The sequence below is a fragment of the Halobacillus sp. AWH4_228 genome, from assembly GCF_056158365.1.
Genome location: NZ_JBSWTE010000001.1, coordinates 1,087,574 through 1,144,047, shown reverse-complemented (window position 1 = coordinate 1,144,047; position 56,474 = coordinate 1,087,574). Strand labels below are relative to the sequence as shown.

The window sequence follows — 56,474 nt, the reverse complement described above, 5'->3', positions numbered from 1 at the left end:
AAGAGTCCATGGTAAAAACATACAGCTTGTCTGGATCAATACTTGTAACTTAGATAGAAAGAACGTTCTATCTAAAGTATAGAAACAAAGGAGTATCACAGCTTATGAATTTCACGAGACTCGTCTTTCCAGGCGTAACTATGATTGCAGTAACTTATGGATTAGCAAGGTACAGTTTCGGATTGTTGCTCCCCAACATTTCCCATTCCTTTCAAATGTCCGATACACTTTCCGGTATCATTTCTTCTCTATTTTACCTTGCCTTTTGTTTTACCATTGTTTATTCTACTGTCCTGACAACTAATAAAGGGCCTAAACCTATGATTATGCTGGCGGGTGGTTTTGCTGTTAGTGGTATGCTGATGATCAGCGCTTCCTTAAACGAATGGATGCTTGCGGCAGGCGTTCTCCTGGCCGGGGGAAGTACAGGGCTCGTGTCTCCTCCGTACGGATCAGCTATTGCTCATTGGATAAAGGTACCCTTACAAGGAAAAGCCAATACATGGATAAACTCCGGTACTAGTCTAGGTATCGTCGCCACAGGAGTTGGCGCCCTTCTGCTGCCGCTTCATTGGCGATACACTTACTTACTCTATGCTCTTATTGCTTTACTCGTTTTATGGTGGAATTATCGGATTATCCCAAAACCTGACGATTCCTTAAAGGTTCAACGCGGGATATTATCGGCAAAAGGATTAAAAGGAGCTACATCGATCATCACCGCGGCTGTTCTAATGGGGATTTCAAGTGCATGTTTTTGGACTTTCTCCAGGAGTTTCATAGAAAGCAGCGGTGAATTCAGTACCCTCGTATTATCTCTATTCTGGGTCACGATCGGACTCTTCGGTATAACCAGTGGTTTAGGCGGCACCGTTATCGAACGGATCGGGCTCCAATCCAGTTATACCCTATTTGCTATGATGATGGGAGGAGCTTCGTTTCTACTCACCTGGGCATCTGACAGCATTCCTATGATATTAGGAGCAGCTGCGTTATTCGGCACCTCTAACTTGTTTATATGTGGCTTGCTTATCGTCTGGGGAATCCGTGTATTTGAGAGTAATGCTTCTTTAGGTATAGGTTTACCTTTCATTATGCTTTCCTTTGGCCAAGTGATAGGGTCTATCCTTGCAGGCAGTATGATTGAATGGGTTGGTTATGCTGTGACGTTCGCAGTATTTGGAGCTATCTCTATCGCAGGATCTTCTTTACGGACAGCCTAGAGCAGACTTCCGCCATGACAGATCATAGAAAAATTCGGATCTTTTCTTCGTTGAAATCTATAACATTAAAAGAAAATGAATGCGGTATATGACTGGAAAACTAGATTTAAAAAATCCCCCTGCTAAGTTCATAATGATATGCATAGCAAAAAGCTTCCAATTTAATGGAAGCTTTTTTGTGTGTTGGGATTTTAAATAACGAACGCCCCTCTTGTCTTGAAGCATAGGTAGGACTTCCATGAAGAACTACACTCTCCATGGAGGTATAATTGCCTTCACACTCTTATCCCTTTGAAATGGAGTCCGTTCTGTTTCTAAAGAAAAAGTCAATTCTCATTAGAATTGACTCTTCAGCAGTTAGGAAGTACTTGCGTATTGTCGTTCATTTGTAGGTGATAGCAGATCATTCCATCGTTCATAGAAGAATTGAATGGATGGACCTAGTAAGAACGAGATAACGAACGTTCCGATTCCAATTGGCCCCCCAAGCAGGAACCCGATGACAAGCAAGGAAAATTCATAGAGATTTCGGTTTACTCTAAGAGAGAGTCCATCTTTCTTCATCAATGTTTGCATAAGTTCATCAACAGGGATTTTAGGGAGATTCGTGTGCAGATATGAGCCAATGCCAATTCCCATGAAAGCAATTCCAACGAATAAGAGTCCCCATCTTAAGGCGAGCGACTCCAGCTGGAAATCTATAAGAAGGAAATTCCACAAGTCGAGGGTTACCCCTCTCAGAACAATTGGAATAAATACAAATAAGGATGGGATCGTCTTTCCAAGAATACTATTTAAAAGAATTACCGTTACATGGACTGTCATCATTCCTACCCCTACACTAATTGGTATATGGGAGGACAAGCCTACCGCGACACTGTCTGTCGTGCCAACCCCAACATCCGCTTTAATGAAAAACGCAATGCCCAGGCTCGAGATGAGTATACCGAACACATATAAGAATAACTGCTTCATACACTTGTCCCTCCTTTTTCATTCTGAATAAGCCTTTAAACAGTAACAGGACTTTCCGATGCATTCAATAAAAATGCCTTTCTTGAAAAGGTATGTCCCTTTCTCCCAAGCCTTCAGTATACAGGGACGGTCTGTCTCCACCTGTAACCCGCCTTACAAAAATAAACACCCTTTAAGATGACACTTAAAGGGTGTTGGAAAAATATTTATGCTTTAACCCAGTTCGGGATCATTTCAACGTCAGCCGCTTTTAGTGTTGTATACACAGGGCAGCGGGAATCAATCGTTTCTTGGAATTGAGCCAGACGCTCTTCTGATTCACTTGTGTGAACAGTCGCGTTTACGGTGATTTTCTGGAAGTAAGGGCGGACGCCTTCTTCTCCCATCATACCGCGGGGATCCAGTTCTCCGTCAATTTCGAAATCGATGCCTTGAAGATCGAACTCCATTTCTTTGGCTACGAAGTTTGCAATCGCGTTTTCACACCCTGCAAGAGATACAAGAAGGGTTGCAAGTGGGTTGGCACCTTCGTCGGTTCCTCCCATTTTTGCAGGTTCATCAATGACAACCTTATGCTCTCCGGAAACACCTTCTGTTTTCATACCTTTAGATACTGCTGTGATTTTTTCGTTCATTTTAGCCATGGATCATTCTCCTCTCGAATCTTTCTTTTTTTATAAGTGATAGTTAGACCAACCGGTTGGTACAGAAAAATATATCAGTTGTATCAAATCTGTGCAACATTCCTGCTTCACATTCATAAGACAGCTTACACTTTCCTGGTTTAACCGGGGCAGCACCAGCCTGGATCACAACCACGAACACAGCCTTCTACTTTTAGAGAAGCCTGGAGCTGGTCTTCTTTCTCCGATCCTCTCTGAGTCAGCTTTTGCGAAGCATGGGCTTTCTTCGTGATCTTGGACAACATCCACTTGATCATACCAACACCTTTTTCGTGGTCTGGGGTCTTCTCTTGAAGACAAATCCAATGTAACACGGGAGAGATCGATCCACTACCACTGCGCTCAGAAGTGTAAGCTGTCTTACACAAAAGAAGCGGAATCCCCGTGTGCCGGTCCGGGAAAAATGATCATGCTCCCCAGGCAGCGACACTGAACGCCAAGAGGAAAATAAAAAGCAGGAAAACTGTGATTTGGTAGAAGCCTTTTTTTGATAGAGATCCATTCGTCGTTTCCTTTTTCAAAATATAATAGCTGATGCCAAATGTGATTAAAAACACAACAGGAAAAAACCAGCTCATGAGATCCTCTCCTTTTGCTTCAATATTTACGTGCCAGGAAAACAAGCAGCAGGAACAAGGTCGTCATACTCAAGGCAATAATCAGCGAAAGAACGCTGGACACGTCCATCGTCAGGACATTCATCTCAGCTAAAAGGGAAAAGACTAACATATACCCGATGCCGGCCGTAAAGGCATAAGAAACAGCTTTCTGACGAATGGACTTCATCCGTTCATCCTTCTGCTTAAACTGTGGGTACAAATAACTCATGCAGAAGGCAAGCACCGATAAAGAGAGCATCGAAAAAGAATGCCCCTGTACAGCCCCGTCAGCCAGCAGTCCAATGATCAGTAAAGAAAGTCCCATAGCCCCGAGCAGTGATCCTAAAACGATGAATGTCCTTGGATAATGATCCATTATTCTCGTCCTCCTTCGCGGTAAATAAAAATATCTTCAATAGAAACACCAAACGTTCGCGAGATCTCAAAAGCGAGAGGGAGGGAAGGAGAATACCTGTTTTTTTCTATGGAAATAATCGTCTGTCTCGACACATGAAGCTTTTCTGCGAGTTTGTCCTGTGACCATCCATGTTTTTTTCTAAATTCAGCCAGCCGGTTTTCCACACCTCCACCTCCAATTATCCCCATTTTATTGTAAAGGGAACTTAACGTCAATGAACCTTTACAATAGTGAATAAAAAAATCCGGCATTTGCCGGACCTGCTTACAACATTAATTCAATACACCTTTCATCGCTTCCTTATAAGCGGCAACCTTTTTCGTCAGCATGTCATCCGTCGCCTTTAAGGTTTCAATCTGGCTCTTAATGTACTGCTGATGTTCTTCAAGAAGCTTCAGCCTGTCTCCGGCTGTGTGCTCACCTTCCTGAAACAGCTTGGTATATTCTTTGATCTGCGTCACAGGCATCTGTGTTTCACGCATTTTTTTTACGAACTGCAGCCATAGGATGTGCTGCTCATCGAATTCCCTGACTCCTGCTTCATTTCGATGCGGGGCAATAATGCCTTCTTTTTCATAGTAGCGTAGAGTATGAGCACTCATGCCGAGTTTTTCGGCCGTTTCACTGATGGTATACATCGGCTTCCTCCACCTTTACAGTTATGATTTGACTTAGAGTTCTCTCTAAGGTCTACAATAACAGTGTACTAAAATTATTGGAGGGATCAATCATGAAATATACGGTCATTACAGGAGCAAGCTCAGGTATTGGTTATGAATCGGCACTGGTTTTCGCAGGACGAGGAAAAAACCTCGTCATCGCCGCCCGCAGAACAGAGCAGCTGGAACAGTTGAAAAAAGAAGTCCATGACATCAACCCGGATTTGGATGTGATTATCCGTGAAGTTGACTTATCCATTTCAGAAAATGTTTACAGCTTTTATGAAAGCCTGAAAGACCTCGACATTGAGACCTTCATCAACAATGCCGGCTTTGGAAACTTTGCAGCTGTTGGAGAACAGAAGCTTCCTAAAATTGAATCCATGCTCCGCTTGAACAACGAAGCCCTTACGATTCTTTCATCCTTGTATGCCCGGGATTATGCAGATGTCGAAGGAACGCAGCTGATCAACGTTTCTTCCGGCGGAGGCTATACGATTGTAGCGGATGCTGTGACCTATTGTGCAACGAAATTCTTCGTAAGTGCCTTCACAGAAGGTATGGCGCAGGAGCTTGAGGACAAAGGAGCGAAGATGCAGGCAAAAGTCCTTGCACCGGCTGCAACAGAAACCGAATTCGCCGACCGTTCCATGGACACCGAAAACTTCGACTATGAAGGAAATATTCCACAGTTCCACACAGCAAAAGAAATGGCCCAGTTCATGCTCGACCTGTATGACAGCGACAAAGTCGTCGGTATCGTCGATGGTGAGACCTATGAATTCCAATTGAAGGATCCAATTTATCCCTACGCGCGTAGAACACGCAAATAAGGACAAGCCCCCTGTTATAAAAGCAGGGGGCTTTTTTTAAGAAGCTCTTCTTTTATGATCTCTATGGGTATACCATACCTTCAAACGTTCAGCGAATGCTGCCGGCACATCTTGCACGACCGTTTCACGCACAGGGGCAGCACGGTTGATTAAGGTAAGCGAAGCGAGCCCTGATTTCTGCTGGAAATAGTCCCGGGATACTTCCACTTCGATCACTTTACTTCGCTTAGAAAGATACAGCGTCTTTGTGAATCCGCCTGTCTGGGTTTGGATGAACGTGTCATCCATTTGGAAACGGGTGTGAAGATACCCTTGGATGCGGGACAGGATAATGACAATGAAAAGACCTGTTGAGAACGCCCACCACGGCAGATCGATATGAAAAGGCGCTGGTTTAAAGATATACAACCCCGCCGTTGCTGCTATCCATAACCAGCTGGGACGAAGCAGACGGATATAAAGGGACTGACGGGGCAGCTTTTCCATATTCTTGAGCACACGATATTTCGGAAGCATTTCATGAACGAGACTATAGGCACGCTTCAGTGGTAGAAATGGATACAGGGAAGCCTGGGAGCAGGATTACCTTTCTGTGGAGAAGGAAAACGTGCAGGCCGTCTTAATTGAGCAGTCCCTCATGAAACGGCTTCTCGGTTTTGCTTCATTAAAACTGGTCATTGCCGGTGAAAAGGAAGGGGAGGAAGTAACTTCCTTTTGTTATCAAGATCCTTTCTGATGTTGAAGCCAATTCAAACTTCCCATACTTCTTATATGTACGTACGATTCCAATTACAAATCCTGCAGCGGCCAGGAAGGCAAGCGCTCCTGTAATCATCCAGATCGACGATAAAATGCTCTCGAACAGCCCGTTCACCTGGTTTTCAAAATGCAGATCCTCCGCATTGGAAAGCCACGACCCTGCAAACGGCACAACCGTAAGAAAACTGAGAGACACAAGGGAGGCCTTCATGATATCCTTCTTCGTCGGTGTATAATGAATTGTTTTCTCCCCAGTCGATCCCCTCGGCACCGGTTGCCCAGCGGGTTCTTCCGATTCCACTCGCTCTATTTCCTCCTGATGACTGAGATCCTCGGAAAAAACCCCCTCTCCTTGGGACGTTTCAAATTCAACAGCTGTTTGTTCCTGCTGTACGTGCTGTTCAATGGATAACGCCTCCGATGGTCTTAAAACATCAAATCGGATGGTGCCGTCACGACCTTCTGAACTTGTTACCAAAGTAAGGGAGGTCATTCCGGTCAACCGATGCACCCATGTCGTCTTTCTTTTCACCTGCTGAATTTTTGAATAAGGAATCGTACTTGTCGATGTTGTAAGAAGTTTCGATGATACAACAATTGCCGAAGGGAGAATCTCATACGTTTTTGCATACCACTTGACCGGAATATAGAGAGCGGAAAAGGTAACAGCTGCTGGCAGGACATACCGGCCATAGGTGAACAACCATGCGCTTGAATCGACCTTTAATACAAAAAACAGAAAAAACAAAGGGACACTCGTCTTGATCAGATGGATGTAATCATGAAGCATGGCCTTCGGATGATATCTGCTTCTACCTTTCCCTATCATTCATCTTCCTCCTCTACATTGGAGTATAGAGCAATCTGCTGCCGCAGTTTTTCTGCCTCTGCCTTAGGTAGAGCAGGAATGACGTGCATGCGTCCAATGGTACTGACTTCCACAGAAGAGAGGTCATATTTTTTCAGCAGAGGTCCTTCATTCGTAGAAACAGACTGGATCTTCGTCATCGGAATGACCTTGTATTCTTCTTTTAAGGCCCCTGACTTTATATAAAGGAAGTCTTCATTCATTCCGTACCGCCAGTGCTTATGTAATAAGTTCACTTTAAAAAAAGCCCAGATCACCCCTGCTGCTGTTAAACCAACAAGACCGTACAGAACCCACCCGGTCCAGACCGGCCAGGAAAACACGCGGTCCAGAATAAACAAGAGAACCAGCACAACTGTTCCGATGATATTCTCAATAATTTCCTTCCATATCCACACTTTTATACTGTCCTTGGATAACCGCTGTAATGGGGGTTCCATCGTCACTTCCATAAGGCAGACACTCCTTCACTATTTTCCTTTATCTTCCTATACGATGAAGACTCTGTTTCGTTTCACTCTTTTTCAAAAGCCTGTCTCTACAAGGAAATATTTGATATAATTTAGTCGATTTACGTAAGCGGTTTACTCTATCACACAGATAAAGGAGTTTGGCTATGTATACAGATTTAATACGACTATCCCCGATCTTTAAGGAAAAAGTGTGGGGCGGCAGTTCTCTACATACGAATTTTGATTACGATATTCCAAGTGACCACACAGGTGAATGCTGGGGAATCGCCTCCCATCCGAGCGGATCCTCCACGATTACAAACGGACCGTTGGCAGGCTGGACACTGATGGACGCCTGGAAGGAACATAAAAAAGAATTGTTCAATGAGGACAACGATGAGAAGGCCTTCCCGCTCTTGATTAAGCTTCTGGATGCCAATGATGATCTATCTGTGCAGGTGCACCCCAATGACGCCCAGGCCCATGTGCTTGAAGATAATGAAGCCTATGGAAAAACAGAGTGCTGGTACATTGTGGACTGTAAGGAAGACTCTGAAATCGTTCTCGGTCACCATGCAAAAACGCGCGGGGAGCTTGAGGATTATATTGAAAAAGGAGACTGGGATGGGCTTCTGCGCCGCGTACCTGTCAAACCAGGCGATTTCTTCTTCGTCCCCGCCGGCACGATTCACGCCATTGGAGAAGGTATTGTGATTCTTGAAACCCAGCAGAACTCCGATACCACCTACCGCGTGTACGATTATGACCGCCGGGATGACCAGAATCAGACGCGTGAGCTTCATTTAGATAAAGCCGTCGAGGTCACAACAATTCCAGATGAAAAACAGGAAAATGATTTTTCTTATAAGCAGGACCAGGACCTTTCGATTACCACTCTGACGGAAAATGATTTTTTTACAGTCTTCCATCTCGATCTCAATGGTGCCTATGAAAGCAGTAAACCGGCCGATTATCTGCTGGCTACCATCCTGGAGGGCGAAGTGACTTTCACAGGAACAGACACACAGCTCCTGAAAAAAGGCGATCATGTTATTCTTCCTTACGGGTTGGAAAACTTCAAACTGGAAGGAACGGCAAAAGCCATTGTTTCTTATCCAAAATAAAAATCAGAGGGCCTCAGGCCCTCTGATTTTTATTTGACTTCTTTTAATAACTGATAGGCTTCATCGGTTGATGTGACCTGTAAAAGCTGTTCCCTGTAATGATCATCCATTAATTTTCTGGACAGCATCTGTAGAATTTTCAGGTGCTGCGTTCCTTCACTTTCCTTCGGTACAACAATCATGAAAATCAGCTTGGCTTCTGTGCCATCAAGGCTGTTCCAGTCGACACCATCCCTTTTCACTCCGAAGGCGACTCGTGGTTCTTTCACAGCGGTCGATTTGGCATGCGGAATGGCTATGTTCATTCCGATGCCTGTGGATCCTTCCGCTTCGCGTTGTAAAATCGCCTCTTTAACATCGGTGCGGGACGTCAAGACATTCTCTGCTGCTAGAAGATCAATCAACTCATCAATGGTCTGTTCCTTTGATTCTGCCTTTACGTTCACTTGGATCAGGTTTTTATTCGTGAGCGAATGAAGGTCTGCGTTTTCCTCTTCCGGCTGCGGCTGTTCTTTCACGGCCGGTTTTTCCTCTTTCACCGTTTCCTCTGCTGCTGGCTGCGTCGGCACTCCCGCCAATGCAGGTTCTACAGCTGCTTCTTTTTTCAAAAGGTTCACGGTAATCGCTGTTACAAAACTACCAACGATAATGGCGACGAAGAACATGAGGACGTTATCCACAGCTCCAAGCACACCGACAATCGGTCCGCCATGGGCAACACGGTCACCTACTCCGCTCATCATGGCGATAACAGCTCCGACCATGGCACCGATCATGTTACTCGGGATGACACGGAAGGGATCCTGCGCAGCAAATGGGATGGCTCCTTCTGTAATTCCAAAAAGCCCCATCGTAAAGGATGCCTTTCCTGTTTCCACTTCCGTTGCCGCAAACTTCCGGCGGTTCAAGAAGGTAGCGATCCCCATACCGATCGGCGGAACGGCGATCGCGACGGCAATCGGACCCATAATTTCATAGTTTCCTTCTGCAATCATGGCTGATCCGAACAGGAAGGCGACCTTGTTGACAGGTCCCCCCATATCAAAGGCAATCATGCCGCCTAAGATTAAAGCAAGCAGAATGGAGCTTGTTCCCTGCATATCCTGCAGCCACGTTGTCAACGACTCAAAAATCTGGGCGACCGGTGCACCTACGATCGTTACGAAAATCAATCCGACGGCAAGGGAAGCAAGCACCGGGATGACAATGATCGGCATAATCGGCTGGACAACACTCGGGACTTTGATTTTCTTAATCCACAGGGCAATGTAACCTGCAAGGAAACCAGCTATGATTCCTCCAAGGAAGCCAGCTCCGGCTTCACTGCCGTAAAAGCTTCCGTTCATGGCAATGTACCCGCCAACCATCCCCGGCGCAAGACCCGGACGGTCTGCAATACTCATGGCGATAAAACCAGCCAGGATCGGTACCATGAAGCTGAACGATGCAGCACCAATGTTTTCAATCGTCTTCCAGAAGGAATCTTCCGGAATTTGAATGCCTTCCGGTGTAGATGTGCCGCCAAGTGTGAGCGAAATGGCAATCAACAGTCCTCCGATGACGATAAACGGAATCATGTAGGAAACCCCGTTCATCAAGTGGCGGTAAAAGGCATTCTGCCCTTTCCCACCGGATGCGTTTCCAGCATCTTCATTGGAGCGTTGACCGCTTTCTTCATGGACGGATGCCTGACCATCAATAATCCGCTGAATCAATCTTTCAGGAGTGTTAATCCCCTGCTGGACACCGACAGCTACAAGTGGCTTGCCGACAAACCGCTCTTTATTGACTGTTTTATCAGCCGCAATAATCACCCCGTCAGCTGCATCGATGTCTGCCTGCGTAAATTCATTTTCCACCCCGATGGACCCCTGGGTTTCAATCTTTATATCGATGCCCATCGCATCGGCCGCCTTCTGCAGGTTTTCTGCCGCCATGTACGTATGGGCGATGCCGTTGGGACATGATGTAATCGCTAGAATCTTCATAAGCTTCCTCCTCTTGTTATCGCTTACTTATACTGTAGCAAACAATAAGGGAGGAATAATTTTTATATCTTCCACAGGCTGTGGTACTTATGGATTATTGTAAAGCGCATTCATAAATGTTGCGGCATCTTGCTGTTCAGCCAGCTGTTTTACGAATGAAGGGTTTGACGTTAACGTGTGGATTTCCCTGAACAACTGCCGGGCTTCCTGTGTGTTTTCATAGTTCATCGCAAGAAGCAGGACGACATGCACCAGCTCACCATCCCACTCCACAGGTTCAGGAAAGGCGGCCACTGCTATGGCGGAGCTGTGCACATCTTCCGCCCGGCCATGAGGGATGGCGATTCCGCCGCCAATGGCTGTAGAAGACAAATATTCCCGGTGCAGACAGGATTGAGGATAACCTTCTTTCACATACCCTTTTTTCATAAGCAGGCGGGAGAGTTCCTCGATCACTTCATATTTAGACACCCCGGACTGCCCCGTTTGAATGAGAAAAGGCGACATGTTCTGAAGGAGAACGGATTCTTTTCCCCTTTTTCTATCAGAGGTTCTCCCCTGCTCCAGCTGCTTGATGAGACTTTTTACATGCGACTGATCGTCCGCTTCAAATAACGGCGAAACGACGACAGCAGGAATGTCCAATTCTTCAATCGGTACTGTAGAGATAATCCCGTCTACACGATGCTCTTTTGTGAACGAGCGCAGCCGGTGCGCCGCAATACTGCCGTGAATATGGATATCTGGAAACAGCTTTTCCATCCGTGCTGCCAGCAGCTGAGAAAGTCCCATCCCCATATGACAGACGATCACCACTTCCACTTTTTCCTTTTTCACGGTTGCCTTCCTTTCCAGAGCCGCCTGGAAATGCAGCACTAAATAGGCGGCCTCCTCTTCCGGAATCGGGTAGAGAAGCTCTTCCTTGTGCTGGTCTAAAATCCAGACAAGCGTATCAAAAAGGTATGGATACTTTTTCTTGATGGTCATCAGTAAGGGATTGGAGATGGACAACCCGTAGGAAAGGCGGGCCAGCGTCGTTTTCAGATGTACAAATAAATGATCACGCAGGACTTCGTCTTCTTCAAAACGGTACCCGGTCTGGGCCGATGCTTCTGTCACCAGCCAGTCGATAATGTTGGAAATTTCTTCGGGAAGCCCCGGTGTAAGACCTTCCCTGGATGCCGCATGAGTTTTCGCACTTCTCAGATGCATGTTCAAATAGAGGACTTCCTCCCTTGGGAACGTCATCGCAAAAACACGCTCCAGACGATTACACATTTCTTCCGCCCACGGAAATTCTTCGTGGGTCCGGATCGACTGGACATCTTCTTCCGGCAGCGAAATGATCTGACCAAGCTGAACCCTCTTAATCATAAAAGCGGTATGGAGAAGCAGGGATTCGAGGGCTGCATCAGTGAAGTCGACCTGATGTTTTTCCTGAAGGGCTGCCAATTCGTGCTGAATCGTCCGTATGAAGAAGGAATCAAAAAGAACCTTTGTTACATCTTCAGCGGGGCCTTCCAGTGAAGAAAGTCCTGTCACGGCCTGACGGATCTGTTTTTCCTCTCCGGAAATATATACGCCGATTTTCTGCTTGCGGACCATTTCCAGATGATAAGGGTGCAGCCATGTTTCGATTTCATCCAGAATATTTCGGACACCGGTATGGGAAAGGTAGTAGTCTTTCCGCAGCTTCTGGATGGTGACCGGGCGTGGGGCGGACAACAGGGCAAAGGCGATTTTCGTCCGGAGGGAACGATCCTGCGCTTCATTTTGAGGAAAGGAATGATGGAGATGGTCGATCAACAGGGCGTTGTCAGCTTCTTTAATCGCAAGCCGCACCCCGCGGCCGGCTTTTTTCTCAATGACACCCGTCCGTCCCTGCTCGTCCAAATAATCCTGAACGGCCGGCAGATGATTCCGAATGGCTTTATCTGAGTATCCGAGAGACTCCGCAATCTTACCTGTCGGGATGAACGTGTTCGGCATCCCGGTAAAATAGTGGAGGATCTGCTGTTGGATTTCCTTCATAGGTATGTTCTCCTTTGCCTCTTTTTTCAAATGGATTGAAAGGGATCGTCTACCTTTCATTCTACCTCGTTCGTGACATTTTGACTACTTTCGACATTAATGACAAAACCCTCTCCATTTAGGAGAGGGTGGTCTTCGGAAAAGATGATCCGCATTTTTTTAATGGATGTATGAAAGGTAACCATTTATCTTGTTCCATTGAAAATCCATCGGGGATTTGAAGACAAATACTTGGTGAACAGCCTCTTATCCAAAGAACAGCGTTATCATATACCTCTTTAAGTCCTGGAACGTTTTACTCTTGATTAACCTTATTCCAAGTTGGATAACTTCTCTTGTCAGAGGAAATCTGCGGATGTCACGAGGAGCGTTCGGTGGTGACGCCTGTGGGATCAGCACGAGCCGAAGATCCACTTGGACAGGTGATCTTCCTGTCCAAGTTAGCTGAGGCCGGGCCCACGGCAAGCATCCACCGATAAGCGGATCGTGGTCATCCACATGGCAGATAGGCAGTTGAGTGCGTCTAAACGCTTTTCAAAAGAGGAGAGGGGTGTTCAGGTATTCAAAAAGCTCTCTTCCTCGACCCACATTTTTTGTTTCCACGCCATCTCCCAGAACATATACTCCAGCTTACTCGTATGAATAAAGATCTCTTCGAGGTGAGCTTTTTCCCTTTCCGGAAGTCCGTCAGCCAGCTCGTTGATTAATTTTTTCAGTGTGGAAGCAAGCTCAGAAAATTCTTCGGACGCATACATCTCAATCCAATCGCCGTAAAACTCGTGCTTTTCTCCTTGATTTTGTTCGGCAAGGTGAAAGCCGATCACGTTGTAGCTCCATGTGCAGGCCAGCACACAGGCCGCCACCTCAGCCTCTGATCCTTGATTTGCCTTGTTCAGCATATAGCTCGTATAGGCGAGGAGGGTGGCAGAAGGTTTCGTTTCCTCCAGCTCCTCCCGGCTGATGCCGATCCGTTCCGCATAGTTCCGGTGCAGCTCCATTTCCTCACTTAAAGTGGAATGAAGCAGTTCAGAGAACATCGTCATCGTATCCAGGCTTTTCGCCTTAACGGAACCAAGAGCAAACACGCGGCAGTAATCAATCAAGTACAAATAATCCTGACGCATGAAAAATTGGAATTTCTCAAGCTCGAGCGTGCCGTCCCCAATCCCTTTGACGAATGGATGATCGAGGTAGGCCTCCCAAATCGGACGGGCACTTTCGTATAAACGGTCTGTAAACATTACGCTTCCTCCTTGTCATCTGCTTGTTGAAACCAATTGTATAAAAAAGCCATCATTGTTTTCGTATAATCCAACAGCTGTCTCCTGTCCAGCGACTCATTCACCGCATGCGCCTGATCCAGCGTGCCGGGACCGTAGAGAATGGTCGGGATGCCTGCTTCTGAGAGCCATCCTCCATCCGTCACAGTCGGAGACATGGACATTTCCGCCGGCGTACCATGGATGATTTTATGGGCTTGTTGAAGCTGCTGTACCCCTGGATGGGCAGGATCGACAGAAAAGGCGGGGAAGATTTCTCCGCGCTCCTCGATCATGGACGTTCCTCCCCATTTGAATTGAGGGGCATGGTTTTTCAGCCATGGATCGGCCTGGGCGGCAGCACGGACATGTGCTTCAATTTCTTCGATCACATCTTCATAATGCTCTTCTGGATAATAGTGCACGGTAATCCATAAAGCACAGCGGTCGGCGATAAAAGCGGCATGCCTTCCACCTTCAATGACAGCCGGATTGATTGTCGTCGATCCAGGTGGAAAGCCTGGACTCGATTTCGTCACCGCCCAGTGCTGCTCCAATTCCTGCAGCGACTGGATGATTTTCATCATTTTTTCAATTGCCCCTGCTCCGTATCTTCCTCCACCGGCATGAATGATCGAACGGCGTTCCGCGTCGTGGAAGGTTTCCGGACTTTCAATCGTAATCCATCCGGTAATGACGCCTCCCTGCCCCTGAATGGCACAGTTACTCGTATCGGCTACGATGGCTAAATCGGCATGATACCCTCTTTCTCCACAGGATTTTGTTCCTGCTTCTCCGACCTCTTCACCGACGACGGACTGCACATGAAGGTCGCCGGTCGGCTCGATTCCCGCTTCATGGAGCAGTTTGAGTGCAAACAGAACAGCCGCCATTCCACCTTTCATATCCGCCGTGCCGCGACCGTACAAGCGGTCGTCCTTCGAGGTCAGTGTAAAAGGATCATGCTCCCACGATTCCCCTTCATCCAGCGCAGCCACATCAATATGACCGTTTAAGATGAGACTTCTGCTGTGTTCCCGGTCGGTTCCTTTTTTCGTTCCGACGACAATCGGATCGCCGGGGTACAGTTCCCACGTGTCTATTTCAAAATCCATCCGGCTTAAATACTCTTCTATGTACTGTTGTGCTTCCGCCGCATTTCGGGCTGGAGGGCTTAACGTCGGAAAGGCGACCAAGTCCCCTAGAAGCTGGTGCATCTCCTCTTCCTTTTCCTCCACTCTCTGCAGCAATTCCTCTAACTGAATCATCGTACTCTCTCCTTCCATATAAAAAGCCCGCCCCTTCGAGAGAAGGAGCGGGCTTGATCATCATGTAAGAAAAGATCAATCATCGACCGCTTCACTTCCCTCCGCTGGTATGAGCCAGATCAGGTTGTAAGGGTCAAAGCTTCTGCTTTTCTCAGCCCCGTCATCAGGGCTCCCCTAGTGAAACATGCTATAAAACTGTTATTTTCATTACAACACAGGGGGCCGGAAAGGACAAGTCCCGTTTAAACGCGAAATGTAGATGGAGGACGTATAAAACAGGAGGCCATGGATGGACATCAAAAACGATGATTTAACAAGCGATGAAGTACAAGCATTCATAAAGGAACACCTTTTCAATATGACCCTGCACTCCCCGCCAGAAAGCATCCACGCATTGGATATAGAAAAATTAAAGCAGCCCGGCGTGACTTTTTGGACAGCCTGGGAAAAGGGAGAGCTGGCAGGAATGGGAGCGTTGAAAGAACTCCATCCGGCGCACGGAGAAATCAAGTCGATGAGAACGGCCTCTTCCCATTTAAGACGAGGCGTCGCCCACAGATTGCTCCAACACATCATAAATGAACCCAGCGCCCGAGGGTATACACAGCTCTTTATAGAAACCGGGTCTCAAGAGGCGTTCCATCCGGCTGTCCAGCTGTATAAGAACTTCGGGTTTGTTTTCTGTGGTCCTTTCGCCGGCTACAAGGAAGACCCGAACAGCTTATTTATGACCCTGAAACTAACGGATACTGTAATACATAGCCATGATGACCGCAACGGATAAGAGGACAGCCGCTGTCAGACTCCTCTTCAGGAAAGCAGCAGGAATTTTTTTAACGAGCGTGTAGGTGATTGGAAAAATGAAACTGATCGGTATGAGATACAAGCTTAAGAACATCGTAAAGACAGCCAATAACACAGCTAGAAGTGGTCCAATTAAAAGATACAGGCCCCACTCAATAAAAAAGCGTCCCAACGACAGCTGACTGCTTAAACGATCGGCTATCAAGGATAGGGGGAGGGCAAACACAGCATGCCCCAAATAGATGTTGACTAAATTAAAATATAAGTTTCCGACCAGGTTGCTGTAATCCGATGTGAGATAAATAGAAACCAATAAAGCTGTTACAAAACTGCTGATTAAGGCAGCAAGAATTTTCCGCATCGTACAGGCTCACTTTCATGTTGTTTTATTTATGTAGGTAAAAGAAGCGCAGGTTCCGGTTTTGGGTGGGTCTGTTCTGTTCCCGCAGGCTTCAACTTCCTCAAGACCTCACCACATGACCAGATTGCAGTATAGGCGTTGGCGACGCCTATGGATCAGGGTAAGGCAATGAGAGGAGGAGAGTCCTTTTTCTATAGGGATAGAGAAAATTATCCGCCCAGAGATATGGTCTCAAAGGCGGCTTCTTTTCCGTTTTCATAAATCCTCAGGATCTCATAACTTTGATAACCGTCGACTCTGTAGAAGCGTTCGGATTTAACCGAACCACCAGCGCCGGCCCCTGTCTTGTATAACAGGTTCAGCGTATCTTCTTCTGCCCGGACCTCGAAGGATGTATAATATTCCGCCCCTTCGCCCTGTTTTGTTCCGTTCAAATAGATATACACCGTATTCTGATCTCCCTCTTGGAACATATGATTTCCATGTCTATTTTTTACCGTTTGAAAATAGGACAACGCGTCCCCTGGAAGATCCTTTTTCCCAATTTCAGAGAAGGACCATTCCCTTTCACTTTGACACGCTGTCAGGATTAAAACAGATAAAAGCACCAATAGGATTCCCTTCAAAAGCAAGCCCCCTTTTACACTTTCTCTTCTATTCTAGCATTCCTGGATGGCCCTTGAAAAATCCATTTCACATGGAAGGAAAGCGTTGATCAAATGGATCAGCTTATATAACATAGTTGACTTATCGGAATTATTGTATTTTAATAGCACTAATAGATTTTTATCGAACAACCAGTGAATGAAGATGGAGGGAAACATGATGAAGGAAGCCTATCCGGTTATTGATGGTGCGGAATCGTTGTTTTTTGAAGGAAATGATACAGGGGTACTGCTCTGTCATGGCTTTTTAGGAACGCCCCAGAGTCTGAGAGAGGTGGCAGAAGGGCTGGCGGATCAAGGTTATACCGTATCGGTGCCACGACTTCCAGGTCACGGAACGCACTATAAAGATCTGGCTTCCTGCTCGTTCTCCGATTGGTATATGGAAATCGAAGCCGCTTATCTGCAGTTGTACTCCCGGTGCAGGGAAGTATTCGTCATCGGTCAGTCGATGGGAGGCACGCTGACCCTGGACCTCGCTGCTCAATATCCCGGCATTTCCGGCATAGCGTTAATCAACCCAGCTATGTATATCCCGGCGTTCTCCCATCTGGAACAAGCGTCCGAACCCTTTTATATAGAGGAAGGAAAGCCTGACATCAAAGACCCCGGTGCGGTGGAGATCACCTATACCCAGACACCGTTGACCGCTTACCAGGAACTGTTGAAGTATATGAAGGTCGTCAGAAGAAAATTATCCGGCATTCGATGTCCACTCACCTGTTTGGTGTCCAGCGTTGACAACGTCGTTCCACCGGAGAATACCGATTACATCCTTAGAAAAGTCTCTTCCCACAATGTATCGAAATACGTCTTGGAGAATTCCTACCACGTCGCCTCGATGGACTACGATAAGGATCAAATCATCGGAGCGCTGCTTTCCTATCTGGAGACGCGCTCCTCCATCAATCATCGAAAAAAGGTCAGCCCGTAAATGGCTGACCTTTTCAGGTTGTAGAGACATCCCTCCCGTGTTTATGATTGTCAGGAGTTATTAGATGAATAGGTTCGAGAAGCGTTGGGTGGTGACGCCTGCGGGAACAGCGCGAGCCGAAGATCCTGGGCAGGTGGCTTTAGCCGAGGCCGTGACCGTGACCCTCATAAAAAACACAATGGACAAATACATGTTCAAGAAACTGAAAAGGCCAGCCTATAAACGGCTGGCCTTTTCTTATTTACTCCAGAGTGTTTTCAATATCGTACTCCTCCATTTTTTCCTGCATCCAAAGGTCGTACTCTTCACTGACTTTGGATTGGTATAACGTCTCACCAATTTCCTCTTCGACTTCATCATAAACTGCATCCTGCGCTTCGGTATGGTCGGTCACTTCAATGATGTGATAGCCGTACTCCGTCTCAACGATATCACTGACTTCTCCAACCTCCATGGAAAAAGCGGCCTCCTCAAAGGCTTCGACCATTTCACCTTCACTGAACGCCCCTAGATCGCCTCCGGAGGCCACTGTCGTATCATCGATGGAATATTCGGCCACCAGATCCTCAAACGCCTCGCCATCGTCCAGTTTTGATAATACTTCCTCCGCTTCTTCCTCGGTCTCAGTCAGGATGTGTCTCGCACTTACCTGCTCAGGCTGATTGTAGCTTTCCTTGTTCTCTTCAAAATACGTTTCCTTCTCTTCATCAGTGATGGAAATCCTCTCAGCAAGCAGCAGATCAACAGCTAAGTAATCTTCAATATCCTTCTCTACGTCCGCAATCGTCATCCCGCTTGCTTCAAGAGTGGACTGGAAGGCTTCCTCACCACCGTACTGATCATAGTACATAGCCAGTTCTTCCTCCACAGCTTCCTGGCTCACCGTAATGTCATTGTCTTCTGTTTCCAGTTCAACGATTTTGTTGGTAATCAGCGTATCCAGCGTTTCCTGACCGTACTGTTCCACCAGCGTATCGTACAGCTCCTCCTTTTCAATTTCTTCTCCGTTCACGGAAGCTACACTTTCCTTCGGATCCATACTCAGGCTCAAAATAATCAGGAGGACAGCGGAAACCGCCACCACTCCTCCCAGCAGCATTTTTTTATTCATCTTTTCAAAACTCCTATTCTACTCATTGATTTGTTCCGTAAGGGTCACATTCACCGTCTGCGAAGTTCCATTTCGGTAAAATTCCACGACGACGGTGTCGCCTGCGTTTGTTTCTGTATATAAATATTTTCTCAGGTCCGTGCTGTCTGAGACTGCCACTCCATCGATAGAAGTCATCACATCGTCAACCTGCAGGCCTGCTTTAGCAGCGGCTGATGTTTCATCGACAGAGGCGACAATGACGCCTTCTTCGGTTCCTTCCGGCAGTGACGTCCGGTACTGGGCAGGCGCCTCATTGACGCCGACGACACCCACGCCGAGGTAGGAGCGGTCCACCTGACCATCTTCACTCATGTCCGCAATCAGTGTTTCCACATCATTACTTGGAATTGCAAAGCCAAGCCCTTCCGCATCGGCATCCGCCATTTTCAAGCTGTTGATTCCGATCAGCTCACCTGAGGCATTGATTAACGCACCCCCGCTGTTCCCCGGACTGATGGCGGCATCGGTCTGTATGACGTCAAGATCCCACTCTCCAGCAGACGTCGTTACAGAAATCGTCCGGTCGACCGCACTGACAATCCCCTGGGTGACCGTCCGGGATAAGTCCAGGCCGAGCGGGTTCCCGATGGCAAGGACATCCTCGCCTGCACGGATGGAATCGGAGTCGCCGAAGGCCAGTGGTTCGATATCAAAGCTTCCTTCTATTTTCAAAACGGCAATATCCGTAAGCGCATCGGCGCCAATGACTTCCGCGGAGGTGGTCTCCCCGTCAAAAAGGGAGATGTCCACTTCCGATGCCCCTTCAATCACATGGTTGTTCGTCACAATATAGGCGGCATCGTCCTCCACCTTATAAATGACACCGGAGCCTGTACCCGCCTCTGTCACATCCTCTCCCGAAGCAAACGGCGTCTGCTGGTTCGTCAAGTTTACGACACCGACAATCGCTTCCGAGGCCTGTTCTGCAACATCCGCTGTAGACGCAGACGTTGTGGATAATGGTTCTGTCTCAGCCTCCACTGCCTCTGGAGACGCGCTGGCCGTTTCAGATGTATTCGGCAGTTCTTCCATTTGAGACACGGTTCCTAATGTAAGTGCTGCCCCTAAAATCCCTGAGGATAAGGCGATGCCGGTTACTTTTAAAAGTGATGTCTTCGGTTCACTCATTCCACTCCCTCATTTCCTTTGAACTGATTACACTATAAGTCTTGAATGTGTCAGGAGGATGTCAGAGTGTAAATCATTGGACATAAAAAAACAGCCCTCACCTTTGGGAGAGGTGAGGGCTTGGTTTCAATTCTGATGCGGAAAATATCACCCGTTAATAAGACTCACACATACAGGGATTAAAAATGCTGCAGCAAAACAAAGGACAGCCGCTGATTTTGATTGTTTGACTACACGCTTTTCCCCGTCCTGTATGCTTTCAATAAATGATAGAGTGAAGTAAAAACAGAGGCAGAGGAACACGACGGAGAGAATGATTGTCCAATTTGGTATGTCTAAATTCATGATTTGATTTCCTTCCTTTCTTCCATAGATTTACCCTGCAAAAATATTCCTGTATTGTGAGACCCTCACAGATTACCGAACGTCTAATCTATGAGAAGGGAGAGAGGCTAGTGACCGGTCAGACACAAGTACACTTCTCACGTGATGAAGTCATCGAATACATTATGACTCACTATGGAGAAGTGATGAAACGAACCATTTATACCTATGTGAAAAATCACCACACCACCGACGACATTTTTCAAGACGTGCTCATTCTCATTTATCGGAAGTGGGATCAATTCCACGGGCAGTCCCAGTTAAAGACCTGGGTCATGAGGATTACTATCAATCGGTGCAAAGACTATTTACGCTCTCCTATACACCGGATCAAAATTGTAAAAGATCAATGGCTGGATAAAAAAGATCCTGAACATCTGGAAGAGACGGTTATACAAAGAGAAGAATGGGACGAAATTGCGGAAGCTATCCTGAATCTGCCCGTGAAATATCGGGAAGTGATGATTTTAACCTTCCAACAGAATATGACGCAGAGGGAAATCGCGGATGTTACCAATACGGCCTTGTCCACAGTTAAAACACGCATGCAGCGGGCTCGTCAATTGTTAAAACAACAAGTCAACGAGGAGGGACTGACTCTTGAGTAAAAAGAGAATAAAAAAAGCGATAGATGATCAGATCAGCGATAAACCCCTATTCACGAATGAAGATCGCCGACGCTTTTACGCCAACAAACAAAATAGTCGTTTCCTTTGGCTGCACCAGGCCTTCCCTAAATTGTTGACAGTGATGACGGCATTACTCATGCTGACCGGGTCCCTATACTTCTTCACTTCAGAAAATCCGCTTCAGTCCCCTGCTTCTCCTAATGAAGATAAGTTCATAGAAGGACCAGATAAAAAAGAGGAAAAGGGAAAGGAGGAGGAGGAAGTAAAAGAAACCACACTGGATCTTGACACAAAGATTGAAAGAATAAAAGAGGTCGTAATCAACCAGACGAAGGAACAAAAAATAATGGAACTTGTTCAAGACTTCAATGGAAAGGAAATAAAAGCTTCTCAAGAAGAGGAAACGGAAAGATTATCCTTCATTTTCCCATCTGATTCTGAAGTGCCGGACACAGCTGACCCCAGTCACACGCCTCCGTCTATAGAAGCCTATCAAAACAATGAGCTTGATTTGTTTCTCGTTGTTCAATGGAGTGAAGAATACAACATTTTCACATCAGCTGAACTGATTTACTTATCCGAGGATAGGAAATCCTTAACGAAAGAAAAATACGACATCAATAGGACACAAAGAGACTTTGTAAAAGTTGTGGGAGCTGATGAACCTGTTTCTATGCAGGACCTTCTATTACGGTCCATTGCACGTTCACTGGATAAAGAACCAGATACTCTTACAAAAGGGGACTTACTGGATCTTGAGGAATTAACCATCAATGCCTCTCATTTGACCGAAACGTTTCATGTCGACGCTGACACTGAATACTTCAAGGCCATGAAATCCTTAAAAGTATTGAAACTGAACCAGGCTCTTATCCCCGGTGAATTGTTGAAGGAGGTTCCAACGTTAGAGCAGGTCACTTTCATTGGCTCCACAGTCAATGATTTAAGCCAGGTGTCTGAAGGCATGCAGAATGTCCAGTATTTGAATTTAATTAATTCTTCCTTCCAAGGGACAGCTGAAGATATCCTGAAATTAAAATCCCTGACCATCGTCAGGGTCGATCCCGCCGTCGTACCAGAATATGAAGAGCTGCAGTTTGAAGGAATTGACGTGCGGTGGTAAAGAATTAACAGCAACCTTCTAACGAACATAATAACGCCTGCCTCCGCTGATGTTGAGGCAGGCGTTAATTATCATTTACTGACTTAACACAGCTTTAGAAAGCCCTGAACACTTTCTTCTTCTTTCCACACCTTTGACACTGATATACAGCTCTGGACTTTATTTCATCATCCCAGCCGATCTTCTCATACTTGTGCAAGCCTACCCTGCAGAAAAGACTCGCTTCTTCTTTAGCTGAAATCGCAGAAAAAGCCAGGAAACCCAGCCCTGTAATAGAAAAGAGCCAAGGTGTAAAAAAAAGATCCATACCTGGTTGAAACCTAAGGATAAACAGCACGACTCCGATAAAAAGAACCATGGAACCTAATGTATTTAATGATTGTTTCATTTCCTCATTCCTAACTTCAACAGTCGTTTCCAAAAAGGGGTAATTAATGAAATCATGTGTACAGCTATAAAGAGATGGTTTTTGTCGCCACTCTCTCCTTAAATGCTTGATCATGCTCCACAAAAAGCATGGTAGGTTGAAACCTTTCAATAAGATCCTCAATCTGCATACGGGAATACATATCAATAAAATTTAAGGGCTCGTCCCAGATGTATACATGAGCTCTTTCACACAAACTTCTGGCTACGAGCAGTTTCTTTTTTTGACCTTCCGAATAAGTGGATAGATCTTTTTCAAATTGCACCCGTTCAAAATCCATCTTACGTAAAATGGCCTTAAATAACGGCTCGTTGATATGGTTTTCTTCTATAAAACTGGATAAACTCCCCTTTAAATCAGAAGCATCCTGCTTCACATAGGAGATGATCAGTCCTGCATTTGATGTGATGGTTCCCGAGTGATGGATGGGTTCTCCTAAGATCAGCTTTAAAATACTGCTTTTCCCTGTACCATTTTTACCATCGAACACGACTCGGTCCCCCTGCTCAACAGTGAAACTAACCGGTTGATTGACTTTGGCATCGTTATACATCACGGTTAGCTCTTCAACACGAAGAAGTTCCTTCGACTTAAATTTCAACGGCTCTAATTTTAATGACTCGCTGGACTCCACATTTTTCAGGAGTGTCTCCTTCTCTTCCAAGGCTTTCTGCTGCCTGGCTTCTATGTTTTTTGAACGCTTCATCATTTTAGCTGCTTTATGGCCGACATATCCTTTATCAATTTTAGAACCAGAGTTGGTCGTGCCATTTTTGGAAGCTTCTTTTTTATGAGACCAGCCGGCTGAGCGCTTTGATGATTTTCTCAGCCTGCTTATATCTTTCTTAAGCCGTTCATTGACCGCGTCCTCCAGTTCCTGCTGACGGTCAAAGTTCAGCTTCCATGAAGAGTAATTCCCGTTCTGAACCTCGATGTCCGCTTTGTTGATCGATAAGATATGATCCACACATCCATCGACAAAGTTTCGATCATGGGAAATTAAAATAAAGCCTTTTTTCTTATTCAGATAATGAGCAACCATTTTTCTTCCCTCTATATCCAAGTGGTTGGTCGGCTCATCAATTAATAAAAACTGCCCCTCATTCAGGAAAAGCGCCGCAAGCAGCACCTTCGTCTGCTCCCCGTTGGATAACGTATCAAACGAACGGTACATAACCCCGGCGTCCACATCCAACAACGAGATCTCGCGAAAGAACTCCCAGTCTTCTGCTTGTGGACAAATCTCTTCCAATACTTCATGGGTGGCTTTCCTTTTATCAGGAACCGGCGTAGGAAAATAATTAAATTCCACAGAGGAAATGATTTGACCGCTATACTCGTAATTTCCTAACAGGAGGTTCATGAAGGTTGTCTTCCCTCTTCCGTTGCGACCAATAAAGCCGAGTTTCCAATCGGTATCGATTTGAAAGCTTACATTCTCAAAAATATTGTCAAAGCTGCTTGGATAGGAAAAGGTCAGGTTCTGCACTTGAATCATCGACATCTTTATTCCTCCTTTACATATTCAAACACACATCTACTTCCGTACAGACGAGGGAAATAGATGATGAAAGGTAACCAACTATGAGAGGAATAAAAAATCCTCCCAATAATAATTGGAAGGATTAGTCAACGTACATCATGATAAACCAACAAATATGCCAATAGAAAACAGCACATGGAGGTCACGACTGATTTTTATAAATAATAGACTAATCCTATATTTTAGTGGTATTCGAAATCATACACTTTAATAAAATATAGATTAGTTAATCATTTGGCATCATCAGTCCTTTCTGTTTTTTCCATCGTACCACTTCTTTTTTTCAAACACAATCAATCATACCAACGTTTCTTATTTCGTATCAAAAGAACCCGACCGAACTTTCATGTGTCGGCGGTTCTACGAATACAAGACCGAGCTCATAATGCTCTCCTTCATACATCGCCCGCTGCACATAACGGTTTTCGCCCCATTCATCGCGCACTTCAATTTTCGTGAACGCGCCTGTGTTTTGAAGGGCTTCATAAAATTGATTCTCGGTACGGACCGGGATGCTGTTCACCCGTTCAATAAGCTCACCAGGGAACAGGCCCATCTGATCAGCCGGGCTCTCAGGAATCACGCCAAGGATTCGAACCCCTTTTGGCGTCGATGTGAAGAACGGGGGTTTATCCTCTCTTGACCGGTGGCGGAGATAAATCCATTCCCGCCCGATCAAGGCAAGCGCAAATACGACAATCGAAAGAATTTCTAAGAAAAAGCTCCCTACAGCCAGCATAGTAAGGAAGAAAGCCAATAAGAACGTATGACGACCGATCGTTTTGGACGCCATTTCCGGGGACTGGCCGCGTACAAGCCACTCTGCCCCGAGAACGAAAGGAATGAGAATGACCCCGTACGTGTCGCCACCAACAGGAATGACCGGCCACCAGGAAGCGAACGGTTCAATCAAGCCTCCCGGAATAAGGGAAAAGAACGGAACAACGGTCACTCGTTTTCCTCTATGCTGCCCGATCCACAGGCCCCTCCGTCCTTTTGTCCGCTCCGGGTACGTATGAGAAGGGGAAGTTTTCAGCAGCAGTAACCCCTCTCTGACCAGCAGGAGGCTCAACAGCAGCGCCACCATCGGTAGGGAAGTATCGAACAATGTCTCAATCCAAGGGTGGGATTTCCAGTTTTCCGGCAGCAACGGCAGCAGTAAAAGGACAAGCCCTGATACCCCCAGCGTGTAGGCGGGAGAATACCACAACAGCCGTCCAGTCAGACTCACAAGCAACAGAATGGCTGCTGTGAGAAAAAGAAACGGGTAGGAGACGGTCAGTCCAGCCCCTACACCGATGATACTGATGACGAGTCCTGTGAGAAGCGACACACTCCACGTCCCTTTCCATTCAGAAAAACGGTCGAATACCCGTGTTCCGAACATGCGCCTCTCTTTTTTGATTCGATTTGCTGATACTATCACACTCATGATGAGAGCAATGTATAAAAAAGGCAGCAAAAACAGTCTGCCCGTTCCTTGAAGAATTTCCATAAACCAAGCGCCCAACACGATTCTCCTTTCCAACACTTCACCAACAGGTCTGGTCGTACGAAAAAATCCGCAGTCATCGACTACGGATATATTTCGTCATGAATCGGCAGAATCCTGCTTATTCAAACAAGACCTCCACCGCTTTGTCCATCTGCTTATCGTTGGCTTCGTCTCTCACTTGTTCAATGATTGCTTCTTCCAGCTTCCCGCCGGTTTTTTCATCCACTTCTCCCGTGGCTTCAAGGTCGGCATCTTTCTGGAAAGCTTTCACAGCTTTTTCGGTCTCTTTACTGAAGTAGCCATCCGTACGGCCGGGATCATGTCCAAGACCTTTCAGCATTTCCTGTACGTTTTTCACTTTTTCATTGTTGTCGTTATAAGTGAGCGTATCTTCAATATCCACAGGGTTCGTATAGAAGTACTGCGGCTGCTTCACTTCAACCGTCGGCTCTATCCCTTTTTCATGAATCCAGTTGCCTTCCGGTGTGAGCCACTTAAACAGCGTCAGCTTGATCGTGCTGCCATCCCCCATCGGGATGGCCTGCTGGACGGTTCCTTTTCCGAAACTTTTCGTTCCGACAAGATCATAACCGCCGGCTTCATTCATCGTAGCGGCCAGAATTTCAGAAGCTGATGCACTTCCTTCATCCATCAAGACCGTGACCGGATACTCTTTTTTCTCGGTAATTTCTGAATAATACTCCGTTTTCTCACCGCTGCGGTCTTCCACCTGCACGATCGGCTTGTCCTTCGGAATGAATTCCTTCAGGATTTCCTGGACGTCGGTAAACAATCCGCCCGGGTTTCCGCGGACATCAATGACGAGTCCTTCCATGCCGTCACTTTCCAGTTTCTCAAGCGCATTATGGAATTCATCAGAGGTCTTCTCTGAGAAGGATGTAATTTCAATCACGCCTGCTTTTTTACCGTCGACCGTTTTCATATCAGAATAGACGGTCTCCAGCGGAATATCATCACGGGTGATGTCGATGTTGAGCGGTTCGCTGACGCCGGGACGTTCCACTTCAAGTGTCACTTCCGTCCCTTTCTCACCGCGGATTTTCAGGACAGCTTCGTACAAGTCAAGCCCTTCGACACTTTCCCCATCAACGGTTAAAATCTGATCGTTCGGCTTCAAGCCAGCCTCCTCGGCAGGTGAGCCCTTAATCGGCGCTACGATGGTCACTTTATCGTTCACCATGCTCACTTCAGCTCCGATGCCCTGGAAGCTGGATTCGATGGTCTGGTTGAACTGCTCCATCGTTTCCTGGTCCATGTAGACACTGTACGGATCTTCCAGTGTATCCAGCATGCCTTGAATGGCGCCTTCCACGAGGGTCTGCTTGTCCACATCCTCCAAGTAGTTCTCCTCAATGACAGAATACGCCTGTTCGACCTTCTTCAGGTCAGCGTCGCCACTCATATTTTCTATGACTTCTTTCTGCTGTTCCTCTGTTAAACTACCAAAGTTCTCCGCTTCGGTATTGGCGTACTGCTCCGACTGCGATTGTTCCTTGGAGCCGCTTCCGAAATACTCTAGGCCGATATAAGAGCCGGCAGCTCCCAAAAGTACCGCAAGCGCTAGAAAAAGCACTACGTACCGCGGTTTTATATTCATCGCATTCACCCTTCTATAATGGATTTCCTTATTGCTTCTATACTAGCAAAAAAGCTCCTGCAACGTAAATGTCATACAGCCTGATATTAACGTATGCACGCCAATCTTTCTGCATGTCTATTTCATGGTGGGAAATCTATCGGTCTATCAGAATAGAAAAACAAAAGACTGCCCCGCTCGTGAGACAGTCCCTTTTCATTACATTTCGTAGCCGTAGTCGCCCTGCGCCTGATCGCGGACAATCATGCCGTCTTCAATGGCAATGACACGCTTACGAATCGTGTTGACAATCTCTCTGCTGTGCGTTGCCATCAGGACGGTCGTACCGCCTGTATTGATTTCCTCAAGAATGTGCATGATCTCCCATGACGTATCCGGGTCAAGGTTACCGGTCGGCTCGTCAGCGATCAGAATTTTCGGATGGTTCACCATCGCCCGTGCGATGGAAACACGCTGCTGCTCCCCGCCGGAAAGCTCATCCGGAAGAAAACGGGCTTTATTTTTCAAATGCACCTGGTCAAGAACGTCCATAACACGGCGGCGGATGTTGGCCGTATCTTCTTCGATGACCTCGAGCGCAAAGGCCACATTTTCATATACGGTCAAGGTCGGAAGCAGGCGGAAGTCCTGATAAACGACACCAATCTTCCGGCGCAGCATCGGAATGCGGCGCTGCTTCATCGTGGACGTGTTGATATCGTTGATCAAAACCGTTCCGTTCGTCGGTTTTTCCTCACGGTAAATCAATTTGGTGAACGTCGATTTTCCTGCTCCGCTCGGCCCGACGATATAAACGAATTCACCCTGATCAATCTGCACGTCAAGACCGTTCAGTGCGGTCACTCCGTTCCGATAGGTTTTATAAACCCCTTGCATCTGTATCATACATGTATCACCTTAATCTTTATTATTATTAGCCAGATCTTGTTACAAACACCATCATTATAACATTAAACAGCCGTCTTTTTAGCTAAGAAATTATTACATTTCTTTATCAAAACAAAACGCCCGGCTGAATACACCGGACGTTTCTTGGATTATTTTTTAGCTGCCAGCCAACCGGCCACAAGCTGGGCGTCTTCATCAGAGACGCCTTGGGAAGGCATCTGGCCTTTCCCGTTTTTGATGATATTTACGATTTCATCTGCAGAATATTTACCGCCGACTTCCGTTAACGCCGGCCCCATTGCACCTTCAAGATCTCCGCCATGGCAGGTCGCACAGTTACTCTGGTAAACTTCCTCTGCCGCTGCTGCATCGACCGTATCTTCCGAGCTGCTGTCGGATGATTCTTCTGTCGTTTCTTCGTTCGTACCTTCATCGGATGATTCTTCCCCGCCTCCGCAGGCAGCGAGAATAAGGATAAGTCCCAGCATCATAGCCAGCCAAAGTTTTTTCACATGTCATCCCCCCTGGTATTTTATAGAAATATAATGTAAGTATAACCGAGTCAAGTCGTTTTGAAACCCTCTCCGAGCACCTCTGTGGCATTCATTGCGACGACAAAAGCCCCCGGATCGACGGTCTTGACCGTTTGTGTCAATTTGATGAATTCATTCTGCTGAACGACACACATTACGACGCGCCGCTCGCGTTCAGTGTACCCGCCGGCACCGCTAAGAACGGTTACGCCGCGGTCAATCTGCCGGAAGATCTCATCACGGACCTCGTCCACTTCTTCTGTGATAATCATCACATTTTTCGATGTATTCAAGCCGACCTGGACAAAATCGATGGTACGGCTTGTGACGAAAAGACCGATCAAGGCGTACAATCCTTCCTCAAGGGAAAATACGAACGCGGACGTGATCACGATCAGGCCGTCCAGCATCGCCACGCAGATGCCGAGCGGAAGATGCGTGAACTTATGGATGACCTGAGCGGCAAGATCGATGCCCCCCGTAGACGCCCGTCCACGGAATACAATGCCGAGACCGAGGCCGACACCCATCCCTCCAAAAATAGCCCCGAGAAGCGGATCAGGGGTTGCCGCATCCATCGAGCTCGTTAAAAGAACGAAAAACGGAAGAACGACCGTCCCCACTAACGATTTGAAGCCGAAATTTTTCCCAAGGATCAGCCAGCCCATAATAAACAGGGGAATGTTCAGCACCCACTGGACGACGCCAGGCTCCCAGCCGAAGACGCCTTTGGTGATCGTACTGATCCCCGCAACGCCTCCGGAAGCAACGTTATTGGGAAGTAAAAACAAGTTAAAAGCGATTGCTACAAAAAAGGACCCGAGAATGACGAGACCGTAATCCATCGTATGACGAAGGGCCGGCGGCACCGGCTCCCTGCGGTATTTTTTAGCCATCATCATGATGTTCAACTCTCCCTATGTATACGTACTTCTAAAACCGTATGGAGTATACCATTCCATTCAGAGGGTGTAAATAAGAGCGGAATAACGTATTAACACGGTAAAGGAGCGGCCTGACGCCCTTTTTAGTGTTCACCTGATGATACGATCTATGCAGGAGCAGAAAAGAAGAGAGCCCTGGATTGGGCTCTCTTCGTATGGCTTATCTGGATTCCTGCTTTTCCATAACTTCCGCAAGCAGTTCGAGCACATCCTCGCGCATGTTGTCTCTTTCCATCGCAATGGCAAGCGTCGTTTTTATGAATCCAAGCTGATCTCCGACATCATAGCGGTCTCCCTTGAACTCATAGCCGTACACCGGCTGATCGAGGTTGAGGCGTTCTATCGCATCGGTCAGCTGGATTTCCCCACCGGCTCCTGTCTCCTGTGTTTCCAACAGGTCCATAATTTCCGGCGTGAATACGTAGCGGCCGATGATGGCCAGGTTGGACGGAGCGTCCTCTACCGCCGGCTTTTCGACAAAATGTTCGACTTCATAGCGGCGGCCCTGCTGATCCTTCGGAGCGATAATGCCGTAGCGGTCTGTCTCATCTTCCGGCACCTGCTTCACACCGATCACAGACGACTGCGTCTCTTCATACTGATCGATCAGCTGTTTCAGACACGGCTCATCGGAGCGGACAATATCATCCCCGAGGAGGACCGCAAAAGGTTCATGGCCAATAAACTTCCGGGCACACCAGACGGCATGGCCGAGGCCCTTCGGCTCTTTCTGACGGATGTAGTGGATATCCACTTCTGCGGACTGCTGTACTTCTTCAAGCAGATCGATCTTCCCTTTTTTATAAAGGTTATCCTCCAGCTCAAAAGCATGGTCAAAATGGTCTTCAATCGCCCTTTTCCCTTTCCCGGTAACGATGATAATATCTTCGATCCCCGACTGGATCGCTTCTTCGACAATGTACTGTATGGTCGGCTTATCAACAATCGGAAGCATTTCCTTCGGCATCGCCTTTGTAGCCGGAAGGAACCTCGTTCCAAGACCGGCGGCGGGAATGATCGCTTTTTTCACCTTCATGTCGTGACGCCTCCTCCAAATTATGTATGCCCTTTTATACTAGCAGAAACGGCCTCGATTGGACAGCTGTTCCCCACACAAAAAAGACCCTCACAGCAAAGTGAGAGTCTTTGTTATTAACCGTCCATCTGCGAGCGCAGGTAGGCATCGATAAATTTATCAAGGCCGCCGTCCATGACGCCCTGCGTGTTTCCGACTTCTTCATTCGTACGGTGGTCTTTGACCATGGAGTACGGGTGGAACACATAGGAGCGGATCTGGCTTCCCCAGCCGATTTCCTTCTGCTCGCCGCGGATGTCGTCAAGTTCCTGCTGCTGACGCTCGATTTCAAGCTGATACAGCTTAGACTTCAACATCTTCATCGCCTGTTCACGGTTCTTAATCTGAGAACGCTCCGACTGGCACGTTACAACCGTGTTCGTCGGGGTGTGGGTAATACGAACCGCAGAGTCTGTGGTGTTGACGTGCTGACCACCGGCACCGCTGGCACGATACGTATCGATTTTCAGATCTTCTGTGCGTACATCAATCTCAATTTCATCGTTGAACTCAGGCATCACTTCACACGATACGAATGACGTGTGACGACGGCCGGAAGAGTCGAACGGGGAAATACGGACGAGACGGTGCACGCCTTTTTCCGCTTTCAGGTAGCCGTAGGCGTTGTGACCTTTAATAAGCAGGGTCACACTCTTCACGCCCGCTTCATCGCCGGGTAGGTAATCCATCGTCTGCACAGAGAAACCTTTCTTCTCTGCCCAGCGTGTATACATACGAAGCAGCATGCTCGCCCAGTCCTGAGACTCTGTACCACCGGCACCCGGGTGCAGTTCGAGAATCGCGTTGTTCTTGTCGTACGGCTCACTGAGCAGGATGTTCAGCTCAAACTGGTTCAAGTCGTTCGACAGCTTCTGCACTTCCTGAACGAGGTCCTCTAAAAGCTCTTCGTCCTCTTCTTCTTTGACAAGCTCATAGGAAACTTCCAGATTCTCATGTGTTTCCTCATGCTCTTCCAATGTGTGAACGAGACCTTTCAGGCCGTTCACTTCATCAATGACCTTCTGCGCGGTATTCTGGTCATCCCAGAAGCCCGGCTCTGTCATCTGTTCTTCTAGTTCAGCAATGCGGGTTTTTCTTTGATCGACGTCAAAGAGACCCCCTGAAGTCCGCTAATTTCTCAGCTGTTTTATCTAATTCATGACGGATTTCTGCCATATCCATGTTGAATCACTCCTCTATTATTCTAAACACAAGGGAAGACACTCTCTGTAAAAAGAGAGTGTCCCACTGGTTATTTACCATGGCAATTTTTATACTTCTTGCCGCTTCCGCAAGGACAAGGGTCATTGCGGCCGACGGTGTCTTTTCTTACGTAAGGATTTTTCTTTTTCGATTCCTTGCTTTCTTCCCCGCCGGAAACGGCTGTTGCACCTTTCGCCACTTCCTGGCGCTGCAGGTTGCTGCGGATCTGCGCCTTCATGACATAACGGGCCACTTCCTCATCGATGCTTGCCACCATCTGTTCAAACATACGGAAGCCTTCGAAGTTATATTCCCGAAGCGGATCGTTCTGTCCATAAGCACGCAGGTGAATACCCTGCCGGAGCTGGTCCATCTGATCGATGTGATCCATCCATTTCTGGTCGACCGTGCGAAGCAGGATGACTTTTTCGAACTCACGCATCTGCTCCGGTGTCAGCTCTTCTTCCTTCTCGTCATAACGTTCCTTCACTTTAGCCAGGATAAGCTCCTTCATTTCTTCCGGATCTTTTCCTTTCAAATCTTCAACGGTGACGTCACCTTCAAAGAGCAGGTTGGCACGAAGATAATCGATAACGCTCTCAAGCTCCCAGTTTTCATCTTCCTCTTCACTCGTGTGGACATCAACGGTTTGAGCCACCGTACGATCGATCATCCCTTCGATGATTTCACGAAGATTTTCAGATGTGAGCACTTCATAACGCTGCTTGTAGATTACTTCACGCTGCTGACGGAGCACATCATCGTAGGAAAGGATCGTCTTACGAGCATCGAAGTTGTTCCCTTCCACACGTTTCTGCGCCGATTCCACTGCACGGGAGATCATTTTACTCTCAATCGGCTGGGAATCGTCCATACCGAGACGGTCCATCATGTTGCGGATGTTGTCGGAGGCGAAGCGGCGCATCAGTTCATCATCTGTCGCCAGGTAGAACTGGGACATCCCCGGGTCCCCCTGACGTCCGGCACGACCACGCAGCTGGTTATCGATCCGGCGTGATTCGTGACGCTCAGTACCAATGACCGCCAGGCCGCCGGCTTCTGTTACGCCGTCGCCGAGCTTGATATCTGTACCACGACCGGCCATGTTCGTCGCAATCGTTACGGCACCCTTCTGTCCGGCGTTTTCGATGATTTCCGCTTCACGGAAGTGGTTTTTTGCGTTCAGGACATTATGCGGCACGCCTGCTTTTGTCAGATAGCGGGAGATGATTTCAGACGTTTCCACTGCTACCGTACCGACAAGCACGGGCTGGCCGTTTTCATGACGGTTTTTAATATCCTCGACAACCGCCTTGAACTTCCCGTCCATCGTTTTGTAAACGAGGTCGGCTTTATCATCACGCTGAATATCACGGTTCGTCGGAATCACGACAACACGCATGTTGTAGATATTCATGAATTCCTCTTCCTCGGTTTTCGCAGTACCGGTCATACCGGAAAGCTTTTCGTACATACGGAAAAGGTTCTGGAACGTGATGGAAGCGAGCGTCTGGCTTTCGTTCTGGATTTCAAGACCTTCCTTCGCTTCAATCGCCTGGTGGAGGCCATCGCTGTAGCGGCGGCCTTTCATTAAACGTCCGGTGAACTGGTCGACGATGACCACTTCTCCTTCTTCCACCACATAATCGGTATCACGCTGCATCGACGTGTGCGCCTTCAGGCCCTGGTTGATGTGGTGAATGAGCGATACGTTGGAAAGATCGAACAGGTTTTCAATCTTGAAGAAACGCTCCGCTTTGTTAATCCCTTCTTCTGTAAGCTGGACGTTTTTCGTTTTTTCATCGTACGTAAAGTCCTCTTCACGGGCAAGCAGACGAACAAACGAATTGGCACCAACATAAAGGTCGGCGGATTTTGAAGCAGATCCGGATATGATCAGCGGTGTACGCGCCTCATCAATTAAAATCGAGTCAACTTCGTCAATGATGGCATAATGCAGCGGACGCTGGACCATCTGCTCTTTATAGAGCACCATGTTGTCACGCAGGTAGTCAAAGCCGAACTCATTGTTCGTTCCGTACGTGATGTCAGCGTTGTAAGCTTCTCTTTTCTCATCCTTGGACATGCCGTTGGAGTTCAATCCGACCGTCAGCCCTAGATACTGATAAAGCTCACCCATATCCGTCGAGTCACGGCTCGCCAGGTAGTCGTTCACAGTAATGATGTGGACGCCTTTGCCTGTGAGGGCGTTCAAGTACGCAGGCATGGTAGAGGCAAGGGTTTTACCTTCCCCTGTCTTCATCTCTGCAATGTTCCCTTCGTGAAGGGCGATCGCACCCATGAGCTGGACGCGGAACGGGCGCATATTCAACACACGTTTCGAAGCTTCACGGACAACCGCGAAGGCTTCGACTAACATATCATCTAATTTCTCGCCATTTTGATAGCGTTCTTTGAATTCTGCCGTCTTATTCTTTAAATCTTCCTCTGACAATTTCTCGATGTCTGATTCCATTGCATCAATATCATCAGCGATCTTTTCTAATCGTTTCAGTTGACGAGTATTGCCGTCGCCAAAGATTTTCTTTAAAGTTCCAAGCATTGCAACCGCTCCTCTATTGATTTCCAATCTTCGGTTGTGTAGTTCAGTCCATCTCTTATCATAACACTAAGAGAAGCGGCCTGACAATTCAAGAGCGGGGCTTTAGTCACCGGGGATTTATGTTGTTGAAGTAGTGGCTGGGGCGGGTTCATTTAGGAAAAGCGGCTGAAGCTGGAGCTGTCTTTCGTTCAGTTCTTTTACACGCTTATTGGTGGAGCCGATGATGTGGACAAGCTGGACGATTGTATCTTCCTGCTGCTTCAAACGTTGATCCACGTCATGACAGTTTCTGCAGGTCATCTCATCACCTCCCTGTTGCTTTAGTTATACTACAGCAAGAGGAAGCATGCACATATGTAAAATGGAGGTTTCAGCAGGAAGAGCTGGTTAAAAATGGAGGTTTTCTCAGTGGAAAATGCGGGTTTTGAAAGGGAACGATTCTCCTTTTTTGGTTTTCTGGAATTTTCCCAAAAAGAAAAGCATCCCTGTCAAAACAGGAATGCTTTTTCTTTTCATTCATAGATTACGTTTCAATTAAACCGTAGCGGCCGTCACGTCGTTTGTATACGATATTTGTTTCATCAGTATTTGCATTTGTAAAGACGAAGAAGTTGTGGCCGAGCATATCCATTTGAAGGGCCGCTTCTTCACTATCCATCGGTTTCAGGTCAAAGCGTTTCGTTTTCACGATTTCCACATCGAATTCATCATCCGACTGCATCTGCTCCTGGTTGGCTTCACGCTCTAATTCGGCAAATACGTATTTTGGTGCACCCTCCTGACGGAATCGGCGGTTTACCTTCGTTTTATGCTTACGGATCTGTCGTTCTAATTTATCAACCACAAGGTCGATGGCAGCGTATAAATCTGTATTATGCTCCTCCGCTCGGAGTAGTAGATTTTTCATCGGGATTGTGACCTCGATTGTCTGCTCATCATTATAGACACTTAAATTTACGTGCACCTCAGAGGACGGGGGAGTGTCAAAGTAGCGTTCAAGCTTGCCCACCTTTTTCTCCACATATTCTTTAATAGAATCCGTCACTTCAAGGTTCTCACCACGAATGTTGTACTGTAGCATTAGAAGTGTCCTCCTTTCATCCTTATGTGATATATATTCTATCATACCCACGGCCTTTCCTGCATAAACTTTCTTAAAATTGTGTCATTTTTATGTCGGTATTTGCTGGAATTTGTCCCATGACAATGAAAACGTGGATGAAACAGGGATGGATTTTGTCAAAATGATAGATGAACCGCCGTTTCCGTCATAACCTTACAAAAAGATAAAATTAAAAAGTCAGCCTGTATGAGGCTGACTTTCCTTTTTATTCATATAGTGATTCTAATTCTAAGAAAACACTATCTTCAACAGCAGCTGGACCGCCGAAAATGTTAAAATTAAACATCTGCTGATCTCTTAGGTAAGCTTTGATCTCTTCGTTCAGTTCATCTTTCGGTGTCAGAAGAAGCGGCTGGTCGACATCGTTCACAGAGCCGGCAAGGGCATCAGCAAAATGGGACCCTGTCGCAAAGCTCGCTTTCACTCCTCCGACGTTGAAGTGTTCCACGACGGCAAGCGACGTCAGGTAACGGTTCTTCCCAGATATTCGCTCTGCTTTCGGCATGTCAGCGAGTACATCAGAGCTGATTACTCCTGTCCCTCCGACCGCGATGCTTTCACCATAGTTTTTCAGACTTTGCTCTGTTGCTTCCGGAAGTTCATCCTGTTCGGTTAAGAGAATCGGCATCCCTTTTCCAGCCGCGATCGGGGCGATAGAAAGCGCATCCGGGAAATTGCGTCCGTAGGCGACGACCGCTTGATCACTTTCAGGGAGACGGTCCGCAATCGCTGCGGCGGTTTCATAGCGGTTTTTTCCGGAAATGCGGTCGACTTCCATTCCAAGAACATTTTCCAAATACGTTTCTACATCAGCAGAAACAGCGCCTGTTCCGCCAAGAATCGTCACTTTTTCGGTATCTAAGCTGTTCATCACTTGTTCTGTGATTCCAGGAACTTCGTCCTCCCGCGTCAACAGGATCGGTGCATCGAGGTGCTCTGCTAATGGAGCTCCTGCCAGTGCGTCAGGAAAATCCTCTCCGGTTGCCAGCACAACATTTTCAGATGGGTAACGGTCCGCATCGCCATATCTTGCAATGTTGGCGGCTGTCCAGTAGCGGTCGACTCCCCAGATTCTTTCTGCGGATGCGTCTAAAAGTTCTGCTCCAGTACCTAGATAGTAGGTGCTGCCATCCGCAAGGTCCGCCTTATCCCATACTTTCATATAGTAGACGCCCGGATCTAAAAGATGGGACTCTATGTAACCATATTCATTTCCATTCATGCTATAAGGTGGCAAAACCTCTCCCTGTTCGGTCAGGAGTCTGCCTTGAAACTTCATATCCGTTTTTTCCTCTACATACTCAAATAGATGAAAGGTAAATTGAACCGTTGCATCCCCATTCACCTCTACACGGTAGTAATCCACATCCTCGTCCGTAAATTCTCCGGAAATGTAGGAATTCAACGGAACTTGCGTGGCATTTTCCCGTCCATCGTTTGGTTCCTTTTCTTCATATGTATTCTGTGCTTCGACTTTCTCTACCTCGATGGGGTCTTGCGCTGCCTCGACGGTTGATGCTTGAAACAATCCTGCCGCTGCCAAAGCGGTGGCTGCCAGTCCTAACCATTTCTTCATATAACCTCTCCCCTTTTTATGTATGGTTCCACCATGGGATTATATAGGAGATTAGTCATGAAATCTACCTTCTAACCAAAACAAAAGAAGCATCAGGATCCTGATACTTCTTTACTAGTGCACGATATAAGGGTCCAGGGCGGACTAGATTTTTTCTGACCATGCCGCGTAGGCAGGCGGGACTACTTCAGACAGATGAATGGACTTCTCCTGAGAGGAAATGTCAAACCAGCCTTCGAGCATTTCAACGATATGTAGAAAATCCTTCAGCAAATCACCTTCCATCAGCCCACCCATTTTCCCATGAGTGGCGTTCAACTGTTGGAAAGCCAGCAGCACATCCTGAAAAACATCAGGAGCCTGTGGCGATGGAAAGGTCTGTTAAATAGTCCAGGCCCTCCTGAGTGGTGTGGACAAGCTCCTGATAAGCACGAAGCATCGTGTACTGTTCACGGGTTGGAAAAGACAGCGGAATCTCTCTTTCTATTTTTTGTGATCCAAATACATGCCGTCATAGGTCGATACGCTTTGGTACGGATTGATGTATCGCTGTTTACTGGATTTCTGCTTTTTATTATTCCGCATCTGATTCTTCAAATCCATAAGCAGGAACTCCATCTTCTGATTGATCATCAAGTCCCGCTTCTTCACTTCCTGTACGATCGCTTTTTCTTCATCCGTCGAAGGCTGCGGCAGCTTGGATAACAGTTCCCGGCGTTTTTCTAACAGGTCATTGATACGTTCCATCCGCTGAGAGCGAGTCTGAGAGGAGGGCTGGTGAACCATTTCCTCCAGTTCTTTCGTCAGCGTTAAAAATGTCTGCCACACCATCGTTACGCGTTTCCGCCCTGAGCGTACTGGGATTTTCTCGTCTGCAGGATAACCTGCTTCCACGTATCGCGGAACTCGACAACGAGCCCTTCCACTTCATCAAGGATGGCTCCATCATTTTTCGTATTCGCTTCGATCAGACGGCGGTTCATATAGTCATACAGCGGAAGCACCTGTGCGCTGATGTCTGTATTCTGGTCCATCGTCACCATCAGTTCCTGGATGATGCGCTGGGCTTTTTGGATATTCGTATTTTTACTTTCTATATCTTTCTGCTCCATTGCTTTTCCCGCTGCCTTGATGAATTTGATGCAGCCGTTGTAGAGCATGAGTGTCAGTTCGCCGGGGGAGGCTGTTTCCACTGAGTTGTTTTGATAGGCTTGAATAGACATCTATTCAACACTCCTTTTTTTATAACGTTTAGCCAAAGTTCTGCATAATAAAAGCTGACTGGGAGTTCATCTGTGAAATGGCCTTCTCCATCGCGGTAAACTCTCTCCAGTAGCGGTCTTCGATTTGATTCAAGCGGTCCTGGAAGCTGTCCATTTCATCATCTAAATCTTCAATCTGACGGCCGAGCAGGAAATTGTTATCAAGCGTCGTCGCTTTTCCTGCCTTTTGCTCGATCGATTTCACGGTGCTGTCGATCGTCGTTTCCAGACGCCGTGCAATACCGGGATTCTCCTCTGTACCCGTAAACAGCTGATAAACCGATTCCGGGTCGTTGCGAAGGGCATTCTTCAAATCGTCCTCGTCAACGATGAGCTTACCGCCGTCACGGTAGTTGGAGGAGGATGTGATGCCGACCTGCGACAGCATGGAAAACGCCCCGTCTGTCTGAACAGGTGTGTACCAGTTTCCCCGCATTTTGCTGAGCGCTCCAGAAACAGCGGTATCATTGCGGAGCATCCCGCTCTTCGCCTGCTCTTCCCACAGCTCGATTTCCTTCTCTTCCATATCCTCTTTCTGTTCGGCTGTCAGTGGTGGATAATCACGGTTTTTCTTTTCCTGTACCTTCCCGTTCAAATCCTCAATGATCTGATTGTATTTATCGACGAATTTAACAATCTTATCAAACGCATCATCCACATTGTTGGTCACATTGACCTTGACGTTGCCATCGGTCACTTCGTTGAAGGTAAAGTTCACACCATTCAACGTGTAGTTGTTGGTCTTCGACGATATTTCCAGCCCGTTGTTATAGGTGAACTTCGCATCCTGTCCGCCTTTTTCATTCAGCTTCCACGAGCCGGAGGAGTTATCCCCATTCTTAATGCCAAGGGTCGTAGACAGAAACGAGGCACTTCCATCAAAACCAATTTCCGCACCTAAGAATTCATTATCATCCTGATTGAAGTTTCCGGTCACGGTCCGTTCAAGCATCACTTTATCCGCACTTTTATCATAAAACGCACGGACACCGAGGTCAGACTTGCTGATTTCAGAGAGAACGTCATTCAGTGACTTGTCTCCGGTCACTTCGAACGACTTCGTATTTTTTGAGCCGTCTTCATTATACGTCGTTATCGAAAATGTCTCGCCAAGCGTCAGACCATTTTTGAAGCTGTTCTGCTGGCTGCTTAACGAAGCACTCGGATCAAATGACGAACCATCTTTTGTAATCTTTTCTTCACTATAGTTGTAGGCAGCCGTCGCCAACTGTTCCACGCTCAACGTATAATCGCCGTTTCCAGCGGAAGAGTTGGCTGTTGCAGAAACGGCTGAACTCGAAGAAGTCGCTGTTTTGGAATTGAATGTTGACTGCAGCTTCATGTTAAAGGCCATATCATCAAGTTCCTTCAACTGCTTGTTCACATCACGGTACGAATCCCGCTGCCATGTGAGCCATTCCTTATCCTGCTCCATTTTGTTTAACGGCTGTTTCTCCGCATTCATCAGATCCTTGACGATACCGTCAATATCCATCCCGGAAGCCAGGCCTCCGATCCGCATATCACTCATGATTTCACCTTCTTATATTTTATGGTCGACAATGATGCCGATCGATTCCGCAATCGATGCATACAGATTCAACATCTTCTTCGGCGGAATTTCCTTAATCACTTCGTCGGTTTCATTATTGACGACGGTTACATAATATTCCCCGAGCTTATCGTGGAACTTAAAGCGCAAGGATGTTTGTAACGATTGGAAAATATCATTCAAGCTGTCCGTCAACTGCGTCAGCTTTTCTTTTTCACCAGCAGGAAAAGAATACGCTTATCTCTTCTCCTGTACGTCCTGAACAGATGTCGTTGGGTTATGTGGCTTATAGGTGCTCTGCAGGGGTTGTGAGGGGGTGACGCGTGTGGGCAGATGCACCTTCAACAACTCCTATACGGTTTTCTTTTTATATCGGAGCGTTTTGAGGAAGTTGAAGGGGAAATGAAAAAGAGACTCCAGTAAACTGAAGTCTCTTGGAAAATGAATATTAACGTAGAAGTTGAAGAACTCCCTGTGGCTGTTGGTTTGCTTGTGCAAGCATCGCCTGTGCAGCTTGAGAAAGGATGGAGTTCTTTGTTTGGTTCATCATTTCCTTCGCCATCGTGCGAACATTTGCTTTCACAAATGACCAGACTATATCTTCACCCTCTAGTAATCCAGGAGGGGTCGGGCACTTCGGATTCACAATGCTGATGATACATTGTTTCACCTATGGATTTCATCATCCTTGCATTTGCTTTAGATGGTTTATCCTAGTCGTTGAACCTTCTCCACTCTTTCGAGACAGGAGCTTGGCTGCTGATTGCCCAATCTTTTCTTTTGTTAACCTTCACGCTTATCGTTTCCAATTACGTTGTGGTAAGAAAAGTTCTCAGGGGTTTCCAGCAATTCACCCAATAATGATCGCTGACCGTTACCAGTCAGGACGACTGTGCTTGTCACTACTTAGGCAGCTAAAGCATAATCTACGTCACGGATACGAGATTCCGCAGCAGTTAAGTTTTCAGAAGATGTTCCTAGGTTATTAATAGTATGGTCTAGTCGATTTTGAAAAGCACCTAGCTTTGATCGCTCTGCAGATACAGTTTTAATAGCATCATCTATTGCTGTAATAGATTTCTCAGCACCGGTAGAAGAAGTTACATCAACATTATTAATTCCAAGGTTTGTAGAATCCATAGCATTAATATCTATGCTCATAGTTTGATTTTCATTAGCACCAATATGCATACTTAGAGCTCCACCAACGGTCACAGCGACTGTACCTGTATCCGTCGCTGTCATTGATAGACCATCAGAACCATAGCCAGATAGCATAAGTTTGTTACCATCTACACTAACTGTTAATGTATTAGTTGAAGCATCTTCTGCTGTGGCCGCTAGGTCAGTACCTGTGTCCTGAGCAGGTGTACCATTTAAGGCGTCTCCACTTGAAAAGGTATTATCCCCACTTGCTGTTACTGTTAGAGATTGATCTGAACCGACATTTGTCGTTTTGATAACAAAATTATTACTATTACCTGAACCATTATCAGTAAAAGTAGCTTCTACTCCACTAACATTAGAGTTAATTCTTGCAGCTAAATCTTCATAACTTTCATTAGCTTCCCATGAAATAGTAGTTATGTTTCCGTTAGCATTAATATCAAATGAACCCGCAGCATTTGTTGTCTTCTCATCAGCATTAAGCACATCACCTGTAGTTGCTTCTGTAGCCATTGTAGTAAGAGTAATATCATAAGTTCCCGCTTCAGTTTGAGCTGTTTGCTGAATACCTTTAACCTTCCCAGCACTATCTACCGAAGTACCAATATCACCAGTCAACAGCTTTTTGGTATTAAATTCTGTGGTATTAGCTATACGGTCAACCTCTTCGTTTAATTGGTCAATTTCCTTTTGTATTTCTCCACGGTCATCAGCTGTATTAGTGTCATTAGATGCTTGTACAGACAATTCTCGCATACGCTGAAGAATAGAATGCGTTTCATTTAAAGCGCCTTCTGCAGTTTGAATTAAAGAAACCCCATCTTGGGAGTTTTTAGCTGCCATATCCAACCCACGAATCTGCCCACGCATCTTCTCAGAAATTGCAAGACCAGCAGCATCATCAGATGCGTTGTTAATACGAAGACCAGAAGATAGTTTTTCCATAGAGTTGGACTGCGCATTGTTAGCAGAGCCCAATTGACGATAAGTATTCAAAGCCGCGATATTGTGATTAATTCTCATGTTACAAATTCCTCCTTGAAATGGTTGATTTCACGTCCTTGTGAAATCCATTAGAATATATACAAAAAGCCGGCCGACTCTTGTAATGTTTTACATTACTTATATCGGACGACTTTTCCCACTGTTAACGATTATTTTCATTTTTTCAGCAGATCCAGTAAATTTTTTGAAAGCGCGGAGGCTTCCTTGTTCTCCTCTTCAATGCTGACATACACTTCCTTGCGGTGGATATCGATATGACGGGGAGCCTCGATGCCGAGCTTCACCTGTCCGCCTTCAATGGAAACGACTTTAATTTCGATGTCATCGCCGATTTTGATCGATTCGCCGGACTTACGGTTAAGGACGAGCATCAGCTTCACCGCCTTTATCCTCTGTCAAAAGAAGCTGCCGTCTCTGATAGCTTTCTTCTTTCAGGATGACCTGCTTGGCCTTGTTTTTATGGACGTTAACAACGATCGGAGCTTTCAAGTTGATCGTAGAGGCTTTGAAAGGCTCTTTCAATGTGAGCACACTGTAGACGGCTACATCTTCCGGACCGTTCAGGCTAAGTTCTTCAACGACCGCGTCTTCAATATGGAACTCGTAATCCGCAAAAAACAGGTACGGGTTGGTGACGATGAGTGCCACCTCGGCTTCGTCCACGGACTGCAGCGCGTAATAAACACCATTTTCATCCACAGGCAGCAGCACATATGTATGATCATTTTCAAATCCCGGCAGTCCGTGCTTGAAAGTGAGGAGATCTTTTTCCTCGACAGCAAGTTCACCGAAATGCTTAGTATTGATATTCATATCCATTCTCCTTTTACACTTTCCAGTCGATCTGTACGTCCGGATGCTGTTCTAACTGAAAGCTCACTTTTCCAGGCTGATACGTATGCTGTGGTTTCTGCGGCTGCACCTGAATGACCGGCTTCTTCGGCTCTACGTCTATTTCCACAGAAGCGGCTTCATACGATACGTCAACAAGGTCATACGCAGGCAGCCCTCCCGGTGCAAATGTAAAATCCAGCTTGGCATTTTCCTCTCCATGAGAGGCGATTGGATTGCCGCCGCTTTCGATTTTCATCAGCTCATCTCCTTCACGCGCCATCCGGGCAATGCCTTCCAGCAACAGCTGCCGTCCATCAGCGGCAAGCTCATCACTCCGCTTCGCCACGCTTTTCAAATCAATATTGTTCCACGCCTTTGTCTGGTCGATTGTCAGTTTTCCTTTATGCTGTCGGATATTCATTTCCGCCGCCGGCTGCTGGATGGACAATTCCGCTTTCGGTTGACGGATCGTCTGCTGTGACCCATCCACCTGATGACCGAGCCGCGCCTGGGTCGTCTGCACCTGGAGCTTTGGTATGTTCATAAGGATGCTCTCCTTTTCATAAAAAAGCAGGCTGTCCCTTCAGGGAGCAGCCTATCTTAGAAAGTCCATCAGCGTCGGCTGGATGATGCGTGAGCCAGCACCGAGAGCGGCCCTGTGGATCGTTTCCTGTGTTTTCAAATCCATGATGACTTTTTCAATGTCGGCATCTTCATTATCGGAGACGAGCTTGGAGGCCGATACCTCCTGAGTCGCCAGACGGTCCTCAATCAACTCGACCCTGTTCATCCGTGCGCCGAGATCGGCCCGCTCATTGACGATATTGTTGATATGACCATCGAATTTACCAAGAAATTCATCAAGGTCTGTCCCACTTTCCAAAGCATTGGCGAAGCTTTCAAGGTCGTTGAATAAATCTTCGTTGAACACGTTACCGGCGTTCACGTTTGTCTGAATCCGGACGCCGTCCGACACTTCGATCATGACCGGACTTGCGCTTTGATTGATCGTAAAAGCGGTGTTATCCATATTGACCGGTGCGGCTGTCGTATTGGTTCCGTTAAAGATGTATTTATCGTTCACCTTCGTGTTGGCGATGCTTCCGACATGCTCCTTCAACTGGCGGATTTCTTTTGCAATGTTGGCGAGTTGTTCTCCTTCATACGTGCCGTTACTTGCCTGAACCGTCAGCTCTCGCACACGCTGCATCGCCTGTGTGGCTTCATTCATAGAAGAATCACTGCTGTCCATCCAATTATGCACTTCGCTGATGTTCCGCTTATACTGTTCCACGCCGGAAAGCTGGGAGCGGTAATTCATGCCCTTCATCGCAACAACAGGGTCCTGGGAGGCACGGGTGATCTTCTTCCCGGTCGCCAGCTGATCCTGATAGGTGCCCATGTTTTCATAGCTGCTGCTTAAATTACGCAGCATATTGCCGGCTAACATCGATTGAGTTACGCGCATAGGTTATCCTCCCTCCTTACACGCCCATCCGGTTGATGATGGTATCCAGCATTTCATCAATGACCGTAATGTTACGGGCGGCCGCATTATAGGCGTGCTGATATTTGATCATATTGGCCATTTCCTCATCGAGGGAGACAGAGCTGACCGACTGCCGCTGCTCCTCCACAGAAGCCTGCAGTGTGCCGGCATTTTTCGACATCCGCTCCGCTTCCTGCGTTTCCACGGCCATCGTACCAATGATGGATTCATAAAAGTTGGAAAGGGACGCTTCCTCACCGAAAAGGGCGTTATTATCGTTCTTCACTTCAGCAAGATTCCGAGCGTTTTCACCGTTCCCCGACTCATTCGTCACCGCTGCTGCGATGTTGTCGCCGTCGGCTTTGATTTCATCCGTTAAATCCAACGTCCCTGCAATGCCTTCCACGACGCCGTCATCGTTTGCCTGTGACATATCGATATCGAAAAACTTCGGTACAGCCGTTCCATTATTGATGCTGTTCAAAGACTCCCCGTTTTGATGAACGGTATTGAATGCCTCCGCAAAGCCTGTGGCCATCCGGTCCAGATCCGAGAGCATGTTTTCGTAGCTGCCCTTTTTCTCTCCGGCCTCCACATACCCACCGGATTCGATTAAACCTTTCAATTTTCCGGGGGAAGAAAATTCTTCAATCGTGTACGTGTTTCCCCCTATTGTCATTCCTGTAGCGAGAGCGCTGTCTGCGCCATAGGTGACATCCAGTTCATTCACGCCGCCACCGATGGTTCCGTCTACAAGGGTGGCCGGCGGGTTCATTGCTTTACCATCTTGATTGACTAAGGAAATCGTCGCTCTCCCCATAGCCAGCGGACTGGCAGATGCGGACGCCTCCTCATAGCTCACTTGTACGTTGACGTGCTCGGAAAGCTGATCGATCAAGCGGTCACGCTCATCATACAAATCATTCGGAACCATTCCGTGGGGCTCGACTTCACTGATCTGCTCATTGATATTATGAATCTGGTTGGCGATGGAATTGATCGACTTTTCCGTGACGCCCACTTCCGTTTTCACATCCTTCTGCATCGTCTGGATCGTGTTGGAAAGATAGTTGAACGTTTCGGCCACCGCCTGGCCGCGCTGCCGGACGACAGAACGGGCGCCTGAATCCTCCGGGTTCACGGACAAATCCTGAAGGGCTCCCCAGAAACGGTCCATCGTGCTGGATAAACCATCCTCGGAAGGTTCGTTCATGACGCTTTCCAGACGCGCAAGAGCGTCCGAGCGTGAATCATAATAGCCCGCTTTACTGGCTTCCCCGCGGTACTGTTGATCAAGAAAACCGACACGCACGCGCTCAATGGAAGCTGCCTGCACACCGCTTCCCATCTGACCGGGAATTTCCGGACGGTTTCTCGAAGCGGCAGGATATGGACCGGTCTGCTCGAAATTGACGCGCTGTCTCGTATATCCTTCGGTGTTGGCGTTGGCGATATTATGAGAGGTTGTGTATAAGGCAGCCTGCTGGGTAAACAAGCCGCGTTTGGCTACTTCAAGCCCGTGAAACGTAGATGTCATATGTGCTGCTCCTCTATTTAAGCTTTCGAATCAAACAGGGAGCGCTTCGGCGCTTCCTGCTTTTGTTTTCCGTAATTCAACGACTGGATGGACGGCTCCAGTGTATTCAGTGACAGGCTGATAAACTGCATCGACTGTTGGATGAGCTCCGCATTCAAAGCCTCCTGCTGTTTCAAGTCAGATAAAACGAAGATGAGCGCTTCATACGCACGCTGCAGCTCCTCTTTTTCCTCACCTGAAAGAAGCTGGAGCATTGCGGAAACGGTCTCGTCCTGTCCCGTATGCCCCTTCTCCTTAAACCACTGCTCCGCCGCTTCCGTCCGCTGCTTTTCCATCTGTTTCACAGCCTGCACATGCTTACGCTCCTGCTGCAGCAGTTTCTGCATTTTGTCCGTTTCATTATGCTTCAACGCCTCTGTTTTGGTGTGCGATACCGTAAGCAGGCTTTTATGCAGCTGAGTCAGTTTGTTCATGAGAGTTATGATGGTACCGATCGTCATGGTGATGCTCCTTTATTCTTTGTTTGAAAAGAAATCGATCATCTTTTTCGCTGATGCCTGGGCATCCACCTGATAATTGCCCGTATCCACATCATGCTTGATCTGTTCCACGAGTTTCTGTCGCATCGGAGATACCGTATCATTCTCCTGCATCTGCTTCGCCTGCGGAGAGATTTCCAGCTTATCCTTCGCCTGATGAGTTTTGACTTCTGCCTGCTGATTCAACTGTTTTTGATAAGGGTTCATCTGAGTATGATGCGGTCGATTGATTTTCATTAGATACACCTCACTTACGTGTCCGTTTCGTTATACTCTATATATCGGAAAAGGAATCGCTCCATCCATCATCCAAATTAATCATTTCCCACTGAGTAATAAGTCTTACGAGACACTTTTTCCTTGATCCGATCAGCAAACTGCTCGTTGCGCGTTACCTGCTCCAACTCTGCTCCGAGTTCTCTGCTGCAGCTGGAACAGATGCGTCCTTCCTGAATGGGGGAGCCGCACTTCTCACATCCGTATTCCAAGGAAGGAAACTGCGAAGGGTGCAGCCTTTTCTGCTTTACGAATTCCCGGATCTGCTTCTTGGAAACGCCGGTTTTTGCTTGTATTTCATTGACCGTAGCCGTGCGGTTGGATTTTTTCTTTAGAAACGTATACACCGTCTGAAAGTCCTGCTCCTCTTTTTTTACGCATGCCTGACAGATGACCGCCGCTCCTTTTATGAATATGGCATTACAGCGCGGACAGTTCGCTAATTCTCCCATGCCGATGGTCCCCCTTACGCTCTCTTTCTTATTATATCGGTTAAAAAATAAGATTCAAAAGTCTCATAGACAGATTCATCGAAAAATTGTAAATGACCGCACTGCGGGACAGCCGTTTTCTTTCAACAGCGAGGCCATGTGACGGATCGTTCTTCCCGTTGTATAAATGTCATCCACGATAATAACCGGCTGATCTACCGGTTTTACAAGAGAAAAGGGGTTGTCCGCTTCAAGCCTCGCCCGTCTATTCCGCTTCGACTGCTTTTCCCCGTGAATGCGTTTAAAAAGATGCGCGGATTCTTTTCCGACCATTTCAATGATCTTCCCGGATTGATTAAAGCCGCGCTCCTTTTCCCGCTCCGAACTCAAAGGAACGCAGACAGTCAGATCATCATCCAGGTTCAGCCCCTTCCACTTTTCCTTCACCATCACTTCAAGAGCTTCCACAGCCACGTAATCGCCACGGTATTTCCATTGGGCGACAAGCTCTTTGGCAAAAGCATTGTACGTAAACACCGAATCGTTTTGATCAAGGACACCAGGAAGCGTCGCTTCCCAGCGCACACAGTCACCGCAGAGACCCTCTCCGGGCCTTGAACACATCGGGCAGCGTTCAGCAGGAAGCTTCGCAAGCTCTTCTTCACACGTCCGGCAGATTTTCTTATCGATTACCGGCACCAGGAAATTTGTCCAGTTCACTTCCGGTACGATGGGGGAAAAGCAGAGATAACAGTTCACAGCTTCTGCCCCAGCTTGTTCATCTTTTTGATGGCTTCCACCGCGTCCAGCATCTCATCGGTTTTACCGATGTGGTAAAAACGCACATCCCCATCCGGATCGTCAGCGCTTCTTCCAGCCCGGCCGGCAATCTGAACGAGAGCCGCTTCATCAAAGACGACATGACCGGCATCGATGACGTATACATCGACCGACGGGAAGGTCACGCCACGCTCTAGAATCGTTGTCGTAACGAGGATGCTGTACTCTTTATTGCGGAAGCTTTGAATTTTCTCTGCCCGGTGATGATCTTCGGCATGGACCGACTTCACCTCATACCCTTCTTCCTTTAAGAAAGCAGCGATTTCCTCTGCCTTTTTAATGGAAGGAAGAAAAAGCAGCAGCTGCCTGGCTGTGGTCTGCTGTTCAGAGATGGTTTTCGATAGATGCTGCGGAAGCTTTCCTCGGTTCAAAGAGCGGTGAAGCATCGGAGTCAGCTTCAACACAGGTACAGGGAGCGGGTGACCGTGGAATCGTTTCGGGATGAAAGTGACAGGGAGGGATTTTTGGCGGAGCCTTCGCTTTTGTTCTTTTCGTGGCGTTGCGGTTAAATAAATGATCGCAGCCTCCGGCTTGGCCGCTCTTTTGGCTGCAAAATGCAGCGTGGGATCGTTGTGAAAGGGAAAGGCATCGACTTCATCGATAATGAGCACGTCAAAAGCATGTGCAAATCGGAAAAGCTGGTGGGTGGTGGCAATGACAAATGGAGCCCGCCCGTTTTTGTCCGGACTGTCCCCGTACAAAGCCGCTGTATCGACTGCAGGAAAAGCCTTCTGCAGCCGAGGCTGCAGCTCACGGACAACGTCGGTCCTCGGTGTGGCAAGGCAGATTCTTTTGCCGGTTTCCAATGCTTTTGTAATCGCAGGAAAAAGCACTTCTGTTTTCCCAGCTCCGCAGACAGCCCAGATGAGGTGTTCCCCGGAGCCGGTTTGAACCAATGCGGTCAAATCATCGGCCGCCCGCTGCTGGCCGGGAGTCAGCGTTCCCTCCCATACACATGGATCCTCATAGAGAGGCCACTGGACGTTTGCGCTTCCTATATACAATGGCTCACATTCCAATACACGTCCCATTTGGATGCAGTTGCGGCAGTAGACGCACGACTTTCCACAGGTTGTATGGGGGAGTTCGGCAAACAAATGGGCCTGCGTGTTCCCGCAGCGGCGGCAGCGTTTTTGAAACAGGTGCTGCTCCATACTCTCTGTTTTCGTTAAAATTCGTTTCGAAACCAACGTTAATATTACTTTTTGACTGTAGGGGATTTCATGTGGGAGGAGGAGTTTACCGGCAAGATCGAGATGTGGATGAGGAACAGGATTGGAGGGGATCCAGGAGAAGTCCTGAGGTTTCTTTCGTTGGAAATACGGGAGCACAGCGTCACCTTCCTTAGAAAAATAGAGCCTGCCTGAGTCTCACAGACAGGCTCGTATTCTCAGGACTGACGGTACCAGCCAAGGCCGATCGCCCCTTCACCGAGGTGGGTGCCGATAACCGGACCGAAGTAGCTTAATGTCACGTGGACATTGGCGTGCCGGGATTCTATTTCTTTCTTCAATTCCGCAGCTTCATCCGGACGGTTGGCGTGAATCAGGGTTGCTTCGTATTCTCCCCCGTCCTCCACCTTTTCTGCGAGCAGGGAAAGGATCCGTTTCAGCGCTTTTTTACGCGTACGGATTTTTTCAAACGGAACGATTTTCGTATCCACAAAGTGCAGCACCGGCTTCACCTGAAGCAGACTGCCGACAAATGCCTGCGCTCCGTTCAGACGGCCGCCGCGCTGCAGGTGGGACAAATCATCCACCATGAAGTAGGCATGCATCGTTTCCTTCATTTTCTTCAGACGGGACAAAATTTCGTCAGGACCCGCTCCGCGCTCGGCCATATCCGACGCCTCAAGCGCATAAAAGCCCTGCATGTGGCAGCTGATTTCCGAGTCAAACACGTGGACGTCGATATCATCCACCATTTCCCCGGCGGTCATCATCGCCTGATAGGTGCCGGAGATTCCGCTGGATAAGTGGATGGAAATGACGGCGTCATAGTTGTGCGCCAGTTCCTCGAGCTTTTGTGTCATAATGCCGATCGACGGCTGGGAGGTTTTCGGAAGCTTCCCGCCTTCCCTGACCATGTCATAAAAATCATCGGCGTTGATATCAATCTCTTCTTGATAGGATTCTTCCCCAAAGATGACGTTTAAGGGGACCATATGTATATGATGGGCTTGTCTTACTTGCTTCGGAAGGTAAGCCGTACTGTCCGTTATGATTGCTGTTTTCATCCGACCCAGCTCCTTATAAAAAAATTCCTCTATGCTTATATGTACGATAGTTTTCTTTTTTCTCCTTCCCTATTTTACATGAAGGCCGCTGCCATTGCACCAACAAACTGTGCAGCTGTCCGATGTCAGACACTCCCATTCCTGTTGTATCAACGAAGTCGGAGTCAGGTTCTGCGGGGGACAGGTCGCTTTCCGCGGACATGCGCTGAGTCTCCTCAGGCTCCGCCTTGCGGGGCCTCACCCTGCATGCTCATCCCGCAGGAGTCTCCCCGTCCCCCTTCGAACCCTGCTGAATGAGAGCCTTCTCATCCTGTTTAATGAAATACCAGGCCCGGTCATGCAGACAAAGAAAAAAGCTGCCCGGAGGTTCCGGACAGCTTGAGTAAGGAGCAAATCTACCGTTAAATGACTTCCACCCAGCCATTTTTAATGGCCGTGACAACCGCCTGCGTACGGTCATTCACATTCATCTTCTGTAAAATATTGCTGACATGGTTTTTAACGGTCTTTTCACTGATGTATAAGGCCTCTGCTACACCGCGGTTGCTGTTACCGTCCGCCAACAGCTGCAGCACTTCGCATTCGCGGCGGGTAAGCAGATGAAGCGGTTTGCGGTACTCGATCGTACGATAGCTGCTGCTTCCTTTGCTTTCTGACAAACGGCGGTATTCCGCTACTAGATTGTGCGTAACCTTCGGATGCAGATAAGAGCCTCCAGCACCGACGACTTTGATGGCATCGATGAGCGCATCAGAGTCCATTTCCTTCAACAGATACCCCTGCGCCCCTGTTTTCAAGGCGTGGGTGACATAGTTCTCGTCATCGTGAATGGACAGGATGATGACCTTCATTTCAGGATACCGCTTCGTAATTTCTGCTGTCGCTTCTACGCCGTTCATGCTTGGCATGTTAATGTCCATTAACACTACATCCGGCAGGTGTTCCTCGACGATTCGCAGTGCTGCATCCCCGTCATCACCTTCGGCTACCACTTCAAAACTGGATTCGAAGTCGAGGATTCTCTTTACGCCCTCCCTGAACAATTTATGGTCGTCAATCAGTACGATTCTGGTCGTCATGGTCATTTCCTCCTGTTTCTCTTACATAGAATGGTTTTTTGTTCCCCTAACCTATTCTTTGTTCTCTCTCTATCTCTGTTTTTGTTTGTTTGTAAATGACACCCTAATCCTGCTTTCTATTATAAACGATTTAAGTCCATTTACATAGTTTTTCACAAAATTATCAATTTAATGGCAGATGGATTGTGACTATCGTCCCTTCACCGATGCTGGAATCGATGTTCAGTTCGCCTTCGAGCATTTCTACACGTTCCCTCATGCCCATCAGGCCGAACGATTTTTCCTTCTTCCCGTTCGTGTCAAAACCTTTTCCGTCATCCTTCACGATGATCATCGCACTGGTGGACATGATTTCGACTTTCACTTTGATTTCCTGCGCTTCGGCGTGCTTGACCGCATTTTGAACGGCCTCCTGCACAAGTCGGAATAAAGCCACTTCGTATTTGGACTCCAGTCTGTCTTCTTTCCCGAACGTGGCGAAGGTGATGGTCAGTCCATCATTGTAATCCTGGACGGTCGCCAGGTATTTTTTTAAAGTAGGAAGTAAACCAAGATCATCAAGGGCCATTGGACGGAGATCGTAAATGATCCTCCGTACTTCATAGAGGGCAGACCGGACGAGCGAGCGGACACTTTTCACTTCCTGCATCGCATCCTCGATGCCGCGTTTCTTATAGGTCCTTTCTACAAGGTCGGAGCGGAGCATCACGTTGGCCAGCATCTGTGCCGGACCGTCATGAATTTCCCTGGAGAGCCGGCGGCGTTCTTCTTCCTGCGCTTCAATGATCTGCAGGCCGAACTGCTGCTTTTCCTTCGCTGTTTCCAAAGCATCGCTGACCTGTTTGAAATCTTCGGTTAAGTAATTCAAAACGACGGAAATTTTCCCGCCTAACGCTTCCGCACGTCCAATCGTTTCCTCAAGCTTACGAAGTCTGAGTTCAAGGTCGTCCCTGCGGCAGCGCAGCTGTTTCTCTTTTTCTCTTTTCATCGAGAGTTCCATCTGCAGGGCATGGGTTTTCTCATAGACTTCGCGGATTTCTTCCTCTGAATATTTCTGGAACTGACTGCTTACTTCGGACAAACGCTTGCGGGAAAAACGAACTTTCTGATCGAGTTGATCGCCTTCTTCAATATAAGCAATCACCTGTCGTTTCGTTTCCTGCAGTTCATCGTACAGCTTTTCATATTCCTGACGGGATCCCTCGCCGATCTCAAAAATTTCATCCTTGCTGTTGGTGACTGTATCCACCATCTCATCGATAATATGGTCAAGGGCGATATCCCCCGTTTTCTGTTCGCTCATCACAAGTCCCTCCATCAATATTCACATAATCATTCGTAAGACCCATGTCCATTTATGGGGGTTATGTACAACTTTTCAGCCGCAATCCTACTATTTGTATGGTTTGCCCATTTCAACCCCCCTCGATATAATAAAAGCTTAGGAGGTTTTCAACGATGCTGGAAAGATATTATACCGTAAAACCTGAGGGTTCTGAAGAAGTTACCATACAAAAATCCCGCTTCATCGGTTATGTGAAGCGTTGTGAAACAGAAGAAGAAGCACAGGCCTTTATTCAGGAAATCAAAAAGAAACACAGCGATGCCACCCATAACTGCTCCGCTTACATGATCGGCGAACACGATTTGATCCAAAAGGCGAATGACGACGGGGAGCCGAGTGGAACCGCCGGTGTACCGATGCTGGAAGTACTGAAAAAACGCGGGTTAAAGGATACCGCTGTCGTTGTTACCCGTTACTTCGGCGGCATTAAGCTGGGGGCCGGCGGTCTCATCCGCGCTTACGGATCCACTGCTTCTGAAGCCATTACGACGACCGGTGTCGTCCAACGGCAGCTGATGCAGGAAATCAAGGTGAAAATCGATTATACCCTGCTCGGAAAAGTGGAAAATGAAGTGCGGAATTCGACGTATACGCTAGAAACGGTTAATTACCTGGAAAATGTGGAATTAATAATATACGTAGAAAGCGGACTGGAAGAGGAATTCGAAGCTTGGATGGTCGATTTGACGAGTGGTCAGGCGGACATCACAAGAGGCGGAACCTCCTACGTAGAATTTGACGTCACACCGGAGTAAAGGAGCTTACTGACGTATGAAGCTGAAAAAGCTGACCATCTTCCTCTGGGCAGCGGCTTTCCTCTTGCTTGCCGGCATCGGAGCAGCGGCGGGGTATGCGGTTTATTTAACCGATCAGGTGAAAGAAACCGCCACCGAATCCCACAAAGAGCTGGACCGAGGCGGCATGTCGGATAAACGCGTGGAAGAAGTGAACCCTGCCAAAGATCACACGTCTGTGTTATTCATCGGCATTGATGACAGTGAGAAGCGTACAGGTGATGAAGGACTGCCGGCCCGTTCCGATGCCCTCGTTCTGGCCACCTTCAATCAGGATGATCGTTCGATTAAGATGCTGAACATCCCCCGGGACTCACTCACCTATATCCCTGAAGTCGGCTATGAGGATAAGATTGCCCACGCCCATGCCTTCGGCGGTGTGGATGCTACCGTCAAGACGGTGGAGCAGCTGCTTGATGTTCCTGTCGATTATTATGTCCGATTGAACTTCAATTCATTTGTGGAAGTTGTTGATGCCATCGGCGGCATCAACTACGACGTTCCATTTGATATGACAGAGCAGAACAGTTCCGATACAGCGGGAGCCGTAGAGCTGCAGGAAGGCTACCAGACGATTACCGGCGAAGAAGCTCTGGCTCTTGCACGAACAAGGAAGTATGACAGTGACCTTGCCCGTGGGGAGCGCCAGATGAAGCTCATCCAGGAAATTTTCAGTGAAACGATGTCCACAAAAGGGTTGAACAACTTCGACGATATCCTCGCCTCTGTGAGCAGCAACATGAAAACGAACCTGACCTTTGATGAAATGATTTCCTTTAAAGATTATTTCCTGCAGAAGGACGGCTTTACGTTTGATAAAATGCAGCTGTCAGGAGAAGGCGGATTCACTGGTAACGGCTGGTACTACCAGGTGAATGAAGAAGATCTCACCGCCGTCACTCAAACGCTCAAAGATCACTTGAACCTATCCAACCCTCTCGTTAAAGACGATGAGGTGGACAGCTTTTCCAACGGAGACGAAAACAACAATTCCATGTAAAAAAAAAGCAGAAGGCTGTTCATCCAGCCTTCTGCTTTTTTTATCGACGGGTTCGGACCCCGCGGATCATATTCAAAATCGGTTTGTAATCTTTTCCAATCAAACCGGTGATTTCAACAATCAATTCAATCATCAGCGCTAGAAGAGCTATGACAAGAACCGCTCCATACATCGTCGCCTGTGAGAATATGACGGCAGCGAGACTGAACAGGGCACTGACCGCATAAATCATCAGGACAGATTCCGGATGGCTGTAGCCGAGATTTAACAGACAATGATGAAGGTGCGACTTATCCGGTGCCGACAGCGGTTTCCGCTGGATGACCCGGCGGACGATCGCAAAGAGCGTGTCCGAAATCGGCACACCTAAAATAATGACAGGAATGACAAGGGAGAATAACGTCACATTTTTAAATCCGAGTAAAGAAAGAACACTGATCATAAATCCTAAAAACAGGGCACCTGTATCCCCCATGAAAATCTTAGCAGGGTAAAAATTGTAGACGAGGAAGCCGAGGGTGCTTCCAAGCATCATCAAGCCTGCGAAGACGACAAATACATTCCCCATCGTGATGGCCATGCCGGAAATGGTTAACAGCGCAATGGCTGATACTCCTGCGGCAAGGCCGTCCAGACCGTCAATCAAGTTGATGGCATTTGTAATGGCAATGATCCAGACGATCGTAAGCGGAATACTGAGATATCCAAGCTCCAGCTCCCCGCCGAAGGGCAGGTTGATGAATTCCACCTGGACACCGCCGATGACGACGACTCCTGCGGCAAGCAGCTGTCCGGCGAGTTTCATTTTCGCGGACAGTTCTTTCAAGTCATCCAGCACGCCGGTCACGATAATGATCGTTCCACCGAGAAGGACAGGCCATGTTAATTCACTTTCCGGAAAAAAGAAGACAATTCCCAGCGCAAAGCTTAAATATATCGCTAAACCGCCGAGACGCGGCATCACATTTTTGTGGACTTTCCGGTGGTTCGGCTGATCCGTCGCACCGATTTTTATTGCTGCCCGCTTGACCAGCGGCGTAATCGCCAGCGAAATGATCAGGCAGAACAGCAAGGCCTTATACTCCATAAAGACCCTCCTCAGGTTTATTATATCCTCTCCGGTCCGTTGTAAGCGGATCGATAATTTCCATCTGTTGTGTTCATACTAAGGTTTGTAATCGAGAAAATTATATCACAGGAATATGGGGGGCAATGTAACGATTTCCTAAATTTCCGTTAGCCTATTTTTTCACACCTCAAACCTATTTAGACCGGTTTCATCACAAACCCCACTATATCAGCAGATTATGTCAGTGGAATAACTGGTTGTTAACAATCCCATTTCATTTTTTGCGTTTTTCTGACTTTTTCTTTATAGAGGTTTTTTTGTTTACACCTTCGTTTTGGTTTGTCTAAAATAGGGAAGTTATCTTTGACATCTAACTAGGAGGACTTATTCGTTTATGGCAACTAGAGAACGAAGAAAATTAGAAAAGACGTTAAAACCCCACTGGGTCTGGGCGATTGCCTTCGGTTCAGCGATTGGCTGGGGCGCTTTTGTACTCCCCACAGACTGGATCGGCCAGGCAGGCCCCGCCGGTGTAGTTCTCGGCCTTTTACTCGGCGCCGCTCTCATGATGATTATCGGCGTCAGCTATGGATTTTTGATTGAAAAATTCCCTGTTACGGGTGGTGAATTCGCTTATGCCTATATAGGATTCGGCCGGCGGTTCGCTTTTATGGCGGGATGGTTTTTAACGCTCGGCTATATCTGTATTGT

At 47.4% G+C, this 56,474-nt stretch carries 61 protein-coding genes, 1 pseudogene and 1 riboswitch (1 of these 63 cut by a window edge); of the genes and pseudogenes, 10 read left to right on the top strand and 52 right to left on the bottom strand.

The window, feature by feature from the left end; translation table 11 throughout:
* Positions 1 to 104: 104 nt before the first annotated feature.
* The gene (locus tag ACXADP_RS05580) at positions 105 to 1,223 is read left to right on the top strand and encodes an MFS transporter (protein ID WP_474971055.1); all 1,119 of its coding nucleotides are present in this window, start codon (positions 105 to 107) and stop codon (positions 1,221 to 1,223) included.
* A 357-nt stretch (positions 1,224 to 1,580) separates the two neighbouring features.
* Here the strand turns inward: ACXADP_RS05580 and ACXADP_RS05575 are convergent, their stop codons facing one another.
* The 7 genes from ACXADP_RS05575 to ACXADP_RS05545 form a co-directional block, all read right to left on the bottom strand.
* Positions 1,581 to 2,198 (bottom strand): YczE/YyaS/YitT family protein, encoded by a 618-nt coding sequence (locus tag ACXADP_RS05575; RefSeq protein WP_474969413.1) that lies wholly within the window; start codon positions 2,196 to 2,198, stop codon positions 1,581 to 1,583.
* Positions 2,199 to 2,404: 206 nt separating this feature from the next.
* Positions 2,405 to 2,842: an OsmC family protein gene (locus ACXADP_RS05570; RefSeq protein ID WP_206933477.1), complete on the bottom strand. Its 438-nt coding sequence runs from the start codon at positions 2,840 to 2,842 to the stop codon at positions 2,405 to 2,407.
* Between the two features lie 140 nt (positions 2,843 to 2,982).
* Positions 2,983 to 3,138, bottom strand: coding sequence for a hypothetical protein (locus ACXADP_RS05565; protein ID WP_474969414.1), 156 nt, complete (start codon positions 3,136 to 3,138; stop codon positions 2,983 to 2,985).
* Between the two features lie 150 nt (positions 3,139 to 3,288).
* Positions 3,289 to 3,459 (bottom strand): hypothetical protein, encoded by a 171-nt coding sequence (locus ACXADP_RS05560; protein ID WP_474969415.1) that lies wholly within the window; start codon positions 3,457 to 3,459, stop codon positions 3,289 to 3,291.
* A gap of 19 nt (positions 3,460 to 3,478) precedes the next feature.
* Entirely contained in the window at positions 3,479 to 3,856 is a 378-nt protein-coding gene (locus tag ACXADP_RS05555; protein WP_474969416.1) for a permease, read from the bottom strand.
* The gene (locus ACXADP_RS05550) at positions 3,856 to 4,062 is read right to left on the bottom strand and encodes a helix-turn-helix transcriptional regulator (RefSeq protein ID WP_027956271.1); all 207 of its coding nucleotides are present in this window, start codon (positions 4,060 to 4,062) and stop codon (positions 3,856 to 3,858) included. Before ACXADP_RS05550 ends, ACXADP_RS05555 begins: the two co-directional genes overlap by 1 nt.
* A 108-nt stretch (positions 4,063 to 4,170) precedes the next feature.
* Positions 4,171 to 4,536, bottom strand: coding sequence for a MerR family transcriptional regulator (locus tag ACXADP_RS05545; RefSeq protein ID WP_474969417.1), 366 nt, complete (start codon positions 4,534 to 4,536; stop codon positions 4,171 to 4,173).
* A gap of 92 nt (positions 4,537 to 4,628) precedes the next feature.
* Here ACXADP_RS05545 and ACXADP_RS05540 point away from each other — a divergent pair, with 92 nt between their 5' ends.
* A complete protein-coding gene (locus ACXADP_RS05540; protein WP_474969418.1) occupies positions 4,629 to 5,390 on the top strand; it encodes an SDR family NAD(P)-dependent oxidoreductase in 762 nt (253 codons plus the stop codon).
* Between the two features lie 36 nt (positions 5,391 to 5,426).
* Here the strand turns inward: ACXADP_RS05540 and ACXADP_RS05535 are convergent, their stop codons facing one another.
* The 3 genes from ACXADP_RS05535 to ACXADP_RS05525 form a co-directional block, all read right to left on the bottom strand.
* Entirely contained in the window at positions 5,427 to 5,876 is a 450-nt protein-coding gene (locus tag ACXADP_RS05535) for a PH domain-containing protein (protein ID WP_474971054.1), read from the bottom strand.
* Between the two features lie 178 nt (positions 5,877 to 6,054).
* Positions 6,055 to 6,978 (bottom strand): PH domain-containing protein, encoded by a 924-nt coding sequence (locus ACXADP_RS05530; protein ID WP_474971053.1) that lies wholly within the window; start codon positions 6,976 to 6,978, stop codon positions 6,055 to 6,057.
* Positions 6,975 to 7,469, bottom strand: a complete 495-nt coding sequence (locus ACXADP_RS05525; RefSeq protein ID WP_474971052.1) for a PH domain-containing protein — start codon at positions 7,467 to 7,469, stop codon at positions 6,975 to 6,977. The genes ACXADP_RS05530 and ACXADP_RS05525 overlap by 4 nt, the downstream gene beginning before the upstream one ends.
* A 164-nt stretch (positions 7,470 to 7,633) precedes the next feature.
* Here ACXADP_RS05525 and manA point away from each other — a divergent pair, with 164 nt between their 5' ends.
* Positions 7,634 to 8,593 (top strand): mannose-6-phosphate isomerase, class I, encoded by a 960-nt coding sequence (gene manA, locus ACXADP_RS05520; RefSeq protein ID WP_474969421.1) that lies wholly within the window; start codon positions 7,634 to 7,636, stop codon positions 8,591 to 8,593.
* A 29-nt stretch (positions 8,594 to 8,622) separates the two neighbouring features.
* Here the strand turns inward: manA and ACXADP_RS05515 are convergent, their stop codons facing one another.
* The 4 genes from ACXADP_RS05515 to ACXADP_RS05500 form a co-directional block, all read right to left on the bottom strand.
* Positions 8,623 to 10,581 (bottom strand): fructose-specific PTS transporter subunit EIIC, encoded by a 1,959-nt coding sequence (locus tag ACXADP_RS05515; RefSeq protein WP_474969422.1) that lies wholly within the window; start codon positions 10,579 to 10,581, stop codon positions 8,623 to 8,625.
* 87 nt (positions 10,582 to 10,668) lie between these two features.
* Positions 10,669 to 12,612 (bottom strand): BglG family transcription antiterminator, encoded by a 1,944-nt coding sequence (locus tag ACXADP_RS05510; RefSeq protein ID WP_474971051.1) that lies wholly within the window; start codon positions 12,610 to 12,612, stop codon positions 10,669 to 10,671.
* 554 nt (positions 12,613 to 13,166) lie between these two features.
* Positions 13,167 to 13,853 (bottom strand): thiaminase II, encoded by a 687-nt coding sequence (tenA, locus tag ACXADP_RS05505; protein ID WP_474971050.1) that lies wholly within the window; start codon positions 13,851 to 13,853, stop codon positions 13,167 to 13,169.
* A complete protein-coding gene (locus ACXADP_RS05500; protein ID WP_474971049.1) occupies positions 13,853 to 15,139 on the bottom strand; it encodes an acetylornithine deacetylase in 1,287 nt (428 codons plus the stop codon). Before ACXADP_RS05500 ends, tenA begins: the two co-directional genes overlap by 1 nt.
* A 79-nt stretch (positions 15,140 to 15,218) precedes the next feature.
* Positions 15,219 to 15,325: riboswitch (TPP riboswitch) on the bottom strand.
* A gap of 103 nt (positions 15,326 to 15,428) precedes the next feature.
* Between ACXADP_RS05500 and ACXADP_RS05495 the strand changes: the two genes are divergently transcribed.
* Positions 15,429 to 15,923: a GNAT family N-acetyltransferase gene (locus tag ACXADP_RS05495; protein WP_474969427.1), complete on the top strand. Its 495-nt coding sequence runs from the start codon at positions 15,429 to 15,431 to the stop codon at positions 15,921 to 15,923.
* Here the strand turns inward: ACXADP_RS05495 and ACXADP_RS05490 are convergent.
* Complete coding sequence (locus tag ACXADP_RS05490) at positions 15,879 to 16,304, bottom strand: hypothetical protein (protein ID WP_474971048.1); 426 nt, start codon at positions 16,302 to 16,304, stop codon at positions 15,879 to 15,881. The genes ACXADP_RS05495 and ACXADP_RS05490 overlap by 45 nt on opposite strands.
* 209 nt (positions 16,305 to 16,513) lie before the next feature.
* Complete coding sequence (locus tag ACXADP_RS05485; RefSeq protein ID WP_474971047.1) at positions 16,514 to 16,930, bottom strand: hypothetical protein; 417 nt, start codon at positions 16,928 to 16,930, stop codon at positions 16,514 to 16,516.
* Between the two features lie 199 nt (positions 16,931 to 17,129).
* Between ACXADP_RS05485 and ACXADP_RS05480 the strand changes: the two genes are divergently transcribed.
* Positions 17,130 to 17,903 (top strand): alpha/beta hydrolase, encoded by a 774-nt coding sequence (locus ACXADP_RS05480; RefSeq protein ID WP_474971046.1) that lies wholly within the window; start codon positions 17,130 to 17,132, stop codon positions 17,901 to 17,903.
* Between the two features lie 241 nt (positions 17,904 to 18,144).
* Here ACXADP_RS05480 and ACXADP_RS05475 read toward each other — a convergent pair whose 3' ends face one another.
* Positions 18,145 to 19,014: a peptidylprolyl isomerase gene (locus ACXADP_RS05475; protein WP_474971045.1), complete on the bottom strand. Its 870-nt coding sequence runs from the start codon at positions 19,012 to 19,014 to the stop codon at positions 18,145 to 18,147.
* 18 nt (positions 19,015 to 19,032) lie between these two features.
* Complete coding sequence (locus ACXADP_RS05470) at positions 19,033 to 20,184, bottom strand: S1C family serine protease (protein WP_474971044.1); 1,152 nt, start codon at positions 20,182 to 20,184, stop codon at positions 19,033 to 19,035.
* A 455-nt stretch (positions 20,185 to 20,639) separates the two neighbouring features.
* Here ACXADP_RS05470 and ACXADP_RS05465 point away from each other — a divergent pair, with 455 nt between their 5' ends.
* Together ACXADP_RS05465 and ACXADP_RS05460 are read left to right on the top strand one after the other, a co-directional pair.
* Positions 20,640 to 21,176 carry a sigma-70 family RNA polymerase sigma factor gene (locus tag ACXADP_RS05465; RefSeq protein ID WP_474971043.1) on the top strand — a complete coding sequence of 179 codons (537 nt, stop codon included), beginning with the start codon at positions 20,640 to 20,642 and terminating at the stop codon, positions 21,174 to 21,176.
* Positions 21,169 to 22,320, top strand: coding sequence for a hypothetical protein (locus ACXADP_RS05460; RefSeq protein ID WP_474971042.1), 1,152 nt, complete (start codon positions 21,169 to 21,171; stop codon positions 22,318 to 22,320). The genes ACXADP_RS05465 and ACXADP_RS05460 overlap by 8 nt, the downstream gene beginning before the upstream one ends.
* A gap of 94 nt (positions 22,321 to 22,414) precedes the next feature.
* Here ACXADP_RS05460 and ACXADP_RS05455 read toward each other — a convergent pair whose 3' ends face one another.
* From ACXADP_RS05455 to ACXADP_RS05295, 33 genes and pseudogenes are all read right to left on the bottom strand, one after another.
* A complete protein-coding gene (locus ACXADP_RS05455) occupies positions 22,415 to 22,708 on the bottom strand; it encodes a hypothetical protein (RefSeq protein WP_474971041.1) in 294 nt (97 codons plus the stop codon).
* Positions 22,709 to 22,772: 64 nt separating this feature from the next.
* Positions 22,773 to 24,251 (bottom strand): Lsa family ABC-F type ribosomal protection protein, encoded by a 1,479-nt coding sequence (locus ACXADP_RS05450; protein WP_474971040.1) that lies wholly within the window; start codon positions 24,249 to 24,251, stop codon positions 22,773 to 22,775.
* A gap of 361 nt (positions 24,252 to 24,612) precedes the next feature.
* Positions 24,613 to 25,803, bottom strand: a complete 1,191-nt coding sequence (locus ACXADP_RS05445) for a PDZ domain-containing protein (RefSeq protein WP_474971039.1) — start codon at positions 25,801 to 25,803, stop codon at positions 24,613 to 24,615.
* A 100-nt stretch (positions 25,804 to 25,903) separates the two neighbouring features.
* Positions 25,904 to 27,403 carry a S41 family peptidase gene (locus ACXADP_RS05440; protein WP_474971038.1) on the bottom strand — a complete coding sequence of 500 codons (1,500 nt, stop codon included), beginning with the start codon at positions 27,401 to 27,403 and terminating at the stop codon, positions 25,904 to 25,906.
* A gap of 198 nt (positions 27,404 to 27,601) precedes the next feature.
* Positions 27,602 to 28,288: a cell division ATP-binding protein FtsE gene (gene ftsE, locus ACXADP_RS05435; protein ID WP_474969442.1), complete on the bottom strand. Its 687-nt coding sequence runs from the start codon at positions 28,286 to 28,288 to the stop codon at positions 27,602 to 27,604.
* Between the two features lie 152 nt (positions 28,289 to 28,440).
* Positions 28,441 to 28,803 (bottom strand): cytochrome c551, encoded by a 363-nt coding sequence (gene cccB / locus ACXADP_RS05430; RefSeq protein WP_474969443.1) that lies wholly within the window; start codon positions 28,801 to 28,803, stop codon positions 28,441 to 28,443.
* Between the two features lie 50 nt (positions 28,804 to 28,853).
* Complete coding sequence (locus ACXADP_RS05425) at positions 28,854 to 29,669, bottom strand: YitT family protein (RefSeq protein ID WP_474970433.1); 816 nt, start codon at positions 29,667 to 29,669, stop codon at positions 28,854 to 28,856.
* A 259-nt stretch (positions 29,670 to 29,928) separates the two neighbouring features.
* A complete protein-coding gene (gene galU, locus ACXADP_RS05420; protein WP_474969444.1) occupies positions 29,929 to 30,804 on the bottom strand; it encodes a UTP--glucose-1-phosphate uridylyltransferase GalU in 876 nt (291 codons plus the stop codon).
* 116 nt (positions 30,805 to 30,920) lie between these two features.
* A protein-coding gene (prfB, locus tag ACXADP_RS05415; protein WP_474971037.1) for a peptide chain release factor 2 occupies positions 30,921 to 32,025 on the bottom strand; the annotation gives its coding sequence in 2 pieces (ribosomal slippage) (positions 30,921 to 31,952 and positions 31,954 to 32,025; 1,104 coding nt in all).
* A 70-nt stretch (positions 32,026 to 32,095) separates the two neighbouring features.
* Positions 32,096 to 34,609, bottom strand: coding sequence for a preprotein translocase subunit SecA (gene secA / locus ACXADP_RS05410; protein WP_474971036.1), 2,514 nt, complete (start codon positions 34,607 to 34,609; stop codon positions 32,096 to 32,098).
* Between the two features lie 117 nt (positions 34,610 to 34,726).
* Positions 34,727 to 34,909, bottom strand: a complete 183-nt coding sequence (locus ACXADP_RS05405; protein WP_474969447.1) for a hypothetical protein — start codon at positions 34,907 to 34,909, stop codon at positions 34,727 to 34,729.
* Between the two features lie 223 nt (positions 34,910 to 35,132).
* The gene (hpf, locus tag ACXADP_RS05400) at positions 35,133 to 35,690 is read right to left on the bottom strand and encodes a ribosome hibernation-promoting factor, HPF/YfiA family (RefSeq protein WP_027955061.1); all 558 of its coding nucleotides are present in this window, start codon (positions 35,688 to 35,690) and stop codon (positions 35,133 to 35,135) included.
* Positions 35,691 to 35,937: 247 nt separating this feature from the next.
* Positions 35,938 to 37,308, bottom strand: coding sequence for a cell wall-binding repeat-containing protein (locus ACXADP_RS05395; RefSeq protein ID WP_474971035.1), 1,371 nt, complete (start codon positions 37,306 to 37,308; stop codon positions 35,938 to 35,940).
* 144 nt (positions 37,309 to 37,452) lie between these two features.
* Positions 37,453 to 37,593: a hypothetical protein gene (locus ACXADP_RS05390; RefSeq protein ID WP_474971034.1), complete on the bottom strand. Its 141-nt coding sequence runs from the start codon at positions 37,591 to 37,593 to the stop codon at positions 37,453 to 37,455.
* A 198-nt stretch (positions 37,594 to 37,791) separates the two neighbouring features.
* Positions 37,792 to 38,139: a flagellar protein FliT gene (fliT, locus tag ACXADP_RS05385; protein ID WP_474969450.1), complete on the bottom strand. Its 348-nt coding sequence runs from the start codon at positions 38,137 to 38,139 to the stop codon at positions 37,792 to 37,794.
* A gap of 2 nt (positions 38,140 to 38,141) precedes the next feature.
* A complete protein-coding gene (gene fliS / locus ACXADP_RS05380; RefSeq protein WP_474969451.1) occupies positions 38,142 to 38,531 on the bottom strand; it encodes a flagellar export chaperone FliS in 390 nt (129 codons plus the stop codon).
* Positions 38,532 to 38,559: 28 nt separating this feature from the next.
* Positions 38,560 to 40,101, bottom strand: a complete 1,542-nt coding sequence (locus ACXADP_RS05375; protein ID WP_474971033.1) for a flagellar hook-associated protein 2 — start codon at positions 40,099 to 40,101, stop codon at positions 38,560 to 38,562.
* Between the two features lie 12 nt (positions 40,102 to 40,113).
* Positions 40,114 to 40,326 (bottom strand): flagellar protein FlaG, encoded by a 213-nt coding sequence (locus tag ACXADP_RS05370; protein WP_474972292.1) that lies wholly within the window; start codon positions 40,324 to 40,326, stop codon positions 40,114 to 40,116.
* A gap of 244 nt (positions 40,327 to 40,570) precedes the next feature.
* Positions 40,571 to 40,684, bottom strand: a pseudogene (locus ACXADP_RS05365) (flagellin); the annotation flags it as partial.
* 344 nt (positions 40,685 to 41,028) lie between these two features.
* Positions 41,029 to 42,312: a flagellin N-terminal helical domain-containing protein gene (locus tag ACXADP_RS05360; protein ID WP_474971032.1), complete on the bottom strand. Its 1,284-nt coding sequence runs from the start codon at positions 42,310 to 42,312 to the stop codon at positions 41,029 to 41,031.
* Between the two features lie 137 nt (positions 42,313 to 42,449).
* The gene (gene csrA / locus ACXADP_RS05355) at positions 42,450 to 42,665 is read right to left on the bottom strand and encodes a carbon storage regulator CsrA (RefSeq protein WP_027955052.1); all 216 of its coding nucleotides are present in this window, start codon (positions 42,663 to 42,665) and stop codon (positions 42,450 to 42,452) included.
* Entirely contained in the window at positions 42,652 to 43,107 is a 456-nt protein-coding gene (gene fliW, locus ACXADP_RS05350) for a flagellar assembly protein FliW (protein WP_474971031.1), read from the bottom strand. Before fliW ends, csrA begins: the two co-directional genes overlap by 14 nt.
* 13 nt (positions 43,108 to 43,120) lie before the next feature.
* Positions 43,121 to 43,672, bottom strand: a complete 552-nt coding sequence (locus tag ACXADP_RS05345; RefSeq protein ID WP_474971030.1) for a DUF6470 family protein — start codon at positions 43,670 to 43,672, stop codon at positions 43,121 to 43,123.
* A 51-nt stretch (positions 43,673 to 43,723) separates the two neighbouring features.
* Positions 43,724 to 44,596, bottom strand: a complete 873-nt coding sequence (gene flgL, locus ACXADP_RS05340) for a flagellar hook-associated protein FlgL (protein ID WP_474971029.1) — start codon at positions 44,594 to 44,596, stop codon at positions 43,724 to 43,726.
* A 16-nt stretch (positions 44,597 to 44,612) separates the two neighbouring features.
* Positions 44,613 to 46,154, bottom strand: coding sequence for a flagellar hook-associated protein FlgK (gene flgK, locus ACXADP_RS05335; protein WP_474971028.1), 1,542 nt, complete (start codon positions 46,152 to 46,154; stop codon positions 44,613 to 44,615).
* A gap of 17 nt (positions 46,155 to 46,171) precedes the next feature.
* The gene (locus ACXADP_RS05330) at positions 46,172 to 46,654 is read right to left on the bottom strand and encodes a flagellar protein FlgN (protein WP_474971027.1); all 483 of its coding nucleotides are present in this window, start codon (positions 46,652 to 46,654) and stop codon (positions 46,172 to 46,174) included.
* A 12-nt stretch (positions 46,655 to 46,666) separates the two neighbouring features.
* A complete protein-coding gene (gene flgM, locus ACXADP_RS05325) occupies positions 46,667 to 46,930 on the bottom strand; it encodes a flagellar biosynthesis anti-sigma factor FlgM (protein ID WP_474971026.1) in 264 nt (87 codons plus the stop codon).
* Between the two features lie 77 nt (positions 46,931 to 47,007).
* Positions 47,008 to 47,421 carry a TIGR03826 family flagellar region protein gene (locus ACXADP_RS05320; RefSeq protein ID WP_474969460.1) on the bottom strand — a complete coding sequence of 138 codons (414 nt, stop codon included), beginning with the start codon at positions 47,419 to 47,421 and terminating at the stop codon, positions 47,008 to 47,010.
* Positions 47,422 to 47,496: 75 nt separating this feature from the next.
* Complete coding sequence (locus ACXADP_RS05315) at positions 47,497 to 48,159, bottom strand: phosphoribosyltransferase family protein (RefSeq protein WP_474971025.1); 663 nt, start codon at positions 48,157 to 48,159, stop codon at positions 47,497 to 47,499.
* Positions 48,156 to 49,430: an ATP-dependent helicase ComFA gene (locus ACXADP_RS05310; protein WP_474971024.1), complete on the bottom strand. Its 1,275-nt coding sequence runs from the start codon at positions 49,428 to 49,430 to the stop codon at positions 48,156 to 48,158. Before ACXADP_RS05310 ends, ACXADP_RS05315 begins: the two co-directional genes overlap by 4 nt.
* Positions 49,431 to 49,630: 200 nt before the next feature.
* A complete protein-coding gene (locus ACXADP_RS05305; protein ID WP_474971023.1) occupies positions 49,631 to 50,476 on the bottom strand; it encodes a DegV family protein in 846 nt (281 codons plus the stop codon).
* A gap of 401 nt (positions 50,477 to 50,877) precedes the next feature.
* Entirely contained in the window at positions 50,878 to 51,555 is a 678-nt protein-coding gene (locus ACXADP_RS05300; RefSeq protein WP_027955040.1) for a response regulator, read from the bottom strand.
* 163 nt (positions 51,556 to 51,718) lie between these two features.
* On the bottom strand, positions 51,719 to 52,858 hold the full coding sequence (locus tag ACXADP_RS05295; protein ID WP_474969464.1) for a sensor histidine kinase: 1,140 nt from the start codon (positions 52,856 to 52,858) through the stop codon (positions 51,719 to 51,721).
* Positions 52,859 to 53,013: 155 nt separating this feature from the next.
* Here ACXADP_RS05295 and ACXADP_RS05290 point away from each other — a divergent pair, with 155 nt between their 5' ends.
* The gene (locus ACXADP_RS05290) at positions 53,014 to 53,655 is read left to right on the top strand and encodes a YigZ family protein (protein WP_474969465.1); all 642 of its coding nucleotides are present in this window, start codon (positions 53,014 to 53,016) and stop codon (positions 53,653 to 53,655) included.
* 16 nt (positions 53,656 to 53,671) lie between these two features.
* Positions 53,672 to 54,694, top strand: a complete 1,023-nt coding sequence (locus tag ACXADP_RS05285) for an LCP family protein (protein WP_474969466.1) — start codon at positions 53,672 to 53,674, stop codon at positions 54,692 to 54,694.
* Between the two features lie 40 nt (positions 54,695 to 54,734).
* Here the strand turns inward: ACXADP_RS05285 and ACXADP_RS05280 are convergent, their stop codons facing one another.
* Positions 54,735 to 55,781, bottom strand: coding sequence for a glycosyltransferase family 4 protein (locus ACXADP_RS05280; RefSeq protein WP_474971022.1), 1,047 nt, complete (start codon positions 55,779 to 55,781; stop codon positions 54,735 to 54,737).
* 376 nt (positions 55,782 to 56,157) lie between these two features.
* Between ACXADP_RS05280 and ACXADP_RS05275 the strand changes: the two genes are divergently transcribed.
* On the top strand, positions 56,158 to 56,474 hold the 5' end (the start) of the coding sequence (locus ACXADP_RS05275; protein WP_474969468.1) for an APC family permease. The gene runs 1,144 nt beyond the window's last position; the window shows 317 of its 1,461 coding nt (coding positions 1–317); it begins with the start codon at positions 56,158 to 56,160; its stop codon lies off the right edge, out of view.

Coding starts and splice junctions, on each gene's coding strand:
- flgM (WP_474971026.1), bottom strand. CDS start 46,930: ATGAAAATCAATCGACCGCATCATACTCAGATGAACCCTTATCAAAAA.
- ACXADP_RS05545 (WP_474969417.1), bottom strand. CDS start 4,536: ATGTATACCATCAGTGAAACGGCCGAAAAACTCGGCATGAGTGCTCAT.
- secA (WP_474971036.1), bottom strand. CDS start 34,609: ATGCTTGGAACTTTAAAGAAAATCTTTGGCGACGGCAATACTCGTCAA.
- ACXADP_RS05360 (WP_474971032.1), bottom strand. CDS start 42,312: ATGAGAATTAATCACAATATCGCGGCTTTGAATACTTATCGTCAATTG.
- ACXADP_RS05280 (WP_474971022.1), bottom strand. CDS start 55,781: ATGGAGTATAAGGCCTTGCTGTTCTGCCTGATCATTTCGCTGGCGATT.
- ACXADP_RS05440 (WP_474971038.1), bottom strand. CDS start 27,403: ATGAATATAAAACCGCGGTACGTAGTGCTTTTTCTAGCGCTTGCGGTA.
- ftsE (WP_474969442.1), bottom strand. CDS start 28,288: ATGATACAGATGCAAGGGGTTTATAAAACCTATCGGAACGGAGTGACC.
- ACXADP_RS05560 (WP_474969415.1), bottom strand. CDS start 3,459: ATGAGCTGGTTTTTTCCTGTTGTGTTTTTAATCACATTTGGCATCAGC.
- ACXADP_RS05450 (WP_474971040.1), bottom strand. CDS start 24,251: ATGTCGATGATTCAAGTGCAGAACCTGACCTTTTCCTATCCAAGCAGC.
- ACXADP_RS05285 (WP_474969466.1), top strand. CDS start 53,672: ATGAAGCTGAAAAAGCTGACCATCTTCCTCTGGGCAGCGGCTTTCCTC.
- csrA (WP_027955052.1), bottom strand. CDS start 42,665: ATGCTCGTCCTTAACCGTAAGTCCGGCGAATCGATCAAAATCGGCGAT.
- ACXADP_RS05320 (WP_474969460.1), bottom strand. CDS start 47,421: ATGGGAGAATTAGCGAACTGTCCGCGCTGTAATGCCATATTCATAAAA.
- ACXADP_RS05345 (WP_474971030.1), bottom strand. CDS start 43,672: ATGAACATACCAAAGCTCCAGGTGCAGACGACCCAGGCGCGGCTCGGT.
- ACXADP_RS05515 (WP_474969422.1), bottom strand. CDS start 10,581: ATGAAGATTCTAGCGATTACATCATGTCCCAACGGCATCGCCCATACG.
- fliS (WP_474969451.1), bottom strand. CDS start 38,531: ATGTCTATTCAAGCCTATCAAAACAACTCAGTGGAAACAGCCTCCCCC.
- ACXADP_RS05575 (WP_474969413.1), bottom strand. CDS start 2,198: ATGAAGCAGTTATTCTTATATGTGTTCGGTATACTCATCTCGAGCCTG.
- ACXADP_RS05490 (WP_474971048.1), bottom strand. CDS start 16,304: ATGCGGAAAATTCTTGCTGCCTTAATCAGCAGTTTTGTAACAGCTTTA.
- ACXADP_RS05535 (WP_474971054.1), bottom strand. CDS start 5,876: ATGGAAAAGCTGCCCCGTCAGTCCCTTTATATCCGTCTGCTTCGTCCC.
- ACXADP_RS05530 (WP_474971053.1), bottom strand. CDS start 6,978: ATGATAGGGAAAGGTAGAAGCAGATATCATCCGAAGGCCATGCTTCAT.
- ACXADP_RS05425 (WP_474970433.1), bottom strand. CDS start 29,669: ATGGATTACGGTCTCGTCATTCTCGGGTCCTTTTTTGTAGCAATCGCT.
- ACXADP_RS05330 (WP_474971027.1), bottom strand. CDS start 46,654: ATGACGATCGGTACCATCATAACTCTCATGAACAAACTGACTCAGCTG.
- ACXADP_RS05305 (WP_474971023.1), bottom strand. CDS start 50,476: ATGAAAACAGCAATCATAACGGACAGTACGGCTTACCTTCCGAAGCAA.
- flgL (WP_474971029.1), bottom strand. CDS start 44,596: ATGCGCGTAACTCAATCGATGTTAGCCGGCAATATGCTGCGTAATTTA.
- ACXADP_RS05570 (WP_206933477.1), bottom strand. CDS start 2,842: ATGGCTAAAATGAACGAAAAAATCACAGCAGTATCTAAAGGTATGAAA.
- ACXADP_RS05395 (WP_474971035.1), bottom strand. CDS start 37,308: ATGAAGAAATGGTTAGGACTGGCAGCCACCGCTTTGGCAGCGGCAGGA.
- ACXADP_RS05475 (WP_474971045.1), bottom strand. CDS start 19,014: ATGAATAAAAAAATGCTGCTGGGAGGAGTGGTGGCGGTTTCCGCTGTC.
- ACXADP_RS05500 (WP_474971049.1), bottom strand. CDS start 15,139: ATGATTCAGTTAGAGGAATTGCTGCAGAGAGTGGAGGAAAAGGAAGAG.
- ACXADP_RS05375 (WP_474971033.1), bottom strand. CDS start 40,101: ATGAGTGATATGCGGATCGGAGGCCTGGCTTCCGGGATGGATATTGAC.
- ACXADP_RS05470 (WP_474971044.1), bottom strand. CDS start 20,184: ATGAGTGAACCGAAGACATCACTTTTAAAAGTAACCGGCATCGCCTTA.
- ACXADP_RS05565 (WP_474969414.1), bottom strand. CDS start 3,138: ATGATCAAGTGGATGTTGTCCAAGATCACGAAGAAAGCCCATGCTTCG.
- ACXADP_RS05290 (WP_474969465.1), top strand. CDS start 53,014: ATGCTGGAAAGATATTATACCGTAAAACCTGAGGGTTCTGAAGAAGTT.
- manA (WP_474969421.1), top strand. CDS start 7,634: ATGTATACAGATTTAATACGACTATCCCCGATCTTTAAGGAAAAAGTG.
- ACXADP_RS05510 (WP_474971051.1), bottom strand. CDS start 12,612: ATGAAGGAAATCCAACAGCAGATCCTCCACTATTTTACCGGGATGCCG.
- ACXADP_RS05455 (WP_474971041.1), bottom strand. CDS start 22,708: ATGAAACAATCATTAAATACATTAGGTTCCATGGTTCTTTTTATCGGA.
- ACXADP_RS05525 (WP_474971052.1), bottom strand. CDS start 7,469: ATGGAAGTGACGATGGAACCCCCATTACAGCGGTTATCCAAGGACAGT.
- fliW (WP_474971031.1), bottom strand. CDS start 43,107: ATGAATATCAATACTAAGCATTTCGGTGAACTTGCTGTCGAGGAAAAA.
- fliT (WP_474969450.1), bottom strand. CDS start 38,139: ATGGTGTGGCAGACATTTTTAACGCTGACGAAAGAACTGGAGGAAATG.
- ACXADP_RS05540 (WP_474969418.1), top strand. CDS start 4,629: ATGAAATATACGGTCATTACAGGAGCAAGCTCAGGTATTGGTTATGAA.
- ACXADP_RS05495 (WP_474969427.1), top strand. CDS start 15,429: ATGGACATCAAAAACGATGATTTAACAAGCGATGAAGTACAAGCATTC.
- tenA (WP_474971050.1), bottom strand. CDS start 13,853: ATGTTTACAGACCGTTTATACGAAAGTGCCCGTCCGATTTGGGAGGCC.
- ACXADP_RS05300 (WP_027955040.1), bottom strand. CDS start 51,555: ATGACGACCAGAATCGTACTGATTGACGACCATAAATTGTTCAGGGAG.
- ACXADP_RS05580 (WP_474971055.1), top strand. CDS start 105: ATGAATTTCACGAGACTCGTCTTTCCAGGCGTAACTATGATTGCAGTA.
- ACXADP_RS05405 (WP_474969447.1), bottom strand. CDS start 34,909: ATGACCTGCAGAAACTGTCATGACGTGGATCAACGTTTGAAGCAGCAG.
- flgK (WP_474971028.1), bottom strand. CDS start 46,154: ATGACATCTACGTTTCACGGGCTTGAAGTAGCCAAACGCGGCTTGTTT.
- galU (WP_474969444.1), bottom strand. CDS start 30,804: ATGAAGGTGAAAAAAGCGATCATTCCCGCCGCCGGTCTTGGAACGAGG.
- ACXADP_RS05555 (WP_474969416.1), bottom strand. CDS start 3,856: ATGGATCATTATCCAAGGACATTCATCGTTTTAGGATCACTGCTCGGG.
- ACXADP_RS05390 (WP_474971034.1), bottom strand. CDS start 37,593: ATGGAAGGTGATTTGCTGAAGGATTTTCTACATATCGTTGAAATGCTC.
- hpf (WP_027955061.1), bottom strand. CDS start 35,690: ATGCTACAGTACAACATTCGTGGTGAGAACCTTGAAGTGACGGATTCT.
- ACXADP_RS05295 (WP_474969464.1), bottom strand. CDS start 52,858: ATGAGCGAACAGAAAACGGGGGATATCGCCCTTGACCATATTATCGAT.
- ACXADP_RS05480 (WP_474971046.1), top strand. CDS start 17,130: ATGAAGGAAGCCTATCCGGTTATTGATGGTGCGGAATCGTTGTTTTTT.